Origin of the sequence: Pseudomonas sp. SC3(2021) (assembly GCF_019856535.1) — a bacterium.
GTDB classification, from domain to species: Bacteria; Pseudomonadota; Gammaproteobacteria; order Pseudomonadales; family Pseudomonadaceae; genus Aquipseudomonas; species Aquipseudomonas monsensis.
Window position 1 is genome coordinate 2,506,930 of sequence record NZ_CP082236.1, and the last position, 56,529, is coordinate 2,563,458.

Here is a 56,529-nt window from a genome sequence, read left to right on the forward strand (position 1 = left end):
AGCGACTGGGTACTGCTCGACCTCGATCTGGTCATCGTGCACATGATGACCGCCTCGGCGCGTCAGTTCTACGACCTGGAGCGCCTGTGGGCCGGTGCCGAGCAAAGCCGTGCGGCAGACGCCAAGCACCACAGCCCGGAAAACACCCACGAGCATTTCACCAAGCTCAACAAAGACCAGTTCTAAGGGATTGCTGTGCGACTGCGACTGATCGCCGTCGGTTCACGCATGCCCAAGTGGGTGGAAGAAGGCTGGCATGAATATGCCAAGCGTCTTCCGTCCGAGCTGGCGCTGGAACTGGTGGAAATTCCGCTCAATACCCGTGGCAAGAATGCCGACGTGGCCCGATTCATCCGTCAGGAAGGCGAAGCCATGCTGGCCAAGGTCGGGCAGAACGAGCGGATTGTCACGCTTGAAGTCCACGGCAAACCCTGGAGCACCGAGCAACTGGCGGTCGAACTCGACCGTTGGCGGCTGGATTCGCGCACGGTCAATTTCATGGTCGGTGGCCCGGAAGGGCTGGCACCGGAAGTCTGTGCCCGCGCGGACCAGCGCTGGTCGTTGTCGCCGCTGACGTTGCCGCACCCGCTGGTGCGGATTCTGATCGGCGAACAGTTGTACCGTGCCTGGACCGTGCTGTCCGGTCACCCTTACCACAAGTAAGCCTGCCCTCATGTCTCAGCCGATCCGCATCAAGGACCACGAAAAGGACGCACGCCTGGTGCGTAGCCGCGTCGTGTTCGGGGCCGTTGCGGTCATGCTGTTGATCTGCGTATTGATTGCACGGCTGTACTACTTGCAGGTGATCCAGTACGAGTACCACTCGACGCTGTCGGAAAACAACCGCGTCCATGTGCAGCCGATTCCGCCGACCCGTGGCCTGATTTTCGACCGCAACGGTGTGGTGGTGGCGGACAACCGTCCCAGCTTCAGCCTGAGCATGACCCGCGAGCGTTCCGGCGACTGGCAGCAAGTGCTCGACGTGATCGTCGAGGTGCTGCAACTGACGCCCGATGACCGGGTGATTTTCGAAAAACGCATGCGTCAGGGGCGCCGGCCGTTCGAGCCGGTGCCGATCCTGTTCGAGCTGACTGAAGAGCAGATTGCCCGGATCGCGGTGAATCAGTTCCGCCTGCCGGGTGTGGAAGTGGTCGCGCAACTGGTCCGTCACTATCCGCAGGGTGCGCACTTTGCGCATTCGGTGGGGTACATGGGGCGGATCAACGAGAAAGAGCTGAAGACCCTCGATCCGGTCAACTACAGCGGCACGCACCATATCGGCAAGACCGGCATCGAACGCTTCTACGAGCCGGAATTGCACGGTCAGGTGGGTTACGAAGAGGTCGAGACCAACGCCCGTGGCCGCGTCCTGCGCGTGCTCAAGCGCACCGATCCGATTCCTGGCAAAGACATTGTCCTCAGCCTCGACATCAAATTGCAGGAAGCGGCCGAGGCCGCGCTGGGCGGGCGTCGTGGTGCCGTGGTGGCCCTCGATCCGCGCACCGGCGAAGTGCTGGCGATGGTCAGCCAGCCGAGCTTCGACCCGAACCTGTTCGTCACCGGCATCAGCTTCAAGGCTTACGCCGAGTTGCGCGATTCCATCGACCGGCCGCTGTTCAACCGGGTCTTGCGCGGCCTGTACCCGCCGGGTTCGACGATCAAACCGGCGGTGGCGATTGCCGGTCTCGACTCCGGTGTGGTGACGGCCTCAAGCCGGGTGTTCGATCCGGGCTACTACATGCTGCCCAACTACGACCACAAATACCGTAACTGGAACCGCACCGGGGACGGCTTCGTCGACCTTGACACGGCGATCATGCGGTCCAACGACACCTACTTCTATGACCTGGCGCACAAGCTCGGGATTGATCGGTTGTCGTCCTACATGAACAAGTTCGGCATCGGCCAGAAGGTCTCGCTGGACATGTTCGAAGAATCCCCCGGCCTGATGCCGTCCCGCGAATGGAAACGTGCGACCCGCAAACAGGCGTGGTTCCCCGGCGAAACCCTGATTCTCGGGATCGGCCAGGGCTATATGCAATCGACCCCGCTGCAACTCGCCCAGGCCACGGCGCTGGTCGCCAACAAAGGTGTGTGGAACCGTCCACACCTGGCCAAATCCCTCGAAGGGGTGAAGCCGGTGGACACCAACCCGATGCCGGACATTGTCCTGCGCGATCCGTCGGACTGGACCAAGGTCAATCACGGCATGCAGCAGGTGATGCACGGCGCCCGTGGCACCGCGCGCAAAGCGGCGATCGGCGCGCAATACCGCATCGCCGGCAAATCGGGTACCGCTCAGGTGGTCGCAATCAAGCAGGGCGAGAAGTACGACCGCTCCAAGGTTCAGGAGCGCCACCGCGACCACGCCTTGTTCGTCGGTTTTGCCCCGGCCGATGATCCGCGAATCGTCGTCTCGGTGATGGTCGAGAACGGTGAGTCCGGCTCCGGCGTCGCTGCGCCCGTGGTGCGTCAGGTCATGGACGCCTGGCTGCTCGATCAGGACGGACGCTTGAAGGCCGAATACGCCAGTCCAATCAGTGCGGAGGCTACGGCCCGTGATGAATAATTTTGATCGCATGCTCTCCAGTGAGGATGTGATGCGTCGCCGAGCGACGTTGCTGCAAAGACTGCATATCGACGGCCCGCTGTTGATCCTGTTGCTGATCCTCGCGGCCGGCAGCCTGTTCGTGCTGTATTCGGCCAGCGGCAAGAGCTGGGACCTGCTGGCCAAACAGGCGACATCGTTCGGCATCGGCCTGGTGTCGATGATCGTCATTGCCCAGTTCGAGCCACGGTTCATGGCGCGTTGGGTGCCCCTCGGTTATGTGGTCGGGGTGGTGCTGCTGATGGTGGTGGACATCATGGGCCACAACGCCATGGGGGCGACCCGCTGGATCAACATTCCCGGGGTGATCCGCTTCCAGCCGTCGGAATTCATGAAGATCCTGATGCCGGCAACCATCGCCTGGTACCTGTCCAAGCGCACGTTGCCGCCACAACTCAAGCATGTCGGGATCAGCCTGATGCTGATCGGCGTGCCGTTCGTCCTGATCGTGCGCCAGCCTGACCTTGGTACGTCGCTGCTGATCCTCGCCGGCGGGGCGTTCGTGCTGTTCATGGGCGGGTTGCGCTGGCGCTGGATTCTCAGCGTGCTGGCGGCGGCCGTACCGGTGGCCGTCGCCATGTGGTTTTTCATCATGCACGACTACCAGAAGCAGCGAATCCTGACCTTCCTCGACCCGGAAAGCGATCCACTGGGCACTGGCTGGAACATCATTCAATCGAAAGCCGCCATCGGCTCCGGTGGCGTGTTCGGCAAGGGCTGGTTGCTCGGCACCCAGTCGCACCTGGACTTCCTGCCGGAAAGCCACACCGACTTCATCATTGCCGTACTCGGCGAGGAGTTCGGTCTGGTGGGCATCTGCGTGCTGTTGCTGATCTATTTGTTGCTGATCGGCCGGGGGCTGGTGATCACCGCTCAGGCGCAGACGCTGTTCGGCAAATTGCTCGCCGGTGCGTTGACCATGACGTTTTTTGTTTACGTTTTCGTCAACATCGGTATGGTCAGTGGCCTGTTGCCGGTCGTGGGGGTGCCGTTGCCGTTCATTAGCTACGGCGGAACTTCGCTGGTGACGCTGCTGTCAGCGTTTGGGGTTTTGATGTCGATCCATACCCATCGCAAGTGGATCGCACAGGTTTGAATAAGGTGAAGAGTTCAATGCAAGTAATGCGTGGCTGGGCGACTCGATGCGCGCCGCTGGTTGGCCTGATGGGCCTGCTGGGCAGCGTGCAGGAAGCGCTGGCCGGCGAATACGAAGGCTCGCCGCAGGTGGCCGAATTCGTGGGTGAAATGACCCGCGACTATGGTTTCGCCGGTGAACAGCTGATGGGGGTGTTCCGCGAGGCAGAGCGCAAGCAGTCGATTCTTGACGCGATCTCCAAGCCCGCCGAGCGGGTCAAGCAGTGGAAAGAATACCGCCCGATGTTCATCACCGACGCGCGCATTGCCCGGGGCGTGGACTTCTGGCGTCAACACGAGGCAACGCTGGCTCGCGCTGAACAGGAATACGGTGTGCCGGCACAGGTCATCGTGTCGATCATCGGCGTCGAGACCTTTTTCGGACGCAATACCGGTAATTTCCGGGTGATCGATGCCTTGTCCACCCTCGGTTTCGACTATCCTCCCCGTGCCGAATTTTTCCGCAAGGAACTGCGTGAGTTCCTGCTGCTGGCGCGTGAAGAACAGGTCGATCCCCTGACCCTCAAAGGCTCGTACGCCGGGGCGATGGGATTGCCGCAATTCATGCCGAGCAGCTTCCGCGCCTATGCGGTGGATTTCGACGGTGACGGTCATATCAATATCTGGAATAACCCGGATGATGCGATCGGTAGCGTCGCCAGCTATTTCAAGCGCCATGGCTGGGTGGCCGGGGAACCGGTGGTCAGCCGGGCCGATGTGCGTGGCGAGCAGGTCGACGAAGGCCTGACCACCGGCATCGAACCGACGAAGACCGTCGGAGAGTTGCGGGCGCTGGGCTGGTCAAGTCATGATGCGCTGCGCGATGATATGCCGGTTACTGCATTTCGCCTCGAAGGCGACAACGGCCCTGAATACTGGATGGGCCTGAAGAATTTCTACGCGATCACGCGTTATAACCGCAGCGTGATGTACGCCATGGCCGTACATCAACTGTCTGAAGAGCTGGTAAAAGCACGGGGCGTCAAGTAATGCGGGCATTGCCTAACAATAAACCCCTGAAGCTGGTGGCATTCGCTGCGTTGGCGGTGCTGGTCGCCAGTTGTTCGACCAGCCGTTCCCCGACTCAGAAAACCTCGAATACTGCAGTGCGGGCGCAGCCTGGCCTGGACATCAACCGCGCGCACAAAGACGGCGCGCCGTGGTGGGACGTCGATGTGTCGCGCATCCCTGATGCCACGCCGACCCTGCACACCGGTCCGTACAAGGCTAACCCGTACACGGTGCTGGGCAAGACGTACTTCCCGTTGCAGGAATCCAAGACTTACGTCGCCTCGGGCACTGCGTCGTGGTACGGCACCAAGTTTCATGGCCAGAACACCGCCAACGGCGAAGTGTATGACCTGTACGGCATGAGTGCCGCGCACAAGACTCTGCCACTGCCAAGTTACGTTCGGGTGACCAACCTGGACAACAACAAGAGCGTGATCCTGCGGGTCAACGACCGTGGGCCGTTCTATTCGGACCGGATCATCGACTTGTCCTACGCCGCCGCCAAGAAGCTCGGTTATGCCGAAATCGGCACCGCGCGGGTCAAGGTCGAGGGCATCGACCCGCAGCAGTGGTGGGCCGCCAAGGGCCGTCCGGCGCCGCTGATGCTCAACGAGCCGCAAGTCGCGCAAACTAGCGCGCCGACCATCACGGCTTCGGCCGGTACCGTCGAGCAATGGACCCCGCCGCCGCAGCAACACGCCGCGGCCGTCGTGCCGGTTCAGCTTGATGCAAAAAAAAACGCTTCTGCACCAGCGTCTGGCCAGTATCTGCAGGTGGGCGCGTTCGCCAACCCGGACGCTGCAGAACTCCTGAGGTCGAAGCTCAGCGGGATGGTGAGCGCTCCGGTGTTCATCAGCTCGATCGTGCGCAATCAGCAGACTCTGCACCGGGTACGCCTGGGGCCGATCGGTTCGCCGGGTGAAATTGCCCAGGTGCAGAACAGTGTGCGCCTGGCCAACCTTGGTTCGCCAAGTGTGGTCAGCGAGTAATACGTAGACTTGATTGACGGTTCACTTGCGGTATTGGGGGGTGAACCAGGTTGTTGGCTCGTCGAAGAACAAAAGCCCGGCAAGGGTGACTGGAGTGAGCAACTGAACACGCGATGGCCCGTTAGAAGGCTGTCTGAATAGTTTTGCCTTCGGGCAAGTTTCCATTAGCGATTTCGAGAGACGGATGAACATCACCACCTTTGCCAAACGCCTGTGTCTGCTAGTCCCGCTGCTCCTCTCGCCAGCCGCCTTCGCGGCCGAGATGATGCCGTCGCCACCACAACTGGCTGCCAAGGCCTACGTTCTGATGGATGCCAGCAGCGGCAACGTGCTGGTCGAAAACAATGGCGACCAGCGTCTGCCACCGGCCAGCCTGACCAAACTGATGACCGCGTACATCGCTACGCTGGAAATCCGTCGCGGCCAGATCGGTGAAAACGATCCGGTGACCGTCAGCGAAAACGCCTGGCGCACCGGCGGTTCGCGGATGTTCATCAAGGTCGGTTCGCAAGTCACCGTCAGCGACCTGCTGCACGGCATCATCATCCAGTCCGGCAACGACGCCAGCGTCGCACTGTCCGAGCACATCGCCGGCAGCGAAGACGCCTTCGCCGACCTGATGAACAAGACGGTCACCGACCTGGGCATGACCAATACCCACTTCATGAACCCGACCGGTCTGCCAAACCCTGAGCACTACTCGTCGGCTCACGACATGGCGATCCTCGCTCGCGCGATCATCCATGAAGACCCGGCTCACTACGCGATCTATTCGCAGAAAGAGTTCTTCTGGAATGGCATCAAGCAGCCTAACCGCAACCTGTTGCTGTGGCGCGACAAGACCGTTGACGGTCTGAAAACCGGTCACACCGACGAAGCCGGCTACTGCATGGTGTCCTCGGCTGTACGTGACGGCCAGCGTCTGATCGCCGTGGTGTTCGGCACCAACAGCGAAGTGGCCCGCGCCGCCGAGACCCAGAAGCTGCTGACTTATGGTTTCCGCTTCTTCGAAACCCAGACCTTCTATCAGAAGGGCACCGAACTGGCTCAGGCCCCGGTGTGGAAAGGCACCACCAATCAAGTCAAGGCCGGCCTGGCTGAAGACCTGACCATGACCCTGCCAAAAGGCCAGCTGAAGAAGCTCGCTGCCAGCATGACCATGAACCCGCAACTGACCGCGCCAATCGCCAAGGGCGACGTGATCGGTAAAGTCGAAGTCAAACTGGAAGACAAGGTGGTGCACAGCGCTGACCTGATCGCTCTGGATGGCGTCGAGGAGGGTGGTATCTTCCGCCGCATGTGGGATAGCATCCGTCTATTCTTCTACGGCTTGTTCAACTGATTTGTGTTGACCTGCATGGCCCCGCCCCGATCCGGTGCGGGGCCATGTGCGTTACCACGGCTTGCGCTCTAGAGGCCGTTACGCCATGACCGATACCGAAGTAAAGGCGCCAAAGATCGAATTTCCCCAGACTGATTATCCGATTAAGGTGATCAGCGACACGGGCGTCGGCAACAAAGACAAGATCATCGACATCGTCAAGAAACACGCGACCATCAATGATGAGCGCATCGACGAACGTCAAAGCAGCAATGGCAAATACACCACCATCCAGTTGCACATCGTCGCGACCGATCAGGATCAGCTGTACAACATCAACAGCGAACTGCGGGCTTCCGGTTTCGTGCACATGGTGTTGTGATGCCGGGCACGCTGGGCTTTCGCGAACTTGGCCAGATGGCTTACGAGCCGGTCTGGCATGCCATGCAACGCTTCACCAACGAACGCGGCAGCAATGCCGCCGACGAAATCTGGCTGGTCGAGCACCCTCCGGTGTTCACCCAGGGCCAGGCCGGCAAGGCTGAACATTTGCTGCTGCCGGGCGATATCCCGGTGGTGCAGGTCGATCGCGGCGGGCAGGTGACTTATCATGGTCCCGGCCAGCTGGTGGCCTACCTGCTGCTGGACGTGCGCAAGCTGGGTTTCGGCGTACGCGATCTCGTCACGCGCATGGAACAGTGCCTGATCGAACTGCTGGCCAGCTACGGCGTGACCGCCGCAGCCAAGCCGGATGCTCCCGGCGTCTACGTCGACGGAGCGAAAATCGCTTCTCTGGGTTTGCGGATTCGCCACGGTTGTTCCTTTCATGGCCTGGCCCTGAACGTGGATATGAACCTGGAACCGTTTCGACGGATTAATCCCTGCGGCTATGCCGGGCTGGCGATGACCCAGCTGAGCGATCACGCAGGACCGATTGAATTTGCCGAGGTAAGTGCCCGGCTGCGCGCGCAGCTCGTCAAACACCTCGACTATGCTGAGCAGACGACCCTGACGGGCGGAATCGACTGATATGACTACTGATGCAGTGCAAACCATGATCCCGACGCTCGACGTGACCGAGCGCCCGGCCCCGCGTCCCAAGGTTGAAGCCGGCGTCAAGCTGCGCGGCGCCGAGAAGGTTGCACGCATCCCGGTAAAGATCATTCCGACCACCGAGCTGCCGAAGAAACCTGACTGGATTCGTGTGCGCATCCCGGTTTCCCCGGAAGTCGACCGAATCAAGAGCCTGCTGCGCAAGCACAAGCTGCACAGCGTCTGCGAAGAGGCATCCTGCCCGAACCTGGGCGAGTGCTTCTCCGGCGGCACCGCGACCTTCATGATCATGGGCGATATCTGCACCCGTCGCTGCCCGTTCTGCGACGTGGGCCACGGTCGTCCGAAGCCACTGGACGTCAACGAGCCGGAAAGCCTGGCCATCGCCATTGCCGACCTCAAGCTCAAGTACGTGGTGATCACTTCGGTTGACCGCGATGACCTGCGTGACGGCGGTGCCCAGCACTTTGCCGACTGCATCCGCGAAATCCGCAAGCTGTCGCCGAACGTGCAACTGGAAACCCTGGTCCCGGACTACCGTGGCCGCATGGACATCGCCCTGGAAATCACTGCTGCCGAGCCGCCGGATGTGTTCAACCACAACCTGGAAACCGTGCCGCGCCTGTACAAGGCTGCGCGTCCGGGTTCGGACTACCAGTGGTCGCTGACCCTGCTGCAACGCTTCAAGCAGATGATGCCGCACATTCCGACCAAATCCGGCCTGATGCTGGGCCTGGGCGAGACGGACGAGGAAGTCATCGAAGTCATGAAGCGCATGCGCGAACACGACATCGACATGCTGACCCTCGGTCAGTACCTGCAACCGTCGCGCAGCCACTTGCCGGTGCAGCGTTTCGTGCATCCGGACACCTTCGCCTGGTTCGCCGAGGAAGGTTACAAGATGGGCTTCAAGAACGTCGCTTCCGGCCCTCTGGTACGTTCGTCGTACCATGCCGACGAGCAGGCGAAACTGGTCAAGGCCGAGCTGCTCGGTTCCTGATTCTGCGCTGAAGGCTGCATCAAATACCCGCTTCGGCGGGTATTTTTGTTTGGGTTGTTAACCTCTGAACCTTGTGGCGAGGGAGTTGGCTCGCGCTGGAGTGCGCAGCCGTCGCGAAGATCTTGGTGGCGCTGCGCAACCCGGCAGGAGCCAGCGCCCCCGCCACGAATTATTGAGTGAGCTCGCCTCTTTTGTTTGTCGCTTTACCTGACTACTGTGTCCGCAAGACTTCACACAGGGAGACCCATGGATGACTGTTCGACCGACACATACCCTCGTTGCGCACAGACCGGTGCCGGCGCTGCCATCTGAGGGGCTGATTGGCGTGATCGCCCCCGCAGGGCCTGGTGCGCTGAACACCGAAAAAGCCGTGCAGTGGATGCGCGCCCGTGGTTATGCATTGAAGGTGTTTCCCGGGGTCTACGAGAAGGACGGCTATCTGGCCGGCAGTGACGACGTACGCCTCAATGACCTGCACGCTGCATTCGCTGACCCCGAGGTCGACGCGATCATCTGCCTGCGCGGTGGCTACGGCACGCCGCGTCTGCTGGACCGGATCGACTACGACCTGCTGAGCCGCCATGCCAAGCCGTTTGTCGGCTACAGCGACATCACCGCGCTGCATCTGGCGATCAGCCGTTATGCCGGCTTTGTGACCTTCCATGGCCCGCTGCTCAATGCCGACCTGTTGGGTGACAAGGAGCCACCGACTGTCACGTCATTCTTCGCCATGCTGCGCGGTCAGGTGAAGGCGGGGAGTGTGCTGAGTCATCCGGTGGCCTATCCATTGACCACTGTCGAGCCGGGTATTGCTCATGGGCGGCTGCTGGGCGGTAATCTGGCGATGATTGCCTCAACGCTGGGTACGCCATACGAAATCGACGTGGAGGGCGTGATTCTGTTGATCGAGGACGTCAACGAGCCGTTGTACAGGATCGACCGTTTGCTCACGCAAATGCGTCTGGCCGGCAAATTGGCCCGATTGCGTGGGGTACTGGTCGGTGACGTCGCTGGCGTGGATAGCGACGCGTTGAACCGCCTGCTCAAGCAGACTTTTGAACCGTTGCGAATCCCGGTGCTGTCCGGTTGGCGCAGCGGGCATTGTGATCCGAACCTGACACTGCCGATGGGGGCGCTGGTGAGGCTGGATGCGGGGAAGAAGGAGTTGATGTTGGAGCAGGATGTGGTCACCCGATAATGTGTGGGTGAAGCAAACAGATCGCAGCCCTCGGCAGCGCCTGCACGGTAAACATCAATCCCGTGCAGGCGCTGCCGAAGGCTGCGATCTTTTGATTTTGCTTTACTGCGTGCGCAGGCTCTCGAGCAACTTGTGCGTCGGATACCCGTCCGCCGGCCAGCCAAACGACTGCTGGGCACTGCGGATGGCCTTGCGCGTGTTGGCGCCGATGATGCCGTCCGCCGTTCCGGCATCGTAGTTACGCGCGCTCAGCAGGTTTTGCAGCTCGATGCGTTCGGTGCGGCTCAGCGGCAGGTCATCCTTGGGCCAGGTGCCATTGATCAGGCCGCCACCGTCGAAGCGCTCGGACAACAGGCTCACCGCCAGAGCATAGGACGACGAGTTGTTGTACTTGAGGATCGCCCGGAAGTTGTCGAGGATCAGGAACGCCGGGCCACGATAGCCTGCCGGCAGCAGCAGGGCCGCGGACAGCTGTTCCGAACCGGCTGGCGCCTGACCGCCATTGGGCAGGATTACCCCCAGTTGACGCCACTCGGCAACGCTCTTGCGAATCGCGCCATCGGCCAGGGTGTAATTGAAACCGCTTGGCAGTTGCACTTCAAAGCCCCACGGCTGACCACGCTGCCAGCCGGAACTTTGCAGATAGTGCGCGGTGGAGGCCAGGGCATCGGCCGGACTGCCCCAGATATCGCGGCGACCGTCACCGTCGAAATCCACCGCATGGGTGTTGTAGGTGGTCGGAATGAATTGGGTCTGCCCCATCGCTCCGGCCCACGAACCCAGCATCTTCTCTGGAGTGATATCGCCTTGTTGCAGGATCTGCAGGGCGGCGATCAATTGCGCATGGGCAAATGCCGGGCGACGGCCTTCGTAGGCGAGGGTGGCCAGCGAGTTGATCACCGACTTGTTGCCCTGGAACTGACCGAAATTGCTTTCCATCCCCCACACCGACACCAGTGCCTGGCGATCGACGCCGTAACGCTGTTCGATGCTCTGCAGAATGTCGGCGTACTGGCTGATCAGCGCCTGGCCCTTGCGCACCCGCAGCGGCGATAACGCGCCGTCGAGGTATTCCCACACTGGCCGTGAGAACTCCGGCTGACTGCGGTCGGCTTTGATCACGCTGGTATCGAAGCTGACATTGGCGAACGCGCGATCGAACAGGTCGGCGCGAATACCGGCGGCCAGCGCATCCTTGCGAAAACCCGCCTGCCATTCGGCAAAGGTCTGGGTCGGCTGGAGATCGAGAGGGTCGGCGGACGGCACTACCGGCGGGATGATCGCTGGGGCCGTGGCAACTGGGGCGGCTTGCAGGGGTTGCGCGTCGGCGGCGGTGGGTTTTTCCGCGCAGGCGACAAGCAGAATGAAGCTGGAGGCAGCGATCAGCTGGCGAACGGGCCAACGACGGGAAAGACTAAAGGGCATGCACAGTTCCAGGGGATACGGATCAGGTGCAGACCTTAACATGACCAGGGGGTGCTGCGCTTCAGGCGGCCAGAAAGTAAGAAGCCTCCCAGTTGTCAGACTGGAAGGCTTCGCGGCGGTAGCTGCCTTTACCCTTGGCTGGTCGTTCCTGGCGGCTGCGGAACAGGGGTTGGGCGACGATGGATTTGGCCTTGTTCGGGCCATGTTTCGATGGCTTTTTGCTCATGAGGGCTCTCTCGAGTGAGTGGGTTTTGCGCGGCAAATAATCTGCCGATGTTGGGCGTCTGTCCAGTTCCTGTTATGTGGGAATGTGTTGACGCTTTCGCGAGCAGGCTCGCTCCCACATTTGGAATGCATTTCAATGTGGGAGCGAGCCTGCTCGCGAATGGTCGTTATGCGGTAGGACAGGTTATTCGGCGGGAAGTGTCAGGCGTTGGCCAGCCATCAACAACGCCAACCGGCTCAGGCTCATCCACGGCGAACCGGCAGCCTGGCCCTTGATCTGTGCATCTATACGCTGGGCTTCGAGTAGCAACTGCGCCCAACGTGGCGCCGAGTAGCGTTGCAGGGCCTTGCTCATCAGTGGTTTGCGCTTGTCCCAGACCGGGGGCTTCGCCTGACTGAAGCACTTGTCCAGCGGCGTGCCCTGGCTGTATTGCAACGAGATATTGGCCAGCAGTCGCAGTTCCCGCGCCAGCGCCCAGAGAATCACCGGTGGCTCGACCCCTTCACCGCGCAGGCCTTCGAGCATACGCAAGGCGTGAGCCGGTTCGCCATTGAGCACGGCATCGGTCAGGCCGAACACGTCGAATCGGGCACTGTCGGCCACAGCGGCCTGCACGGTTTCGACGGTGATCTGCCCACCTTCGGCCATCAGCTTGAGCTTTTCGATTTCCTGTGCGGCGGCGAGCAGGTTGCCCTCGACGCGTGCGGCAATCAGTTCGACCGCGTCCTGACTCGCCGACAAGCCGGCCTGCGACAGGCGCTGACGAATCCAGCTCGGCAACTGGTTGGCGTCCACCGGCCAGATCTGGATGAATTGAGTCTGCTGACCTTCGACCAGCGCCTTGCCCCACTTGGTTTTCTGCGCGCTGCCATCGAGCTTGGGCAGGCTGATCAGCAGCACCGTGTCTTCCGCAGGGCGCGAGCAGTATTCGATCAGCGCGGCAGCGCCCTTGTCACCGGGTTTGCCCGAAGGCAGGCGCAGTTCCAGCAGGCGTTTCTCGGCGAACAGCGACATGCTGGCACCGGCCTGCAACAACGTGCCCCAATCGAAATTGGCGTCGGCAGCGAATACCTGGCGTTCGTCGAAACCTTGCTGGCGGGCCGCACTGCGGATGGCGTCGGCAGCCTCCTGACACAACAGCGGGTCATCGCCGCTGATGATGTAAACGGGCGCAAGCGTGCCTTGCAGGTGTTTGCCGAGTTGAGCGGGAGCGAGCTTCATGGGAAATACCGAACGGGGCGCCTGAGCGCCCCGATCCTCTTACTGCTGCGGTATTTCGAGCGGCGACTGACGCGGGGTTTCCGCTTCAGCCTTTTGCGCGGCTTCCAGCGCATCGGCTTCAGCCTTGGCCCGTGCGTTGGCGGTTTGTTGCAGTTGCTGCAGTTGAGCCGGCGTCAGCTGTTGCAGACGCAGCATCATGCGCTGAATCAGCTCGCGACGGGTTTCACGACGCGCTTCGTTGGCTTCCTGATCGGAGCCGACGAGGTTGTTGCCGTCGTGGATAAATACCTTCTGCACTTCAAGCTTGTCGCTCAACAGCGAAAGGTTCTTGTCGCCACGGATGTCGTAGCTCAGCACCGTGCTGACCTGATACTCGCCCGTACGACCGGCGCCGGCGTAGCTGAGGATGCGTTGGCTTTCCTGCTCGTCAGCCAGGTACAGCTTGTACGGTGCACCGCTGTAAACCTTGACGCCACTGGACTCCAGCGTCTGACGCAGCTGGGTGACGGTCTCGCCATAAGCGTTGCGGGCGCTCAGGTCGAGCTCCTTGAGCGTCAGTTCATTGGTGCCGGTACCGCGCAGCTGGAAACCACAGGCGCTCAACAGGACGGCAAGGCCCATCACCAGCAGATTGCGTTTGATCATTGTGTTGCTCCCCTTGAAACCATGTGGGCCGACCGTGCGGCCCGAAAGGTTTTACTTGGCGCCGGACAACACCGGCGCCCGATCCAATTAGCTGGCGACGATATTGACCAGTTTCCCGGGCACTACGATCACTTTACGAATAGTCAGGCCGTCGACGAAACGCAGTACGTTTTCGTTGGCGCGGGCTGCCGCTTCCACTTCTTCGCGCGTCGCGCTGGCCGGCATGTCGATCTGCCCGCGCAGTTTGCCGTTGACCTGGATAACCAGGGTCAGGCTGTCCTGCACCAGTGCGCTCTCGTCCACAACCGGCCAGTCGGCGTCGATCACTGCGTCGGCGTGACCCAGTTGTTTCCACAGTTCGTGGCTGATGTGTGGCGTGATCGGTGCCAGCAGCAGCGTCACGGCTTCCAGGCCTTCATGAATCAGCGCGCGATCCTGTTCGGTGCTTTGTGCGGCTTTTTCCAGCACGTTCATCAGCGTCATCACCTGAGCGATGGCGGTGTTGAATTTGTGATTCTGGCCGACGTCATGGCTGGCCTGTTTGATGGCCAGGTGAGTCGCGCGGCGCACGGCTTTCTGCTCATCGTTCAGGCTGGCGACATCCAGTTTGCCCGGCAGGCCCTGAGTGACGTGGGCTTGCGCCAGACGCCAGACGCGCTTGAGGAAACGGTGCGAGCCTTCAACGCCGGAGTCGGACCATTCGGCGCTCATGTCTGGCGGCGAAGCGAACATCATGAACAGGCGGCAGGTGTCTGCGCCGAACTGATCGATCATCGACTGCGGGTCGACGCCGTTGTTCTTCGACTTGGCCATTTTCTCGGTGCCACCGATTTCCACCGGCAGGCCGTCGGATTTCAGTTTGGCGCTGATGACCTTGGCTTTGCTGTCGCGTTCGAGCTCGACGTCGGCCGGGTTGAACCAGGTGTAGGCGCCATTGGCTTCGCGACGATAATAAGTCTCGGCGATCACCATGCCCTGGGTCAGCAGGTTCTTGAACGGTTCGTTGGAGCTCACCAGGCCTTCGTCGCGCATCAGTTTGTGGAAGAAGCGCGCGTACAGCAGGTGGAGAATGGCGTGTTCGATACCGCCGATGTACTGGTCGACCGGCAGCCAGTGATCGGCTGCGGATTTTTCCACCAGACCGCCTTCGAAGTGCGGCGAGGCGTAACGGGCGTAGTACCACGAGGACTCGACGAACGTGTCCATCGTGTCGGTTTCACGCTTGGCCGGCTGGCCGCATTTCGGGCAGCTGCACTCGTAGAACTCGGGCATGCGTGCCAGCGGCGAACCGGCGCCGTCCGGCACCACGTCTTCCGGCAGTACGACGGGCAGTTGATCTTCCGGCACGGGTACGTCACCGCAAGCATCGCAGTGGATGATCGGGATCGGGCAGCCCCAGTAGCGCTGACGGCTGATGCCCCAGTCGCGCAGGCGGAACTGAGTGCGCGAGGCACCGAGGTTCTTCTTGATCAGTGCGACTTCCATGGCGTCGAAGGCGCCCGCGAAGTCCAGGCCGTCGAACTCACCGGAGTTGATCAGCGTGCCGTGCTCGCCGTAGGCGTCCTGCCACGGCGCCGGGTTGGTGTCACCGGAGCTGGTGCGTACCACCGACTTCACCGGCAGGTTGTACTTGTGGGCGAATTCAAAGTCACGCTCGTCGTGAGCCGGTACTGCCATGACGGCGCCATCGCCGTAGTGCATCAGTACATAGTTGGCGACCCATACCGGCAGTTTTTCGCCGGTCAGCGGGTGCTCGACGAACAGGCCGGTCGGCAGGCCTTTCTTCTCTTGGGTGGCGACGTCGGCTTCAGCCACGCTGCCGCCCTTGCATTCGGCGATGAACGCTTGCAGCTCAGGGTTGTTCTTCGCTGCGAGGCTGGCCAGGTGGTGTTCGGCAGCCACGGCAACGTAGGTCGCGCCCATCAGGGTGTCCGGACGGGTGGTGAAGACTTTGAGGGTGCCTTCTTCGCCGATCGAGTCGACGTTGTACGGGAACTGCACTTCCATGCCGCGGGATTTGCCGATCCAGTTGCGCTGCATGGTCTTGACCTGTTCCGGCCAGCCCGTCAGTTCGTCGAGGCTCTCCAGCAGCTCATCCGCGTAGGCGGTGATCTTGAAGTAGTACATCGGGATTTCGCGCTTTTCGATCAGCGCGCCGGAGCGCCAGCCGCGACCGTCGATCACCTGTTCGTTGGCCAGAACGGTCTGGTCGATCGGGTCCCAGTTCACGGTGCCGTTTTTACGGTAGATCACGCCTTTTTCGAACAGGCGAGTGAACAGCCATTGTTCCCAGCGGTAGTAATCCGGTTTGCAGGTGGTCACTTCACGGGACCAGTCCACGGCGAGGCCCAGGCTACGCAGCTGGGACTTCATGTAGGCAATGTTTTCGTAGGTCCACTTGGCGGGGGCCACGTTGTTCTTCATCGCGGCGTTTTCTGCCGGCATGCCGAAAGCGTCCCAACCCATTGGTTGCAGAACATTCTTGCCTTGCATGCGCTGATAGCGGGAGATCACGTCGCCGATGGTGTAGTTGCGCACGTGCCCCATGTGTAGCTTGCCGCTGGGGTAAGGGAACATCGACAGGCAGTAGTAGGTTTCCTTGCCTGGCTGTTCACTGACTTCAAAGGACTTTTGCTCGTCCCAGAACGACTGGGCGGCGGCTTCGATTTCACGGGGCTGATATTGTTCGTGCATGGCTACTTTTGTACTGGATAGGGGTGGCCTAATCCTCTTCAACGCAGGTTCCGGGGTGGCCCGGACGAGCTGGAAGTGGAATTACAGGAAGCGCCGTAGCATACATGACCGCGCTTGGCCTAGGGAAACCCTGATTACAGCTGTTTGGTCCGGCAAAACCGTGGCGAGGGCCGTTGGTCGCGGCGTGCAGCCGGTTTGTACAGCGAAGCTAAGCTCTAACTGGGGAGTGAGTCTTATCTTCAATGAGGTGAGGGATGGTGGAGCAACGGAAAAAAAACGTAACGAAACCCGAGTTGTACGAAAGGCTGATCGACCGTCTGGGTGTGGCCCTGGACACTTTGAAAACCGCTGACCGGCTGCGCGATGAGCGCCCCCTGGAACTGGAATTGCGTGGCTTGAGCCCCGCCGAGTTCAAACTGGTCAAGGCCTATCTGGATCGCAGTGAACGTGAAACGCATGGATGCCTGTCACAAGCAGTGAAGCAACTCGATGCAGCACATTCGGCCAAGGTCATCTGGCTCAAGGACAAGGCACCCCGCAGAGAGACCGACAAGGTTCGTTCTCTGCAGGCCAAGTAAGCGCATGGCAGGTCAAGAACCGGATCTTTTGCAACAGGATCCCACCTATTGGTTGTAACGCTCTATTAACACTTTTAGGCTTCGGGCATCTGTGGAGATGCCCGATGCCTTTTCGTTATTTCATCAAACAACTTTTATTGCCGCCCGGCATCCTTTTGCTGCTGTTGCTGGCCGCGTGGTGGCTGCGCCGCTCGCGGCCGCGCCTGGCTGGTGTGTGTTTCGCCATTGGCTTTGGTGGAATGTGGCTGATGAGCCTGCCGGTGGTCGTGCAGTGGGGCGCCAAGGCGCTGGAGCGCGAACCGCCGCTGGCCCGTGGAGAATGGGCAGCGCTGGCGCAGCGGGCCGATGCGATCGTGGTGCTCGGTTCCGGGCGCGAGCGCGGTGATCTGGCCTGGGGAGAGGATCAGCCGACCGGCGTGGGGCTTGAGCGTCAGCGTTATGCCGCGCGACTGGCCAAGGCGTCCGGGTTGCCGATTCTGACCACGGGTGGCTTGCATTACGGTACGCCGCCGACCGAGGCGAAGTTAATGGCGGATTCGCTGCACGACGACTTTGGCGTGACGGTGCGCTGGCAGGAAGGTGAGAGCCGCACTACCTGGGAAAACGCGAAGTTCACCGCCGATATCTTGCTGCCGCAGGGGATCAAGCGTGTGGTGATCGTGACACAGGCCTGGCACATGCCGCGGTCGGTGTGGAGTTTTCAGCAGGCGGGATTTGAAGTGGTGCCAGCGCCGGTCGGGTTTCTCGGGACCGATAACGCCAGGCCGTTTGGTGGCTGGCTGCCGGAGTTCAAGTCGATCTGGCAGAGCGGGCAATTGCTGAACGAAGCGGTAGGGCAGGTGGGGTATTCGCTGTTTTACCGCTGAAGATCAAAAGATCGCAGCCTGCGGCAGCTGCAACAGGGAAAATACAAGTCCTGTGTAGGCGCTGCCGCAGGCTGCGATCGTTTGCTTTAGAGCGTTTTCGACATCCGGCTGGCCATCAGTGCCCAGCCAAACAACAGCAAGCACACGATGATCAATGGCCACGAACGCCATTGCAGGTACGGCGTCAGGTTGTGCATCGGCACCACTTCACCGTACAGAATGCCCTGTTCAAACTGCGGAATCTGCTCGGTGATCTGCCCGAACGGGTTGATCAGTCCGGTCACGCCGTTGTTGGTCGCGCGGATCATCCAGCGCCCGGCCTCCAGTGCACGCATCTGCGCCATCTGCAAATGCTGCAACGGGCCAATCGAGGTGCCGAACCAGGTGTCGTTGCTGATCGTCAGCAGCAGATCGCTGCGCGCTGACAGGCTGGCGGCAAATTCCGGATACACCACTTCGTAGCAGATAAACGGTGCGATTTGATAACCCTTGGCCTGCAACAACGCCTGATCGGCCGGGCCGCGGGCAAAGTCGGACATCGGCAGGTCGAAGAATGCGATCAGCCCGCGCAGTACATCCTGCAACGGCACGTATTCGCCGAAGGGCACCAGTTTCTGCTTCAGATACGTGCCATCGCCTTCGCCGACCACGGTGATGCCGTTGAAGAAGCGTTTTTCATGACGAACGGTTTCGCGGATCGGTACGCCAGTGATCAGCGCCGATTTACGCTCGGCGGCGAAGGTGCCCATCATGGTCAGGTAGCCCTCGGCGGACTCCTTCAATACCGGCACGGCGGTCTCCGGCCAGATCAGCAGATCCACCGGTTTCGAGCGGAAACTCAGGTCGCGGTACAGGGCCAACTGCGCATTGAGTTCGGCCGGGTCCCATTTCATGCTTTGTGCGACGTTGCCCTGAATCGCGGCAACGCTCAATGGTGCGCCGGACGGGCTGGTCCAGGCATGACCTTTGAGCGCAATGCCGGCCACCCATGGCCCAACCAACAGCACCAGACCGGCAGCGATAAAGCCTTTGCGCCTGGTTTGCAGTAGGCGTGGAGCGTTATAGATCAGCGCCGCTGTCAGTGCCAGAACGAACGACACCAGCCACATCCCGCCAACTGGAGCGAGCCCGGCCAAGGGGCCGTCGAGCTGGCTGTAACCCGAGTACAGCCATGGGAAACCGGTGAGGAACCAGCCGCGAAACGCTTCCTGGCCCACCCACAACGCAGCAAATGCCAAGGCATCGGCCACCGGTGCTTCATTGCGGCGCAACCAGCGCGCCCACAACCAGGCCGGCAGGGCAAAGAACCAGGCGATCGCGGCGGTAAACAGCAGCATCAGGAACCCCGCCAACAGCACCGAAGCACCACCGAAATGGTGGATGCTGTAATAGATCCAGCTGGTGCCGGCGCCGAACAGGCCGAAACCGAAGCACCAGCCGCGGCCCAGTGCCTGGCGCGGGCTCAGCTCGCGCAAACCGGCATAGAACAGGCCGACCGCCAGCAAGGCCAGCGGCCAGATGTTGAAAGGTGCCAGAGCGAGGGTGGTGATTGCACCGGCCGCCACGGCCAGCAGGTTACCGGGCCAGCCGGGGCGGGTTGTCCAGCGCATTTCAGTCCTTAGATTTCTTACCGGGCGATAGGGGTCAGTCGCAGCAAATGAATCCGACGGCTGTCGGCGTTCAGGATGCGGAAACGATAGGCGCCGATTTCAGTGATTTCATTGCGTTTTGGCAAGTGCCCGAACGCGCTCATCACCAGGCCGCCGACGGTGTCGAACTCGTCATCGGAAAACTCGCTGTCGAAGAACTCGTTGAAGTTCTCGATCGGCGTCAGCGCCTTGATCAGGAAGTCACCGCTGGGCAGCGGCTTGATGTAGCTGTCTTCTTCGACGTCGTGCTCGTCTTCGATATCGCCGACGATCTGTTCCAGCACGTCTTCAATGGTCACCAGACCGGCCACACCGCCGTACTCGTCGATGACGATGGCCATGTGGTTGTGGTTGGCGCGGAATTCACGCAGCAACACGTTCAGACGCTTGGACTCCGGCACGAAAGTGGCCGGGCGCAGCAGGTCCTTGATGTTGAAGCTGTCGCCGTTCTCCTTGAGGATCAGCGGCAGCAGGTCCTTGGCCAGCAGCACGCCCATCACGTCGTCATGGCTTTCACCGATGACGGGATAGCGCGAGTGGGCCGAGTCGACCACGGCCGGGAGGAATTCACGGGGTGTCTGGTTCGCCTTGATGCTGATCATCTGCGAACGCGGGACCATGATGTCGCGCACTTGCAGGTCAGCCACCTGGATGGCGCCTTCGACGATGGCCAGCGCTTCGCTGTCCAGCAGTTTGTTCTGATGTGCATCGCGCAGCAGCTCAAGCAGCTCCTGACGGTTCTTCGGCTCGTGGGCAAAAGCCTGGGTCAGTTTACCCAGCCATGACTTCTGCCCGTTGCTCGATCGATCTTCGCTCATAGCGATTACTCTGAATCCTTTGTTGTAACGATAGGGGATGTTTCGGTTTCGTCGTCCGCGTACGGATCGGGATAGCCCAGTTCGGCAAGCAACTCGCGTTCCAGTGCTTCCATTTCTTCGGCTTCGTCGTCATCTATATGGTCGTAACCGAGTAGATGCAAGCAGCCGTGAATGACCAGATGTGCCCAGTGTGCTTTAAGTTCCTTGCCCTGTTCGGCGGCTTCGCGCTCGACCACCGCCACGCAGATCACCAGATCGCCGAGCAGCGGGATGTCGAGAAACTCGTCGGGCACTTCGGCCGGGAACGACAGGACGTTGGTCGCGTAATCCTTGTGGCGCCAGGTGTGATTGAGCTCGCGGCCTTCTTCCTCGTCGACCAGACGAATGGTCATTTCCGAGTCGGCGGTGCGCTGGCGCAGGGCCAGTTCGCACCATCGGCGGAAGTCGGCTTCACTCGGTGCGCTCGCTTCGGTAGCGATTTGCAGGTCTAGCTCAAGCATCGCGCGAGGTTTCCTTGGCGGCTTCTGCGCGGGTCTCGAAGCGCTCGTAGGCTTCGACGATCCGCTGCACCAATGGATGGCGCACGACGTCTTTAGGCTGGAAGTGCGTGAAGCTGATGCCCGGTACGTCCTTGAGCACTTCGATCACATGATGCAGGCCGGACTTGGTGCCACGCGGCAGGTCGACCTGAGTGATGTCGCCAGTGATGACCGCAGTCGAGCCGAAACCGATCCGGGTCAGAAACATCTTCATCTGTTCGACGGTGGTGTTCTGGCTTTCGTCGAGAATGATGAAGCTGTTGTTCAGCGTGCGGCCGCGCATATAGGCCAGCGGCGCAACTTCGATCACCTGACGCTCGATCAGCTTGGCCACGTATTCGAAGCCGAGCATTTCGTAGAGTGCGTCGTAGAGTGGGCGCAGGTACGGGTCGATCTTCTGCGCGAGGTCCCCGGGCAGGAAGCCAAGTTTTTCACCGGCCTCGACTGCCGGACGCACCAGCAGGATGCGGCGGATCTGCTCGCGCTCCAGCGCATCGACAGCACACGCCACGGCCAGATAGGTCTTGCCGGTACCGGCCGGACCGATGCCGAAATTGATGTCGTTGCCGAGGATTTCCTTCACGTAGCGCAACTGATTCAAGCCACGTGGGCGAATCATGCCTTTCTTGGTGCGCAGGGCAACGGAGGCTTCGGCAGGGGCGTGATTGTCCAGCTCGACGACGGCTGATTCCTGCAGGAACAGGTGCACGAGATCCGGCGACAGCTCGGTACCCTTGGTTTCCCGGTACAGGCGGCGCAGCAGATTTTCCGCAGACGTGGTGTGCTTGGGGTCGCCGATCAGTTCGAACTGGTTTCCGCGGTTGCGGATCTCGATGGCCAGGCGCTGTTCGATCAAGCGCAAATGCTCGTCGAATTGCCCGCACAGATTGGCGAAGCGGCGAGCCTCAAAGGGCTCGAGGATAAAACGATGTGGTTCTATGGGTGCGTTCAAGGTCGTATTTAGCCGCCCTGGGGCAATTAAGATGAAATCAAGGATAACGCCAGAGGCCTGGGTGCGAAAGCTCTTAAATTGATGAGCACAATCTCAGTAACAGTGCGGTCCACTGTGGGAGCTGGCTTGCCAGCGATAGCGGTGCAACAGGCGACATATTTGTCGGGGCTGATGGCCTTATCGCTGGCAAGCCAGCTCCCACAGGATTCTCTGAGTTCCTGATATTTTTTTACTGGATCAGCGAGCCGCGCAGCGAGTGCGGTTGTGCCGCGTCGATGTGCACATCGGCAAACTGCCCGATCAGGGTCGGATTGTCGCAGCGGAAGTTGACGATTCGATTATTCTCGGTGCGCCCTTGCAGCTCGCCAGGGTCTTTCTTCGAATAGTCGGTCACGAGAATGCGCTGGATCGAGCCGACCATTTGTCGGCTGATCTCGAAGCCTTGCTGATTCAGGCGGTGCTGCAAGGCATTCAGGCGTTCTTTCTTCAGCTCTTCCGGGGTGTCATCGGCCAGATCGGCTGCCGGAGTGCCCGGGCGCTGGCTGTAGACGAACGAGTAGGAGAAGTCGAAGCCGACATCGGCAATCAGCTTCATCGTCTGTTCGAAATCTTTCTCGGTTTCGCCGGGGAAACCGACGATAAAGTCCGAACTGATGCAGATGCCCGGCACGGCGGCGCGCAGTTTGCGCAGCTTGGACTTGTATTCCAGCGCGGTGTGGTTGCGCTTCATTGCCGCGAGAATCCGGTCCGAACCCGATTGCACCGGCAAGTGCAGGTGTTTGACCAGTTCCGGCACTTCGGCGTGGGCCTGGATCAGGCTGTCGGAGAACTCCAGCGGGTGTGAAGTGGTGTAGCGGATGCGGTCGATGCCATCGACGGCGGCGACCACACGGATCAATTCCGCCAGATCGGCCAGGCGCCCGTCATGGGTCAGGCCGCGATAGCCGTTGACGTTCTGCCCGAGCAGGGTCACTTCCCGCACGCCGTTTTCGGCGAGGTGGATGATCTCGGCGATCACATCGTCGAACGGCCGGCTGACTTCTTCGCCGCGGGTGTAAGGCACCACGCAGAACGTGCAGTACTTGCTGCAGCCTTCCATGACCGACACGTAGGCGCTCGGGCCGTCGATGCGCGGCTCGGGCAAGTGGTCGAATTTTTCGATCTCCGGGAACGAGACGTCGACTTGCGGCAACTTGCTGCTGCGCGCGGCGTCGATCATTTCCGGCAGACGGTGCAGGGTCTGCGGGCCGAACACCACGTCGACGTAAGGGGCGCGATCACGGATCGCCGCGCCTTCCTGGCTGGCCACGCAACCGCCAACGGCGATCACCATGTCCGGGTTGGCCAGTTTCAGTTCGCGCCAGCGGCCGAGCTGCGAGTACACCCGATCCTGGGCGCGTTCGCGGATCGAGCAGGTGTTGAGCAGAATCACGTCGGCGTCTTCGGCACGCGCGGTGACTTCCAGGGCCTGGTGTTCGCCCAGCAGATCGACCATGCGCGAGCTGTCGTACTCGTTCATCTGGCAACCGTGGGTTTCGATGTAAAGCTTCTTGGCCATGGAGTAGGGTCGTCACGTGATTCAAAGAACCGCGCATTATAGGGAACAAGCCCTCAGGTTCCTACCGCTGCGCGTCCGGTGGCTATGCTATAGTTTGCGCCCTCATTTTTATCCCCGATGTTATCCCCCCGCCATGACCAAACGCGAAGCTCCAATCTATAAGGTGATTTTCCTCAACCAGGGCCAGGTGTTCGAAATGTACGCCAAGCAGATCTATCAAAGTGATCTGTGGGGTTTTCTGGAAGTGGAAGAGTTCGTCTTTGGCGAGCGCACGCAAGTGGTCGTCGATCCGAGCGAAGAGAAGCTCAAGGCGCAGTTCGAAGGCGTAGTGCGCAGTTTTGTGCCGATGCATTCGATTGTGCGCATCGACGAGGTGGAACGTCTGGGCACCCCGAAAATCAGCGAAGCCCGTGGCGCGGTCGGCAATGTGATGCCGTTCCCGATGCCGATGCCTGAGAAGTAAAACCGGATCTGGATTTGAAATGATTTGTGGCGAGGGGATTTATCCCCGTTCGGCTGCGAAGCACTCGCAAGTCCATTCAGCAAGGTGTGTCAGACAGAACCGGATTGCAGGGTTTGGGGCTGCTTCGCAACCCATCGGGGATAAATCCCCTCGCCACAGTTAATCACCACACGATCAAGGCAATGGCGAGAAAGGCGTACGCCCATCGGCGTTCTGCAGTTCCATCAGGTATTTACGGAAAATTTGCCCGAGCACCTGGGTCGCGGTTTCGAGGTCCTCGCGGGACATTTTTTCCGAGACTTCGTCGGCCGTGTCCAGCGCATCTTCGGCGCCGTTGACCGCCGCCATCTTCAGCACGATGTACGCCTGAATGTTGTTGGCCTGCACGCCTTCGCCGTGGAAGAACATGGTGCCGAGCTTGAACTGCGCCTGAGCGTGGCCTTGCAGCGAGGCTTTCTCGAAGTAGCTCAAGGCTTGATTGAGGTCGCGCGGCGCATTCTTGCCGTCGTAGTAGAACTCACCCAACTCGTATTGCGCTTGCGCATCCCCTTCGTCCGCCGCTTTCTGGCAGGCGGCCAGTGCCTGCGTGACGTCTTGCGGCTGAGTATTGAGGGTGCAACGACCCATCGCCGGGATCAACAACGAGTTGCCGCCTGCTTGTGCATGCGCGAGCAGGGGCTGAAGGAGCAACAGGCAGCCCAAGGCAAGGGTGCGGCCGGTGCGGTTCATGGGAATCGACTTACCTCTGAAGGGCACGCGGACCCATCGAGGGATCCAATAAGCGCGCATTATGAAATAAGCAGGGCCAACCTTACAAAGTCTTTACTCGTTTTTCTGCTGCGCGGGGAATATATCGCCCACTTTGTGGAGGAATCTTGGCAGAAGCATCGGAAAAACCGTCTGGATGTAGGTGAAAGCTGACGCTGGCGATGGCCAACGTCAGCGGTACGGCGATTACTTCAGGGCAGCGAAGGCGCGCTCGGCAGCGTCCAGGGTGATTTTCAGCTCGGCTTCACCGTGGGCGATCGAGGTGAAACCGGCTTCGAATGCACTCGGCGCCAGGTACACACCGCCTTCCAGCATCAGGTGGAAGAAGCGCCCGAACAGGGCCGCGTCGCTGGCCATCACGTCTTCGAAGGTGACGATGTCGTCGGCACCGCTGAAGTACAGGCCGAACATGCCGCCGGCCTGCGTGGTCACGAACGGAATGCCCGCCGCATCGGCGCGTTGTTGCAAGCCATCGAGCAGGCGCGTGGTGTAGTCGGTCAGTTCATCGTGGAAACCCGGACGGCTGATCAGACGCAACGTGGTCAAACCCGCTGCCATTGCCAGCGGGTTACCCGACAACGTGCCGGCCTGGTACACCGGGCCCAGCGGCGCGATGCGTTCCATGATTTCACGCTTGCCGCCAAAGCAGCCGACCGGCATGCCGCCGCCGATGATCTTGCCGAACGTGGTCAGGTCAGGATTGACCCCGTAGTACGCCTGGGCACCGCCGAGGGCAACGCGGAAACCGGTCATCACTTCGTCGAAAATCAGCACCACGCCATGCTTGTCGCACAGCGCGCGCAGGCCTTCGAGGAACCCCGGCGCCGGCGGTACGCAGTTCATGTTGCCCGCCACTGGCTCGACGATGATGCACGCCACGTCCTGGCCAACTTCGGCGAGCATCTTCTCAACGGCGTCGATGTCGTTGAACGGCAGGGTCAGGGTGTGTTTGGCGAACGCTGCCGGGACACCGGCCGAACTCGGCACGCCCTGGGTCAGTGCACCGGAGCCGGCCTTGACCAGCAGGCTGTCGGAGTGACCGTGGTAGCAGCCTTCGAACTTGATGATGCTGTCGCGGCCGGTGTAACCACGGGCCAGACGGATCGCGCTCATGGTCGCTTCGGTGCCGGAGCTGACCATGCGCACCATGTCCATCGACGGCACCAGCGAGCAGACCAGATCGGCCATCTCGGTTTCCATCGCGGTCGGCGCGCCGTAGGACAGGCCGTGTTGCAGCTGATTGCGTACGGCGTCGAGCACGTCCGGGTGGCTGTGGCCGAGGATCATCGGGCCCCACGAACCGACGTAATCGACATAACGCTTGTCGTCTTCGTCAGTGACGTAGGCGCCTTCGGCGTGCTTGAAGAACAACGGTGTGCCGCCCACGCTCTTGAACGCACGAACCGGCGAATTCACGCCACCGGGAATGTGTTTCTGGGCATTGGCAAACAGGGTTTCGGAACGAGACATGATCGGGCTCTCAAATCAGATTTTCAGAAGTTCGTTGAAGGCGCGGGCGCGGCGGGTCACTTCGGCAGTGCTTTGGGCACCGAACAAGCCGTGGACCACCGCCAGCAGGTCGACACCGTGGGCCACCAGCGGCGCGGCGTTGTCGAGGGTGATGCCGCCAATCGCGCAGACCGGCAGATGCAGCGTGCGCTTGGCCTCGTCGAGCAGATCGAGGCTGCAGCTCGGCGCGCCGGGCTTGGTGTTGGAATTGAAGAAGCGGCCGAAGGCGACATAACTTGCACCTTCTTTGGCGGCTTGTTCGGCCAGTGCGAGTTGCGCGTGGCAGGTCGAACCGATGATGGCTTTGGAGCCGAGCAGGGCGCGGGTCGGCGATAGCGGGCCGTCGGTCTGGCCCAGGTGCACGCCAACGTTCAGGCGCGCGGCCAGTTCGGCGTCATCGTTGATGATCAGCTGCGTTTTGTAGCGCTCGCACAGGTTGCGCAGCGCTTCGGCCTCGCGCAGACGGCGGGCCTCGTCGCTGCTCTTGTCGCGGTATTGCAGCAGGGTGACGCCGCCTTCCAGCGCCGCCTCCACGTAGGACAGAAACTTGCCGGCCAGCAATTCGCTGTCGGTAATGGCATACAGGCCACGTAGTTTCATCAGGCAGACCTCACGACGTTACGAGCAGAAATCCAGCGGCAGGCGGCGCGGCACGAACTGGCCTTTGCCCAGTTGTTCGGCATCGCGCAGGGTGCGCCAGGTGTAATCCAGTGCCGTGCGTACGGCGCTGGCGAGGTGTTCGCCTTGGGCCAGGCGACCGGCGATAGCGCTGGCCAGCGTGCAACCGGAACCGTGATAGCTGCCTGGCAAACGCTGGCAATAGAAGGTTTCGCGCAGGCCGTCACGGCTGTACAGGCGATTGTGGATTTCAGTTTCGTCGCCATGGCCGCCGGTGATCAGCAGGTTTTTGACGAACGGCAGGAGTTTTTCCGCGCACTCGTCTGCAGTGCCTTCGGGCAGTTCAGCGAGGATGCGCGCTTCAGGAAGATTGGGGGTGGCGATGATCGACAGCGGCAGCAGACGCTCGCGCATCGCATAACCGACCTCGTCCTTGCCCAGGCGTCCGCCGCCGCCGGCGCGCAGCACCGGGTCGCAGACCACCGGCAGGTGCGGGTGCGCCGAAAGCAGTTCGACTACGGTGTCGACCATTTCCAGCGAACCGAGCATGCCCAGTTTGACCGCCGCGACTTCGGAGTCGTTGAGCACGGCATTGGCCTGGGCCAGTACCCACTCACGGTCGAGGACGCGGAAGTCAGTGACGTTGACGGTGTCTTGCACGGTCAGGGCGGTGACGGCCGGAGCCGCATGGCAACCCTGCGCGAGCAAGGCTTCGATATCTGCCTGCAAGCCGGCGCCACCACTGGGGTCGTGGCCGGAGAGACAGAGGACAACGGGGCGGGAGCTGTAGATATTCATGGTGCGCGAGCTTACCACCAAACCTGATTTTGGGGTTCAGTCCTGTCAGTGGTTCCTCGCCACACAGGTATTCACCACATCCGCTGTTGCAGGTAGTTGACCAACTCAACAGCTCTAGCCCGCGACTTTGCTCTGAAACGCCCGTTCTAGAGCCTTTGTAGGAAAAATTTCGATGGTGCTTAATGGCCATCAACGGCTATGCTAGTCTGGATCCAAACCAATAACGGGTAATACCGGTTTTACGTCTACTCAAAGGGAATGGGGGGCTTCCTGACGCAACCGGACGAGCCACGCTGGGGCTTCAATGCGCTATTTGCTGATATTGCTGTTCTGCTTGCCCCTCCTCGCAAGCGCCGTCGAATTCGACGAAAACACTCAGAGCCTTCCCCTGGGCCGCTCCTTGCAAGTGTTCGAAGACCCGAGTGGTCAGGCGAGCATCGCCGACGTCCGCGCTCAAGCGGCGGCGGGCAATTTCAAACTCCACGATAAAGCCACGCTCAACGCCGGTTACTCGCGTTCGGCGTTCTGGCTGAAGATCGACCTGCATTACCGTCCGGCCAATCCCGCCGCGCAACGCACCTGGCTGCTGGAGCTGGCGTACCCGCCGCTTGATCATCTTGATCTGTATATGGCCGATGCCAATGGCGACTATCGCCTGATCCGACAGACCGGTGATGCGTTGCCGTTCGCCAGTCGCGAGATCCGTCAGAACAACTACCTGTTCGACCTAGAGTTCAAGCCCGATCAACAACGCTCGGTGTACCTGCGCCTGGCCAGCGAAGGCTCGATCCAGGCGCCGGTAACGTTGTGGTCGAGCACCGCGTACCTCGAAGACCAACCGGTGCGCCTGTACGTACTGGGCATCATTTATGGCGTGTTGCTGGGGATGCTGGTCTACAACCTGTTCATCTACCTGAGCGTGCGCGACACCAGCTACCTCTATTACATCTTCTACATCGCCTCGTTCGGCCTGTATCAACTGTCGGTGAACGGGGCGGCGGTCGAGTATTTCTGGCCGGACAATCCGTGGTGGGCCAACGCCGCCACGCCGTTTTTCATCGGCTGTGCGGGGCTGTTCGGCAGTCAGTTCGCACGCAGCTTCCTGCAGACGAACAACCACAGCCGCTGGCTGGATCGCGTACTGATCGGCCTGATCGCATTCAGTGCGCTGGTCGTGGGTTTGTCGCTGATGACCAGTTACGCCCTGTCGTTGCGGTTGGCGACCCTGCTGGCGCTGACGTTTACCGTGGTGATTTTCGCCGCGGGGATTCTGGCCTGGTGGCGCGGCCTGCGGGTGGCGCGTTATTTCATCATTGCCTGGTCGGCGTTTCTGCTCGGCGGCATCATCAATACGCTGATGGTGCTGGGCCTGCTGCCGAACGTGTTCCTGACCATGTACGCCAGCCAGATCGGCTCGGCCATCGAAGTGGCGCTGCTGTCGCTGGCGCTGGCCGACCGCATCAACGCGATGCGCGAGCAGCAGGCGCAGACCCTGTTCGACGCCGGGCAGAAGCTCGAAGTGCTCAACCAGCAATTGGCCCACAGCAACAAGCTCAAGGACGAATTCCTCGCGACCCTGACCCACGAACTGCGCACGCCGATGAACGGCGTGATCGGTTCGCTGGAACTGATGCAGACCGTCGAACTGGATCCGGAACTGGAGCAATACCAGCAGACCGCCGCCGGTTCTGCCCGCGACATGATGCGCATGGTCAACGGCATCCTCACCCTCACCGAACTGCAGGCCGGCAAGCTCAAGGCGACGCCGGACAGTTTCAGCCTGCGCGGGGTGGTCGAGGCGTTGCGGCTGCAGTTCGACGGCAACGCGGCGAGCAAGTCGCTGGACTTCAAGGTCGAGGTGCTGCCGACCCTGCCGGACCGTTTGCACGGCGACAGCGTGAAACTGGCGCAATGCCTGGAATGCCTGCTCGACAACGCGATCAAGTTCACCCGCGTCGGCGGTCTGGCCCTGCGCGTGACCGGCAAGCCTGCGTCGGACAATCGTCTGGCGCTGTCGTTTGCGGTGATTGACACCGGCATCGGTTTTACCGACCTGGGCGAGGCAACCCTGTATCAGCGTTTCTTCCAGCTCGACGGGTCAATGACACGCGAGTACGGCGGATTGGGCGTCGGCCTGGCGATCTGCCGGCAACTGGTGGAATTGCTCGGCGGCAAACTCACGCATCGTTCCGAACCCGGTCGCGGCAGCCGCTTCCAGCTCGATGTCGAGTTCGAGCTGCCGGCGGTCGAGGCGGCGCCAACACCCCAGCCATCGCGCGATTGTGTGCGTGAACCGCAGGACTGCACAGTGCTGCTGGTGGATGACAACAGCGTCAACCAACTGGTGATGCGCGGCATGTTGCTCAAGCTCGGTTTCCGCGTGCGTACTGCCGATAATGGTGCGGCGGCGCTGGATTGCCTGCAGCGCGAAAGCTTCGACGCGGTGCTGATCGATTGCCAGTTGCCCGCACAGGATGGCGCGGCGCTGGCTTGCCAGATCCACGCCTTGCCAGGTTGCGCCAGTCTGCCGGTATTCATGCTGGCGCTGAGCGCCGATCGCGAGCTGTGCGCCAGCGGAGCGACGATCGACTACCTGAACAAGCCGGTGAAATTCGAGGATTTGCAGTCCGCGCTGGAGCGCCGGGTGTTGTGTTGTTGATAGGGTAAAAGCGCTGCCAGTTCGGCGGATATGACACTTTGATGGGGCGTGGGGCGGTGCTTAACTGGTTCTCTGGCTGACCAAAGGAGCCCCGTCATGAACCTGCATCAGTTCGCCGAAACCCACGAAGTCACCAACCAGCCGCCGTCGCTGGACGGCACCAACCTGTACCGCATCGACCTGCCGTTGCAGGAATGGTCGCGCAGGTTCGGCGCCGGGTGGGCCGAGTCGCGGATCGATGCCTACGGCGCGCTGGCCGGGGGGCCGCTGATGGAGGCCGGGTTCCTCGCCAATCAGAACAAACCGGTATTCGCCAGTCATGATCGCTATGGCCATCGCATTGATCTGGTCGAGTTTCATCCCGCTTATCACGAACTGATGCGCACCGCGATCGAGCACGGTCTGACCTCCTTGCCGTGGGCGCATCCGCAGGACGGCGCCCACGTTGCCCGCGCCTCGATGAGCTATCTGCACAGCCAGGCCGAAGCCGGCAGCGGTTGCCCGTTGACCATGACTTTCGCCAGCGTTCCGGCGCTGCGCCTGCAACCGGATCTGGCCGAGCAGTGGCTACCGAAAATCCTCGCCACCGAATACGACCCGCGCAACGTCGGCATGGCGCACAAGGCCGGCGTGACCATCGGCATGGCGATGACCGAGAAGCAGGGCGGCACCGACGTGCGCGCCAACACCACCAAGGCCTATCCGGTCGGTGCCAGCGGTCCGGGCCAGGCGTATGAACTGGTCGGGCACAAGTGGTTCTGCTCGGCGCCAATGTGCGATGCGTTCCTGACGCTGGCGCAGACCGACAAGGGCCTGACCTGCTTCCTGCTGCCACGCCATCGCCCGGACGACACGCGCAATCAGTTCTATATCCAGCGCCTGAAAAACAAACTCGGCAACCAGTCCAACGCCTCCAGCGAAGTGGAGTTCCGTGGCGCCCTGGCGTGGATGGTCGGTGAAGAAGGGCGCGGGGTGCCGACCATCATCGAGATGGTGGCAATGACCCGTTTCGATTGCATGGTCGGCTCCAGCGCGTTGATGCGTCAGGCGCTGACCCAGGCCAGCCATCACTGCGCGCACCGCAAGGTCGGCGGCAAGTTGCTCAGCGAGCAACCGTTGATGCAGAACGTGCTCGCCGACCTGGCCCTGGAAAGCGAAGCTGCGCTGGCCCTGAGCCTGCGCATGGGCAAGGCACTGGATCATCTGGATGATCGCCACGAAGCGCAATTCGCCCGGCTGGTGACGGCGGTGGGCAAATACTGGATCTGCAAACGTGCCCCGGGAATGATCAACGAAGCGGCCGAATGCATGGGCGGCGCGGGGTACGTCGAGGAGAGCATCCTGCCGCGCCTGTACCGCGAGGCGCCGGTGAACTCGACGTGGGAAGGTTCGGGCAACGTGCAGTGCCTCGACGTTTTGCGCGCACTGTCTAAAGAGCCGGGCGTTCTCGATGTGTTGTTCAGGGAGTTGGGCGATGGCCACGGTGACAAACGTTTGGCCGCGCATATTCAGCAGTTGCAGGCACAGTTCAAGGACACCCGCGATATTCAGTATCGGGCTCGGCAATTGACCGAGGACATTGCCCTTGGGTTGCAGGCCAAACTGCTGCTGGAAGCCGGGAATTCGGCGGTGAGTGATGCGTTTATTGCCAGTCGGTTGAGTGGCGGCGGCCGGGTCTACGGCGCGTTGCCCCATGGGCTGGATGTCGAAGCGATCGTCGCCCGCTCGACCCCCCAGGGTTTCTGACCCCAAACTCCACAAAACCCTGTGGGAGCCGGCTTGCCAGCGATGAGGCCTTCACATTCGACATCAATGTTGACTATCAGGCCGCCATCGCTGGCAAGCCAGCTCCCACAGGGATTCGCGTTGTCTGAAAGATTTGGGTACAGCCACAACGCCACTGTTCCCGTGAGACCACGATGCAGGCAAGATGAAGCTCTGCAAGTCAGAACACAGGAAGCTGATCGTGACCGAAGCGTTTATTGTCGTTCAAACCGCCGAACAAGCCGTGGATCGTCTGGCCGAGCTGCATGAGCGGGCCACCACTGCGCTGAACTCGGCGCTCAAGCGTTACCTCAAGGATCGCGTCGAGCCCGACGCCGAACAGCGTGCCCTGTTTCGTTATCCCGAACTGCGTCTGACCTATCACTGTCAGGGCGAAGTGCCGCAGACCACTCGCGCTTACGCCAAAGTGCAGTTGCCTGGCACCTACAGCGTCACCGTCACCCACCCGGCGGCGTTCCGCAAATACCTGCTGGAACAACTGGTGCCGCTGATGCACGACTTCACCGTGACCGTGGAAGTCGGTGTCAGCCAACAGAACATTCCGTACCCGTACGTGGTCGAGCAGGGCGATGAACTGGCCGGCTCCGGCGTCACCGCCGCCGTGCTGGCGCGGGTGTTCCCGAGCACCGACCTGTCCGCCGCCACCGATGGCATCGCCGATGGTCTCTACGACTGGGAAAACACCGATCCGCTGCCACTGGCGCTGTTCGACGCCGCGCGGGTCGACTTTTCCCTGCGCCGTCTGGTGCACTACACCGGCAGCGACTGGCGCCATGTGCAGCCGTGGATCCTGCTGACCAACTACCACCGCTACGTCGACCAGTTCATCGTCCACGGCCTGGAGCAACTGCGCAAAGACCCGCGTTTCGTGCGCATGGTCCTGCCGGGCAACGTGATCATCGAGAAGAGCATGGATCACGGCGAAGCCTCGGCGATTGCTGCCGGTGTGGTCTGGCACCGCTACCAGATGCCGGCCTATCACCTGATCGCCAGCGATGGCCACGGCGTGACCCTGGTGAATATCGGCGTTGGCCCGTCCAACGCCAAGAACATCACCGACCACCTGGCGGTGCTGCGTCCGCATTGCTGGCTGATGATCGGCCACTGCGGTGGCCTGCGTCAGTCGCAGACCATCGGCGACTATGTGCTGGCGCACGCCTACATGCGTCGCGACGGGATTCTTGACCGCGTGGTGCCGCCGAACATTCCGATTCCGGCTCTGGCTGAAGTGCAACTGGCGCTGCAGCAAGCGGCGGCCAACGTCACCGGCGAGAAGGGCGATGACCTGAAGAAACGCCTGCGCACCGGCACCGTGCTGACCTACGACGACCGTAACTGGGAATTGCGCTGGGCTCAGGAACGACCGTTGATCAACCTGTCCCGCGCCGTGGCCGTGGACATGGAAAGCGGCACCATCGCCGCCCAGGGTTATCGCCTGCGGGTGCCATATGGCACGTTGCTGTGTGTGTCGGACAAACCGCTGCACAGTGAAATCAAACTGCCGGGTTCGGCCAACGCGTTCTACGAGCGTGCGGTCAGCCAGCACTTGAAGATCGGCATCGAAGCGGTGGACCTGCTGCGCACCGAACTCAACTCGCTGCACTCGCGCAAACTGCGCAGCTTCGACGAGCCGCCGTTCCGTTAGCGGTTAGTCGTGGTCATTTGGCGGTCGGGGCACTAGCATTGTCAGCCCTGATCGCTAAATGTTTGCTCTCTTATGTCCCGTCCCCCGCGTCCACCTTCTCGCCGTCCTGGTGCGAAGCCTCAGTCTTCTTCCCCGCGCCGTGTTGCCAAGGCACCACCGGCCGAGCCGAAGCTGATCCTGTTCAACAAGCCGTTCGATGTGCTGACGCAGTTCAGTGACGAAGGCGGGCGGGCGACGCTCAAGGATTTCATCGAGGTGCCCGGCATCTACCCGGCCGGACGGCTTGATCGCGACAGTGAAGGTTTGTTGCTGCTGACCAACGATGGCCAGTTGCAGGCGCGGATTGCCGATCCGAAACACAAGTTGCCGAAGACGTACTGGGTACAGGTCGAAGGCGTGCCCACGGCCGAGCAATTGCAGCGTTTGCGTGACGGCGTTGAGTTGAACGACGGCATGACCCTGCCTGCCGAAGCGCGGCAACTGGATGAACCCGAGTTGTGGCCGCGTAATCCACCGGTACGCTTTCGCGCGACTATCCCGACTTCATGGCTGGAACTGGTGATTCGCGAAGGGCGCAATCGTCAGGTGCGGCGGATGACCGCTGCGGTCGGGCTGCCGACGTTGCGGCTGGTGCGCGTCAGGATTGGCGACTGGACGATCGACGGACTCGATCAGGGGCAATGGAAAGAAGTGCCGCCGCGCCTATAACGCGCCGGACTCGATCAGGCCGATCACTACACTCTTGATGATGAACGCGGCCACGCCCAGGCCCAGCACGAAGAACAGAATGAACGAGCCGAAACGTCCGGCCTTGGACTTCTTCGCCAGATCCCAGACGATGAATCCCATGAAAATGATCAGGATGCTGACCAGGCCAGTCATCATCCACTCTTCGAATACTGCTGGATCCATCGGGTCTCTCCGGCGCGCATGGGGCTAAAAGGGCGCGGCGAGTATACGCCAAGGTGTGCGGGGTGGCATTGATCTGGGTCTGATCCGAACCTGTTGCCCTCACCCTAGCCCTCTCCCAGAGGGAGAGGGAACTGACCGTGCGATGCCCGCGAGTTGCACCGACCTGTTCTTGCGTCTGTGAATCCATAATCGACGCGAAGGTTCAGGTCGATGACACCTCGGTCGGCGCCCTCTCCCTCTGGGAGGGAGAGGGGACTGACCGTGCGATGCTCACAAGTTACACCGACCTGCTCTTGCGTCTGTGAATCCATAATCGACTCGAAGGTTGAGGTCGATGGATGATGCCAGACACTTCGGTCGGCTCCTTCTCCCTCTGGGAGGGAGAGGGAACTGACCGTGCGATGCCCGCGAGTTACACCGACCTGCTCTTGCGTCTGTGAATCCAGAATCGACTCGAAGGTTCAGGTCGATGGATTATGCCAGACACCTCGGTCGGCTCCCTCTCCCTTTGGGAGGGAGAGGGGACTGGCCGTGCGATGCTCATGAGTTACACCGACCTGATCTTGCGTCTGTGAATCCATAATCGACGCGAAGGTTCAGGTCGATGGATGATGCCAGACACCTCGGTCGGCTCCCTCTCCCTCTGGGAGTGTATGTACCGGAGACATGGTGGACACATGTTCGGAGACATGGTGGACGGTTTTAGATCTTCTTACCTGCTGTAACGATCTGCAAGTTCAAGTCGATTCGGGCGATGCGATGTCTACTCCAGTAGACATCGTGGATGCCGTCCTCCGTCGTTTCCCGGATAGCTACTGACTTCCCGTAAAAAGCTTTCCCGACTGTGTATTCACGGTTCCTCCAGTAGATCTCGCCCTTTACCTGAACCTTCCTGACCACATCACCATCGTCGTACTCCGGCGCTGCGGGTTGCTCCTGATATTCCCTTGAGCTGCTGCTGTACCGAGTAGCAGGAACCTGCATGTCCAGCGCTTGATGCGGGCGCTTCTGGTTGTAAATATCACGCCAGATATCAAACGCCCGTTGCGCGCTGTTGAGATCGTTAAAGTGCTGACCCTGGAGAACTTCATTTTTCAGACTGCGGTGGAAGCGTTCCAGCTTTCCCTGGGTTTGCGGATGATAAGGTCGAGAGTGGCCGACCTTGATGCCTTGACTCATCAGCCAGACCTCCAGCGCGGTATAAACGCCTGTCTGATCACCCCATGGAGAGCCGTTGTCCATCGTCATGCGCAAAGGCAGGCCATAGCGCCGAAAGGCCCGGACCAGATGCTCCTGGACGGTGTCGCGCTGCTCATTGATACACGCCGCGATGCACAGTGAAAACCGCGAATGATCGTCCAGTATCGTCAACGGATGGCAACGCCCCTGACCCAGACTGATATGCCCCTTGAAGTCCATCTGCCAAAGATCGTTGGGCGCTTCATGCTCAAAACGGATAAACGGTTTGATCTCGGCGGCCTTTGGATCAACGCGTGAATGACGCTGTAAAACCGCATGCACGGTACTGACTGAAGGCATCACTAAGCCATTGTCTTCCAACACACGTTTGAGCTTGCGAGCGCCCCAGGCCGCGTACTCCTGACTCACGGTCAGAATCTGCTGTTCAACCTCATCAGCACATCGCTTGGGTGATGTCTTCGGTCGTCGAGACTGATCGTTCAGTCCTTCTGCACCCAGGTTTTCAAACCTGTTAAGCCATTTATAGGCGGTGCTTGGGCTGATATTAAATCGACGGCAAAGCTGCCGGACATTGGCCCCTTCTTGCCGAGCCAAAAGCACGAATTCTGAACGAAGCTGCACAGTGGACACCTCTTCCCAAGACACAGGTCATCTCCTTAGTGATGAGCAATGTGCCTATTAAAAAGTGTCCACCATGTCTCCGAACACCTGTCCACCATGTGTCCGGTACATACAGGGAGAGGGCTGGGGTGAGGGGCTTTTGATTAGCTGCGCAGATGCGTCAGTGGCAGTTCAGTGCTGTTGAGCACCTGATTCAGTACGAAGCTTGAGCGCACGCTGGTCACGCCTTCAATCCGGGTCAGGTGCCCCAGCAACAGCTTTTGATAGTGATCCATGTCCGGCACCACCACTTTCAACTGGTAATCCGCATCGACGCCGGTCACCAGGCTGCACTCCAGCACCTGCGGCAAGGTGCGAATCGCCGCCTCGAAATTCTCGAAACGTTCCGGTGTATGCCGGTCCATGCCGATCAACACATAGGCGGTCAGGCTCAGGCCAAGCATTTTGCGATCGAGCAGGGCGACCTGACGGGAGATGTAGCCATCGTCTTCCAACTGTTTGACCCGACGCGAGCAGGGCGAGGGCGACAGACCGATACGCTCGGCCAGTTCCTGGTTGGAGATGCGGGCGTCGCGCTGCAATTCCGCCAAAATGCTCAGGTCGTAACGGTCGAGTTTGCTCATCAATCTGTCCTTGGTTGTAACTATTGCGGCGGATTATCTATCCAGGGTTAAAAATTGCGCAAGTGGTGTTTATTTGAGCAATCTTCGCAATCCTCTGTCGCGACCTCGAGCCTATGCTTATCACCAGAATCACTGCTCGGTAACACAGTCCACAGCGGCCCGCCCAAACAGGCCCGCCGCGGCCGCCACCCCCACCGGGGTTGTGCCGGTCCCCGAGCTGCACACTGTCCAGAAGACGGCGTGAGGTGAGCCGACGTCAAAAGCGTCGAGCCAGGACGAAGTTCTCTAGAAGGGAGGCCGACGGGTCTCCCTTTTTTCTTGCCTGCGATTTTTATGCCTCGCTGTACGGTCATCCTCAATAAATAAGTTTCGTGACTGATAACCTGTCGCAGAACCCGGTGTGTGTATTCCCGGTCTTAGCTACAAGCCCTCTTAATACCCGCAGTGAGGAAGAGCATGAAGTCGCGCATCTGGCGTCTGGCCGGTGTTGGTTTGCTGTGTGTGAGCGTCAGTGCGCAAGCGCTTGCCGACGAGCCACAGAATCGTGGCCCCGAGAATAACGGGCACGGTGGCGAGCATCAGGGCAATCAAGGGCGTGGCGGTGAGCGTCAGCCCCACGGCCAGAACAATCCCCCGCCGCAAAACCAGCCGCGGCCGCAGAACAACGAAATCATTCGGGGCGATAACAGCCGCCAGTTCGAACACAACGGCCAGCAGCGCAACAATGGTCAGTGGCAGAACCAGAACCGTGCGCCCAATCAGCCGGCTCCGGGGCATCAGGCGCCACCGCCGCCGTCGAACACGCTGCCGATCCAGCCACGGCCCGACACTGTGCGCCAGACCCAGGAGCCACGTCAGGGTTACTACCGCGACGAGCGTCCGCAAAATGGTTACCACAACCAGCAATGGCAAACCGGCAACCGGGGCAACGATAATCGCTGGCCCGGCCGTCCGGACGGGCATGGCAACGGTTGGGGCCCAGGTCCGCAATACCGCCCGGGGCATGTGATCGACCGCTTCCCGGATCGCGAATTCCGCGTGCCGTATCGCGGTCAGGATTACTTCTATTCCGGCGGCTACTGGTATCGCCCGCAAGGCCCGCGCTACATCGTCGTGCAGCCGCCGCGAGGGATCCGCACCCACTACCTGCCGGACTACGCCCGTGAAGTGTGGATCGGCGGTGCGCTGCTGTTCCTCGCGGCCGGTTCCTACTATGCGTATGAGGAAGCCAGTCAGGATTACGTGGTGGTCGAGCCGCCGGTGCAGCAACCACCGCAGCCGCAATCCCAGGGGTATGACGTCGAGGCCTATCCGGCCAATGGTCAGTCACCGGAACAGGTGCAGCAGGACGGCTACCAGTGCTACCAGTACGCGGTGCAGCAAAGCGGTTTTGATCCGCGTACCGCGACGTACCAACCGGCGCCTGAAGTGGTGCAGGCTTACCGCCAGGCTCAGGGCAATTGCCTGAGCAGTCGCGGTTATCAGGTGCGCTAGGGGCAGCTGCGAGCGGCAAGCGGCAAGCTGCAAGTTTCGAGTTAGGAGCGTGACGCTCGCCGCTTGTCGATGGTCGCCGCTTTGATCGGGTCAGCGTGCACCAGCACCTCGGCTCGCGGGTAGGCGGCGTGAATCGCATCGGCCGCCTGATCGCTGATGCCGTGGGCCACTGACAACGTCAGCTCCCCCGGCAACTCCAGGTGCAACTGCACGAACCAGTGGTTGCCCGAAATCCGCGTGCGCAAGTCATGCGCGCCCAACACGCCGGGTACGCCGCAGGCCAGTTCGAGCATGTGTTGACTGACATCCGTCGGCAGCTCTTCATCCATCAGCACCGAAAAACTTTCCCGGGCGATCTGGATCGCACTCCATAAAATGTACGCGGCAATCCCCAGACCGAACCACGCATCCAGTTGATGAAAGCCCATGCCGGCGAGGATCAGCGCGAGCAGAATGCTGCCGTTGAGCAACAGGTCCGAGCGGTAGTGCAGCGAGTCGGCGCGCACGGCGTTGGAGCCGGTCTCCTTGATCACCCGATGTTGCAGCGTCAGCAATGCGGCAGTCAGCAACAGCGAGAACACGATCACGCCGATGCTCAGCCACGGTGCGCCCAGTGGCTCCGGTTGCTTGATCCGCTCGTAGGCTTGAAAGGCGATCAACACCGCACTGCCGCCGATGAACAGCGCCTGCGCCATGCCCGCCAGCGATTCGGCCTTGCCGTGGCCGTAACGGTGATCGTCATCGGCCGGGCGCAGCGCGTAATGCACCGCCAGCAGATTGAGCAGCGAGGTGACGCCATCCAGCGCCGAGTCGGTGAGGCCGGCGAGCATGCTCACCGATCCGCTGAGCCACCAGGCGATGGCTTTGGCGATGATCAGCGTGCAGGCCACCGCCACCGAGGCGCGGGTTGCCAACCGCAGCAGGCGGGCGTGTTCGGGGCTGGAGGTCATGAGTGCAGAGGTTCCTTGTGGATTAGGCGGCAGGTTGCAGGCCCAACATCGCCAGTTGCTGCGTGCTGCCCTTGTGCTGGATCAGCCGTGGATCGTCCAGCGGCAAGTGGCGGCCCAGTTCAGTTTCGAGAATAGCCTGCAACTTGAGGTTATTGACCTGACCGTCCGGGCCAATGGCTTGTTTCAACTTGGCCGGATCGACCTGGGCCGTGTGGCCTGGTTCGAAATAGATCGCGCCGGTGGTGAAGTCGACCGCGAACGCGATCAGGCCGGGAATGACGTAGAACAGCAGACCCAAGGCGTCGAGCACGGCAATCGCCGGGTCAATCTTGCCGTCGATCTGGCCGCGACGGTCCGGGTAGAAAATCGATCCGCAAGCGGTGATTTGGGTGAGCAGGGTGGCGACCAGTACACCGCCGATCAGGCGAGAAGGTAAGCGCATGGAAAATCTCCTGAGTCATCTGTTAACGAAGCTTCGTCTTGTGAAGTTAAGACCCTGACGAACACCTCGCAGTTCGCCGTTATACTCGCGGCTCTGTTTGGGAGCCAGCATGATTTCTTTGCCGATTGATGAAGTTTTACCCGCCCTGCGTGAAGCCCTGGCGACACGCCACGAAGCGGTGCTCGAAGCACCGCCCGGCGCCGGTAAAACCACCCGCGTGCCCTTGGCCTTGCTCAATGAGGCGTGGCTGGCCGGGCAGACCATTCTCATGCTCGAACCGCGCCGTCTCGCCGCGCGTGCGGCGGCTGAAAGGCTGGCCAGCGAACTGGGCGAGAAGGTCGGTGAAACCGTCGGTTATCGCATCCGCCTCGACAGCAAGGTCGGCCCCGACACCCGTATCGAAGTGGTCACCGAAGGCATTCTCACCCGGCGCCTGCAGGACGATCCGGCACTGGAAGGCGTAGGCCTGCTGATCTTCGACGAGTTCCACGAACGCAGCCTCGATGCCGATCTGGCATTGGCCCTGAGTTTGAACGGCCGCGAACTGTTCCGAGCTGAACAGCCGCTGAAGATTTTGCTGATGTCCGCCACGCTGGAGGGCGAGCGCCTGTCCGGGTTGCTCGATGACGCGCCGATCCTGCGCAGTGAAGGGCGCATGTTCCCGGTGACCATGCGCTGGGGGCGGCCGTTCCAGCCCGGCGAATACATCGACCAGCGCGTGACCCAGACCGTCCTCGAAGCCCTGCACGATGAGACCGGCAGCCTGCTGGTGTTCCTTCCGGGGCAGGCGGAAATCCGTCGCGTGCATCAGCAGTTGAGTGATGCCATTGGCGAGCGCAGCGATGTTTTGCTGTGCCCGTTGCACGGTGAACTGGACCTGAATGCCCAGCGCGCCGCCATCGACCCGGCCCCGGCGGGCAAGCGCAAAGTGGTGCTGGCGACCAACATCGCCGAGACCAGTCTGACCATCAATGGCGTGCGCGTGGTGATTGATGCCGGGCTGGCGCGGGTGCCGCGTTTCGATCCCGGCAGCGGCATGACCCGACTCGACACGCAGCGCATTTCCAAGGCCAGTGCCACACAGCGCGCAGGACGGGCGGGGCGTCTGGAGCCGGGGGTGTGTTATCGCTTGTGGTCGCAGGATCAGCACGAGCAACTCGCCGCTTACGGCAGCGCGGAAATCCTCTCGGCGGATCTGGCCAGCCTTGCCCTGCAGCTTGGTCGCTGGGGCGTGACCCCGGGCGAACTGGTCTGGCTGGATGTTCCGCCGGCGGCAGCGTATGCCCAGGCGCAGGATCTGTTGCAGCGCTTGGGTGCACTTGAAGATAAAGCGCTGACTGCCCACGGTCAGGCCATGGCCGAGCTGCCGGCACATCCGCGCATCGCCCATCTGTTGCTGCGCGGTCAGGCGCTGGGGCTGGCGAACATGGCGTGCGACGTCGCGGCGCTGCTCGGCGAGCGCGATATTCTGCGGGGTGCCGGCGCAGATCTGCACAGCCGATTGCTCCTGCTCTGCGGTGAGGAGCGCGCGGCGCGCGGTGCTCAGGGGGGCGTGCAACGGGCGCGGCAACTGGCGCGACAGTATCGTGGTTACTTGCGCGGCAAGGTCAGCGCGCCGGTCAGCGATCCTGATCATCCGCGCTGGCTCGGTGCGCTGCTGGCGCTGGCCTACCCGGACCGCGTCGCCCAACAGCGTCGCGCCGGTGGCGCGGAATATCGTCTGGCCAATGGACGCGCTGCGCTGTTCGCCGAAGCCGACAGCCTGATGAAGGAGTCGTGGATTGTGATTGCCGACCTCGGCAGCCGACAGGGCCAGCGCGAGGAACGGATTTATCTGGCGGCTGATTTCGATCCGGCGCTGTTCGACTCAGTGTTGGCCGAACAGGTGAGCTGTGTCGATCAACTGGACTGGGACGAGCGCGAAGGTGTGTTGCGCGCCGAGCGCCAGCGCAAGGTCGGCGAACTGATCCTCAGCCGTGAACCGTTGACCGGTCTCGACGAAGCGGCGCGCAGTCAGGCGCTGGTCAATCTGGTGCGACGCAAAGGTCTGGAGCTGCTGCCGTGGACGCCGGAGCTGCGTCAGTGGCAGGCGCGGGTCGCCTTGCTGCGGCAATTGGACCTCGACGCTCAGGCCGAAAGCCAATGGCCGGATGTCAGCGATGCGACGTTGCTGAACACGCTTGAGCATTGGTTAATGCCTTACTTGGGCAAGGTCTCGCGGCTCAGTCATTTCGCCAACCTGGACCTGTCGAGCATCGTGCGCAATCTGCTGCCGTGGCCGTTGCCGCAGAAGCTTGATGAGCTGGCGCCACATCACCTCAGCGTGCCGTCGGGATCGTCGGTACGTCTGGATTACAGCGAGTCACCGCCGATTCTTGCCGTGCGTTTGCAGGAGCTGTTCGGCCTCGCCGAGACGCCGCGAATTGCCGGCGGGCGGCAAGTGGTCAAGTTGCACCTGTTGTCGCCGGCGCGGCGGCCGGTACAGGTGACACAGGATCTGGCGAATTTCTGGCGCAGCACGTACGCCGAGGTGAAGAAGGATTTGAAAGGGCGGTATCCGAAGCACTATTGGCCGGATGATCCGTTGGTGGCCGAGGCCACCGCGCGGGCGAAACCCCGGGGCACTTGAGCCGGGGCTGCGCCAACACGGTTCGCCGCCTCAGGCGCCCACGGCCGCGGTGCTCGAAGGTCCTCGGGCGAAACGTGTAGCCGAGGTCTGCAACAGCAGCGCGACGCTCAGTGTCACCAGCAGGAACGGGAGCAGCCAGGCATTGTCGATCATGGCCAGTTGCAGGCTGAGGATCAGCAGCAGAACCGGCGTCGCCAGGGCATTCGCCCGGCTGACATACAACCCCACCGCGGCCTCGCTGTAGCGGCAGGCAATGGCGACGCGGATATGCACCCGCGCCCCACCGAACGCCATGCCCAGGATCAGCAGGCTCAGTGCCTTGAGAAGCAGATTGTCCGGCATCAGCAACCACATCAATGTGGCGATCAGCGCCAGTGCAATCAGGCCTGACAGATAGGCCGTCAGATTACGTCCGGTATTGGCGATGATCACCAGCACGCCGATCAGCGCCATGCCCAGACCGAACACGGCATCGAGCACGCCCAGTTCAAACAGGGCCCAGCCGTGGCTCGCCACATACACCGGCAGCATGAAATTGAATGCCCCGAGGATTGGCCAGATCAGTACCATCGGCACAAACAGCGTCAGTGGCAGTCTGGTCGCAGCTGTGACTTCGACAGTGGTCTGCACCGCCGAGGGCTGACTGTGACGGGTAAAGCAAATCGCGGCGACCATGAAGAAGCCGGCGCTGAGCACCAGCGAGAAACCCATGCCGTTCAGAATCGGCATCAAACCTGCCGCCAGTAAAGGTCCGGTCATCAGTGCGGCCTGACTGGTCGCCGTGGTCGCACCGCTGATCCGCCGCACTCTGGTTTCATCCATGCCCCTTTGAATCTGGGCGAACCACATATCCAGGCTGGCCTCCAGCGACATGATCATCAGCCAGGCAAACAGATTGGTGATCAGCAGGCCGAGGGTGAAATCCCGCGACACGCCCGATATCAGGGCCAGACCGGCCAGCCCCAGCACAAACCAGCTGCTCATCTGCCGTCCGTTCATACGCAGCGACAGCCGCTTGATCATCGCTGGCGTGATGAACGCCGGGATGAACGAGCAGAAAATCGCCAGCGCCAAAGGCAGGTATCCGCCTTCGTCCTGATTGAGGATGGTCCAGGTCAGCGAGACCATCAGTGCACCGGAAAACAACCGATAAACCGTCGAGCAGAACAGGAACATGACCAGTTCTTTTGCAGCGTTGCGGGTGACGGCGGATTTTTCGTTCATGTAATCGATCCTTGCCCTTGGGCACGCGGCGATTCTTCAATTGAATGGCGAACGTCGGCGCCCGCACCGGCGTTGAGCCAGTGCGGGCAACCGATGTCGGTTCGGGCGGGTGTCAGACCAGAGTGCGCATCACTTTGAGGGTTTTTTCGATGTCTTCGGGCGAGTTGATGATCCCGGCCGAGAAGCGCACCGTCGAATGCCGATAAGGCGTGGCACTGGCAATGATCTTCTGTTCCTTGAGCTTGGCGACGATCTCCTTGGGGCTGCGATCCTTGACATCGCAGCAGACAAAACCTGCGGAGAACTGTGCAGAGCGTGGTGTGTGCAAATACACGTTGGGCAGCTTCGCCAGGCCCTCCTTCAACTGGCCATTGAGTTGCGCGATGCGATCGGCAATGCGCTTGCGCCCGATCTGCTGGATGAACTTGAACGCCTCGATCATCGCCCACTGGTTTTCAAACGCAAGGAAACCGCCGGGACTGACCCAGGCTGCCTGCGTCTGGCCCTGTGGATCGCGTTGCTCGCGCCAAGCATTGGCGGGTTCTGCGGCCATGATCGTGGGAATGGTCGGCGTGATGTGTGCCCATTGACCTTCACGCGCCCAGACCAGGCCGGTACCGTGCGGCCCGAGTATCCATTTATGCGTGCCGGCGCTGAAAAAGTCGCAACCCAGGCTCGCCACTTGCGCCTCGGAGCAGCCGAAGCCATGCACACCATCGATCACGTAGATGATTCTGTCCGCCTCGGCCCGATCGCGATTGACCCGCGCCACCAGTTCGCCAATTTCCCGAGCCGGCAACCGCACGCCGGTGCCGGAATGCACCCAGGTCATCGCCAGAATGCGCGTGTGCGGCTTGATGGCCTTTTCAATGCGCGCGACGATCGCGTCGACGCTGACATCGTCCGGCCCCTGGTAGAGGTCGATTCGGCGAATGCTGCCGCCCCACTTGACTACCGCCAGACGCATCGCCTCGTCGTGGGTGTACCACTCGTGGTTGGTGGTCAGGATTTCCTGATGGGGTGCAAGCTTCAGGCCGTTGTAGACCATCGACAGGCCCTGCGTGGTGCTGGTGGTCAGGGCGATGTCCTCGGCACGTCCGCCGGTATAGTCGGCAGCCGCAGCGCAGACCTTGCGCCAGACCATGTCCTGCGGTGAGGCGAACATGTTGTCTTCGAGATAGGTGTACGGGTTTTCGTCGAACGCCTGCCGGTGGCGCGCCATTGCCTCGCGCACAGGCCTAGGGTTTGAGGCAAGAAAGAAGTTGGAAATGTGCACGAATCCCGGCGCCAGATTGAACTGCGCCCGTACGGATGCCCAGTCATTGGGGTTCAGTGCTGTTACTACGTTATCCGGAGCAGGCTGGTTACTCGCCTGTGCCCCTCCTGCCACGCCTGCCATCATGCTGCCTCCCACCAGGGTCGCCCCCATGGCGGCCCCCACGAACTCACGTCTTCCCAGACTCATACCCATTCCCTGTCGATTCATATTGAAGTGCGCGCAGAACGCGCAAACACAGTATTGAAAATTCGCTGTCCATAGAGGCCGACGGCCAGACCGAGCACGATCAGCACCACTGCCATGACCTTACTCGCCGGTACGCTCTCGTGAAAGATCAGTACCGAACCGAGCATGCCGAAAATCGGCACCAGCAACGACAGGGGCGCGACCGTCGAAACCGGGTAGGTTTTGAGCAGCGAGTTCCAGATCCAGTAAGCGAACAGCGTGTTCGGGTAGACCTGAAACAGGATCGACAACACGGCGGTTGCATCGACCTGGTTGACGAACGTGGTGTAGCCGGCGCTGCCGTTCACCGCGTAGTCGAGTGCGAACAGCGGGATCGGTGCAAAGGCACTGGACCAGACCAGAAACCCGAAGACTTCCTTGGTGCTGGCCTTCTTGTTGATGATATTGGCGACACTCCAGGAGGCTGCGCCCACCAGCACCAGCAATACCCCGGGCAGACTGACCGTGCCATCGCTGATCATGATGATGCACAGCAATCCGCCCAGTGCGATCAACATGCCCAGTACCTGAAAGCGGGTGAGCGCTTCCTTGAACACCCAGCCGCCGAGCAGGATCGTGAAGAACGCGCTGAATTGCAGCACCAGCGACGCGATGCCCGCCGAGAGCCCGGCCTTGATGCCCAGGTTGACGATGCCCCACAGGCCGATGCCGAACACCAGCCCGTAACCGATGATGTAGCGCCATGGCACGTTTGGTTTGCGAATGAAAAAGATCGCCGGTAACGCACAGAGACTGAAGCGGATGCCCGCGAGAATGAACGGATCGACGGTGGCCAGTCCCAGTTTGATCACCGAGAAGTTGACACCCCAGATTGCCGTTATCAGTACAGCCAATACTACGTGCAGTGGTTTCATTGTTGAGTCGCCTTCATGAGGATGGGCCGGATCATGCGACCGATGTCAGGTTTTCTGCGAGGTACACCCGGGAAAACAGAGTTTGCATCCAGGCCTTGGTCTGTAGCGGGTCTGCGGTCTTGACGATGCCTGCCAGAGGGGCTTCGAACGCCGAATAGGTCACATGGCCCGGTAACAGCGCACCGGTCTGCAGCTCGTTCCATTGCACAACCAATGGGCTGGCGCGAAAGTCCTCCGCGCCTTCCAGACCTTGATAAATGCGCTGGTGGTGGGTGTGCCCGGGGAACACAAACCAGCCATAACCCAGATCTGGCTGCTGTGCGCTGAGCGGCACTTTGTCCACCAGTCCTTCGACATGAATGCGCAGCTCCAGCGATGGCAGGTGGATACCGGTCGCCAGCTCGTAAGTCGCGACTACATCGGCGCCGCCGACGCGGTTGCCGACTTCGAGGAATACCGGGTCGTCACCCTCCATGATGGCCTCGAGATGGAAGGCGCCGTTGCGGATCTGCACCGCATCCAGAACGGCACTGACCCACATTTGCATCGGCGTGGTGGTTTCCAGGTGCCACGAGCCCAATGGATGGCCGCGCTCCATGTAATCCAGGCAGGTGCCGACATATTGGCTCGAGAGCATGGTGAGAATTCGCCCGTCCTGAACCAGACCGTCGAAGTGGCGGATGGGCCCGCTGATAAATTCTTCAACCTGAAATTCATCAATGTTCAGGGACAGATCGCTGATCTTGCGACTGATCTCGTCAAATGCGCGTGCAGGCTGCTGATGAATACTGACGTCCATGCTCGACGCGCCGCTGTGCGGCTTGAGCACGGTGGCTCCCTGCCACGGCACCTGGCCGTTGAGCGCCAGGTAGCGATCAAGCGGCATGAACTGCGGCACCCGCAGATTTCCCGCTGCAACGGCGGCCTTCATGTCCAGCTTGTTGCGCGCCAGATTCACCGCCGCCAGCGACGCGCCTTCGACGTTCAGCGCCTCGCGCAAGCGTGCCGCGTCGAGCAATTCGTACTCGGACATCGAAATGATCCGGTCAAATGACTGTGGAAACTGCGCCAGCCATTGCAGGGCCTCTTCGCAGGCACTGGCCTCTCCCGGGCGAATCACGCGCTGGCAGCGCAGGTCGCTCGGCAGCGTATCGATCGCCGCTTGTTTGCCCAGATAAGTGACATCGTGCAGGTCATGATTGATGCCACGGTGGTACTCGATGCGCGGGTAGGGCACCCGGTGAAGAATGAGAATTTTCATGCAAACGGTCTCGCAGCGAAAAGGGCAGGGATCAGGACGCAACTTTCAACAGCAACTCGGGCGCCAGGCAGCGCTCCAGGACCAACAACCATTGCTCGCGCAGCACGCGTACCAGATCGCGGATATCAACCGATGGGGCGTGCAGCGCAACACAGGCCTGGGCGACGAAGTCGCTGTTGTCTCGGGGGATGGCATGGATCAACCGTGGCTCGCCGGCGATCCAGGTGCTTTCGAGCAGGGCGATGTCGTCCCTGGACAGCGCCAGTTCCTCTGCCGCCCGTGTCAGTGTGTCGCGGACCAGCGCCTGTACATCGCCTAGCGTGGTCACGTCGATCGTCACATCGTGCGGCACACCGAACATCACCGTCGCGGCGCTGCAGGTGGCGGCAGGCAGTTCTTCCGGCACAGGCCCGGCGAATACCGAGTCAACCCATGCCGCGTACAGGTCAAGCCCATGGACGGCGTGCGCCAGGGTCCAGATCTTCATGCCGCCAGGACGCCGGTTTGGCTCGATCACCGCTGTCTGGTCGCCGCTGTCGCTGAGTTTGATCTCGTTGTGAAACGGCCCGATGCGTTGGCCGACCAGGCGGTTGACCTGCTCGCCGGCATTGCGAATGGCCAGTCGCTCCTGTTCACTGAGGCGTGCCGGCAGAATTTGCGCGACCTCAACCGGATAGCGCCCGCTGGCACTGACTTTTTCAGTGACAAACCACAGTTTGCCCAAGCCGTCATAAGAGAACTCGCGGGTGAATGTGATGAAAGCTTCGGCCAGCACACCGCCGTCCAGATAAGGTGCGACTTCCGTGAACGCCTGCTCACAGTCGCCACCCGCTGAAACCACCACCACACCGCGATTGTTGCCCTCACACGCAGGCTTGATCACGAAGCTGCCTTGCTGACGCGCTGCAAAATTGCGTACGTCGTGCAAACCGTCGATCCGCACGAAGTCCGGCAGTGTCACCCCCAACTGGTTCAACTGCGTACGGACGCGATCTTCGGCGGTGCGGTATGCCAGTTTGTCAAAGGCCGCCAGTGCCAGTGCGGCATCGTCTACCGGCAAGCCGAGGCGCTCCAGCAGCGCCGCGCCACTGGCGACCGCGTTGTCGGAAAAGACCAGCCCGGCGCTGATCCGGCCCGCATCGTCGCCCAGCAGATTCAGTGCCTGATCGACGAAGTCGGGGTGCAGCGGATCGGCATCGATCACACGATCGCTGATGGTCCGGTCATGGTCCTGAGGGTTGGCTCTGATCAGCCATGTCTGCGCACCCCACTGTTGGCGGGCGTAGTCTCGCAGGTGCAGCACATCGCCGATCCGGCTCAGGTTGTAGTCCACTATCAGTAATACAGGCGCTCGCAACGGCATGTTTGTTTCTTCCTCATCCGTGGGGGTAGTCATCGGCAGCAGTCTTGTTCAGGCGATCGCCCGGGTTGTTATTAATGGCTGTCGGGCTGATAGCGGATATCCAGCGCGGTCGCGCTGATAGTGGCCAGACGTTCAAGCTCGGTTGCGCGGTTGGCGCGCTCGAACGTCCACAACAATTGCCCGAGGAACACTTCACGGGCGTGTGCTGGAATCACATCGCCGGCCTTGAGCAGCACGTGCTGCACCACCGGGGCCAGCGGCAATGGGTTAAGCGTCACTGAACTCAAGGTTCCCGGCTCGGCGAAGTACACCCGAAAGAACGTTGCTACGGACTGTGCACTGGTACCGTCCGCCTGCCACTCGAACTGCGCCAGATGCCGTACGAGATCCTCGCGCAGCGCAGTGTCGTCCTGGCTGGCGAGCAGCAGGTCGAGCCACAGTGAAAGCATGCTGTGTCCGTGGGTTACTGCTTCGACGCTGTGCGAGATCAGGCTGCCGCCGACGCGCGGGTTGATTTCGATCAGGTCCCAGTGCTGCCCCGAAAAGCGTGCCTCCACGTGGTAGCAACCCCACTTCAGCGCCATGCAAGCCAAGACATCCTTCAGCCATTGCAGCCCTGCGGCGATCTGCGCCTGATCAAGGCTGGCCGGTGGCGTGGTGCAGCTGTCTTCAAGCACCGTCGCGGCGGTCTCGGTCACTTCGTATTTCTCATGGATGGCCACGACATGCGCCTGACCATCGACCAGCAATGTCTCGAAACTGAATTCATGACCGGCGATGTAATCCTCGGCCATGAACGTCAGCCCGTCGTTGAACGCCGAGGCATATACCGTGTCTTCGGCCGAGGCCAGACGCAGGTCCTCAAGGGCATTCCACGTAGTGTCTTTGCGCATGGGAAAGGCTGCGTAGGAGGCGATCCCATGAACCGGTTTGATGAAATAACGCTGATCCTGCGCCTTGAGCCGTTCCAGCACGGATTCGGTCAGGGCATAGGCGTTAGCGTGCGACAGGCCTTTTTCGGCCAGTCGGTTACGGACATTGAGCTTGTTGCGCAGGGCCAATGCCTGCCCAGCGTCCATGTCGTAAGTGCCAAGCGAAGCGTTGGCAGCAGCCATCAGGTGGCGATAGCCTTCCCACACGCTGATGCAGCAACTGACCTGTTCACCAGACTTGCGCAGAGTCTCAAGGGCGGTCTGCACATCCTCCAGCTTCAACTGGTGGGAGTCGGTGGTGTAGAGCCGGTCCGCCCAGGCATGAATCTGCTCCAGGCGTTCCGGTATATGTTCTGGAAGCGGCAATGAAGACAGCACGAAACACCGGAGCTTTCGTCGATGAAGCTCCTGCTTCAGGTCTTCCAGGAAAGAAAAGCCGCAGTGGCTCAGGATCAGAACACCGGGTCGATTTGAATTCATTGCCTGCTCCATGGCTTAAGCAGCCTTGTCTTGCGGCTTGGCCAGGGTGTTGAGGTACAGCTTGTTGAAGAACATCGCGAGAATCGTCTGATGTTCCTCGAGGTATTTTTTCAGTGCTGCGATGTCCTGCTCGTCCTTGATCAGGAAGCGCAGGGCCGCCCAGACTTCACCCGGGTGGTCATCATTGATGTCGGTATGCGAGTGGGATACCTGACCGGCGATGTTGGTTTCGCCCACCGAGGATTTGAGCGCTTCAAGTTTACGGGGCTCGAGTTTCACGTTGACGTACTCAACCAGGTAGGAATAAGCGACGACGCCAAGCGGCCCTTCATGATCCAGCAGGTAGGAAAAGAAACCGACCAGCAGTTTGGTCTCCAGGTACGGTTCGGTGGCGAGGAACTCCTCACGGCTGACGCCGATACGGGTCAGGTCGGCGATGAACAGTTCGTCATGCAGCATTTCCTCTTGCTCGTAGTGAGCCCAGATCTGTGCTGCTGCAGGGCTGATCTTGGCCACTTCCGCCAGCGCCTTGGACTCAGCCACCCGCAGCAGGCGGATGCGCCATGCGGTTTCAATCAGGTGGCGCTTGTAGTACTCGCTGTTAACGTCCTTGCCTTCCAGATGCGCGGCCTCAGGAACGGTGGCGAACCATTGCTCTACTTGGCCGTCGATGATCTTGTCGATCTCTGCACGCAGGCCAGCCGAGCCGGCAGCGCTGAGGAACGGGGTGGTATCACCATAGCCAACATTTTTTACACGGTTAAGCATGAATAAGTCCTTTTTAGTTTATTTGAAACGCTTTGATTGAAACCGCAGTTAAACGCCAACGCTTAGCCAATTATTTCAATGGCTACTTTTCCTTTTAACAGGCACTGACAGGCCAGCCGGTATTCTTCACCGCTGTAACCCAACACCTCGATAAAAGCCTCTTCATCGTCATCGCGAGGACTTACCGCCTCGAAACCTGATGTAATCCTGATCAAACAAGCACCGCACGCCCCGATACGACAGCCCAGCGGGATGATGTTCTTGCCGTCACGTTCATATTCGATATCCGTGAACGGGGCGTTGGTTGGTAACTCGAACTCAATTTTATTCGCTGTAGTAGAAGTAACGGTTAGTGTGTGAAACCCTTCCATACATGCCTCATTTAATTGTTTAAGTTCGTGTGGCAGGCACACAGTTTCACGCCAAAGCCCGGCAGGCCATGGAAAGCAGTTTTAAATACTCAAGAAGTTAGCGAGAAGTCATTTGCAGATATAACCAGTACAACAACGCTGTACCACTGAACGCTGCGCCCAACAGGCAAACAGCGACCCAGCCAAAGTGGGCGTAAGTGTAAGTTGCCGCAATGGCACCGAGACCGCTGCCCACGGAGTAGAAGGTCATGTAGGCGCCGACCAGGCGGCTTTGCGCATCCGGCCGGGCGGCGAAAATCAGGCTCTGGTTGGTCACGTGCACGGCCTGCACTGCAAAGTCCAGCAAGACCACACCGATGACCATGGCCAGCAATGAGCTTTCAACAAACGCGGTGGGTAACCAGGACACGGTCAACAGCACCAGCGCAATGCCTGTGGTGCGATTGCCCAAACCCTGGTCGGCCAACCGGCCGGCCCTTGCAGCGGCCAGTGCACCTGCAACCCCTGCCAGACCGAACAAGCCAATCTGAGTGTGGGAAAGTGACAGTGGCGGCGCACTTAGCGGCAGGACCATGGCGGTCCACAATACGCTGAATGCAGCGAATATCAGCAGGGCGAAAGTCCCCCTGACGCGCAGCGTCGGTTCGGTCAGATACAACTGCAAGACCGAGCGCAGTAACTGCAGATAACTGCCTTTGGCCGGTGGCTTGGTCGACGCCGGCATAGTGCGATAGAGCACCAGCGCCATGCTGATCATCAAGGCTGCCGAGACAAAGTAAACCCCGCGCCAGCCCGCCAGATCGGCCACCGCGCCAGAGACGAAGCGCGCCAGCAAAATGCCCAGCACGACACCACTGGTCACCGTGCCAATGGCTTCGCCGCGTTGTTCGGGACTGGCCAGTGTCGCCGCGTAGGCAACCACCACTTGCACGACCACCGCCATCAATCCGACCAGCACCATCGCGCCGAGCAGCAAGCCCCATTCCTGTGCCAGTCCGACGGCACACAATGCCGCGGCCGACAGCAGCATCTGCGTGAGGATCAGTCCCTTGCGATTGAGCAGATCGCCCAAGGGGACGATGAACAACAGACCGACTGCGTAACCGGCCTGAGTGGCCGTGACCACCACACCGATGGTGCCGGGCGATACCGACAGACTGGCTGCCATCGACTCCAGCAGTGGTTGCGCGAAGTAGACGTTTGCCACGGCCATGGCGCAGGTAATTGCAAAGAGAAATGTCTGGTAACGACTTAGGCCAGGTGTGGTTGCATGCTCCTGAGGGGACTGAACAGTGCCGCCACCGGCTGATTTTTCGGCTTCGACGTCCATAATCGAAGGCTTTCGAGGGTTCAGCATCATCATTCCATCCTTGGGAATAACTGGTTTTTAAACAAAACCGATGCGTTGATTTTTATCAAAACTGGTTTTAATCTACAACTAGTTTTTCAAAATATTTTCTTCTGACGTTAGAACAGTTCTGACGCACTTTATTAATCAACACTGGAGACTCATGGCTAGGCAGCAGCTACTGGCACAAAGCGAATGCCCTGTGGCCCGGACACTTGAAGCTATCGGTGATCGTTGGGTTTTGATGATCATCCGTGACGCCTTCGATGACGTCCGTCGTTTCAGCGAATTTCAAAAGCGCCTGGGCCTGGCGAAAAACGTCCTCACGGTGAAACTCAAACGGTTGGTCGAGCTCGGTGTCTTCGAGGTGCAGCCTGCATCCGACGGCACCGCCTACAAGGAGTATGTGCTGACCGAGATGGGGCGTTCGGTGTTTCCGATCGTGATCAGCATGCGTCAGTGGGGCGAGCGCTTCCTGTTCAGCAAGGGCGAGAGCTATTCGATACTGCTGGACAACGAGCACGCCGAGCAGATCGAGATCATTGAGGTGCGGTCGAGGGCGGGCAAGGTATTGGGCCCGGCCGATTGCCATCGGCGTGTGGTCAAGCGCCGCAGTTGAATGTTCGCCATGGCCCGTGCGGGTCAGGCGCCAGCCTTGCGTGTCAGTTGTTCGCGGCAATAATCGGCGAACAACTGCGCCGGTTTGGTCAGTTGCCCACGTTTGAGCCACGCCGCTACCAGGCCTGAACCGGTGACATCTTCGACAATGTCGACGCACACTACTTTCTTGCCGTCATAGGTGCATTCCGAGTGCGGCTTCGTCACCAGCACCGAGAAGCCGAACCCCTGGCCGACCATGCCGCGGACCATTTCGATCGACGGTGAGCTGAACTCGATGCGCGGGGTCAGGCCGAGTTCTTCGAACAGGCTGACGAAGTAGGTCCGGCTCGGCTGCACATCGAGCAGGATCATCGGCTCCAGACACAAGTCCCGCAGCGACACTTGCTTGTATTCGGCGAAGCGGTGATCGGCCGGCAGCAGTGCATAAGGGCGCTGCGCCGGCATCAAGGGTTCGGTCTGAATGGTCGCGTCGAGTTCGTGTTCGTACAAGATGACCAGATCGAACGCACCCGATGTCAGGCCTTGCACCAGTTCCTGTTGTTCACCGTCGCGGATGCGGATTTTCACCCCCGGATACAGCGCGCAAAACCCGGCGATCAATTGCGGCAGGTACAGCGGGGCGACGGTTTCGAAGCAGCCGATGTCGATCTGCCCGGCGACGATGTCGTTGTCGGCCAGGGCGTTCTGTTCGAACTCTTTGGCCATGCGCAGCAGTTCCTGCGCCTTGCGCAGAAAGCGTGCGCCGCTGGGCGTCAGGGACACGCCCTGGGCGTGATGGCGGATCAGCAGTTGCACGGCGAAGCTGTCTTCCAGTGCCTTGATCGCGGTGGAAATGGCCGGTTGGGCGATGTACAGCTTGCGCGACGCCTCGGCAACGCTGCCGCATTCGACGGTGGTGATGAAGTATTTGAGCTGACGCAAATTGTAGGCGGCCACGGCAAACCTCTGGACGAGCGGACTCGACTTCCAAGCAATTTGTGCGCCGCCACGTCCGCTGCGCGACGATGTGTTTATCTTTCAACCATAGCCATCTGGCCCGCGTTTGGGGCAAGTCATTGCCCAGTGTTTTTATTGCCTGCGAAGATATTTTTACTGGTTTTAGCCCGCACCGCCCTGAGCGACCATCAATGCACAATTAAAGCCCAGGGAGCATCCGAACGTGTTCGAGCTTGCAGAATGGCAGCGCCGCGCCGTTGCATTGAAGTTTCCCGATCAAGCCGTGATCGACGGCCAACCCTGCGCCGCACAATCGGGGCAGACCTTCGCCGCGATGAATCCCGCTACCGGGCAGTTGCTGGCCAATGTCGCGGCCTGTGGCGAGGCGGATGTCGATGCGGCGGTGCGCAATGCACGACAGGTGTTCGAGGCCGGTACCTGGTCACAACGCCCACCGGTGGAGCGCAAACAGGTGCTTCTGAAACTGGCCGATCTGCTGCTGAACCACCGCGAAGAACTGGCCCTGCTCGATTCGCTGAACATGGGCAAACCGGTGATGGATGCCTACACCATCGACGTGCCGGGCGCTGCCGGGGTGTTTCGCTGGTACGCCGAAAGCATCGACAAACTCTACGATCAGATTGCCCCCGCCGCGTCCAGCGTGCTGGCGACCATTACCCGTGAAGCACTGGGGGTGGTCGCCGCGGTGGTGCCGTGGAATTTTCCGCTGGACATGGCCGCGTGGAAACTCGCGCCGGCGCTGGCGGCGGGCAATTCGGTGATTCTCAAACCGGCGGAGCAATCACCGTTTTCGGCGTTGCGTCTGGCCGAACTGGCACTGGAGGCCGGACTGCCGGCAGGTGTGCTCAACGTGTTGCCGGGGCTGGGTGAACAGACCGGCAAGGCGTTGGGCCTGCACCCGGATGTCGATTGTCTGGTGTTCACCGGCTCGACTCAGGTCGGCAAATATTTCATGCAGTATTCGGCGCAGTCCAACCTCAAACAGGTCTGGCTGGAGTGCGGCGGCAAGAGTGCCAACCTGGTGTTCGCCGATTGCCGCGATCTGGATCTGGCAGCGGAGAAAGCCGCGTTCGGGATCTTTTTCAATCAGGGTGAAGTGTGTTCGGCCAACTCGCGTCTGTTGGTTGAACGCGCTATTCACGATGAGTTTGTCGAGCGCCTGAAAGCCCAGGCCGAGCGCTGGCTGCCGGGGGATCCACTTGACCCGCAAAGCCGTGCCGGAGCCATCGTCGATCACCGGCAGACGACGAGCATCCTGCGCGCCATTCACGGTGCAGTCCAGTCGGGGGCGACCTTGGTCTGTGGCGGTCAGCAACGGCGTTTCAACGGCTCGGACAACTTCATCGAACCGACGATTTTTACTGGCGTCAGCGCCGACATGCCGCTGTTTCGTGAAGAGGTGTTCGGCCCGGTGCTGGCGGTGGTGCCGTTCGACGATGAAGACGAAGCGGTGCGTCTGGCCAATGACAGTGTCTACGCGCTGGCGGCGTCGCTGTGGACGGATGATCTGCATCGCGCGCACCGCGTGGCCCGACGACTGCGAGCGGGCACGGTGTCAGTCAATACCGTCGATGCACTGGACGTGACCGTGCCGTTTGGCGGCGGCAAGCAATCTGGCTTTGGTCGCGACCTGTCGCTGCACTCGTTCGACAAATACACCCAGCTCAAGACCACCTGGTTTCAGTTGCGCTGAAACCGCGTGGACTCTGTCGCGAGCAGGCTCACTCCTACAATTGACCGTGCGCCCATGTAGGAGTGAGCCTGCTCGCGATGACTTAGGTACATTCAGCGAAAATTTCCGCTTTGCACCCACCCCGTGCATCCCCGCCAACATCGCCCCTCAGCGGTGCGCACTACCCAGTTTTTTCATCATTTGCTGCCAACAATTTCCTGATTTTCCTCACCGCGCACATGGGCCACCATCCCTCTCGTCAGCCCAAGCCTTCACGCCAGAGTCCAGCAGAGACCGCAGCGTGCATTGGCATCTTTGGCGCTGGCCGTACTGCCCATGACAAAACTAAATCAACAGCGTCGGGAGTGCTCCATGATCAAGTCCTTGTGTATCCGTCTCACTCATCCTCTGGCGATCACCGCCCTGGCCGCCACAGTCGCGACCAGCGCCCACGCCGGCACCTTGTCCATTGGCCACACCACGTGGGTCGGCTACGGCACGCTCTACCTGGCGCGGGATCTGGGCTACTTCAAGGAGAACGGTCTGACCGTC

The 56,529-nt window shown here is 60.8% G+C and carries 52 protein-coding genes (2 of these 52 cut by a window edge); 23 read left to right on the forward strand and 29 right to left on the reverse strand.

Features of this window, described 5'->3' with window-relative positions:
- The 11 genes from rsfS to K5Y35_RS11190 form a co-directional block, all read left to right on the forward strand.
- Positions 1 to 186: the final stretch of a ribosome silencing factor gene (gene rsfS / locus K5Y35_RS11140; protein WP_123463828.1), read on the forward strand. Its footprint begins 309 nt before the window's first position; only the last 186 of its 495 coding nucleotides appear in the window; its start codon lies off the left edge, out of view; its stop codon occupies positions 184 to 186.
- 9 nt (positions 187 to 195) lie between these two features.
- Complete coding sequence (gene rlmH / locus K5Y35_RS11145; protein WP_009051038.1) at positions 196 to 663, forward strand: 23S rRNA (pseudouridine(1915)-N(3))-methyltransferase RlmH; 468 nt, start codon at positions 196 to 198, stop codon at positions 661 to 663.
- A gap of 10 nt (positions 664 to 673) precedes the next feature.
- Positions 674 to 2,569 carry a penicillin-binding protein 2 gene (mrdA, locus tag K5Y35_RS11150; protein ID WP_128615292.1) on the forward strand — a complete coding sequence of 632 codons (1,896 nt, stop codon included), beginning with the start codon at positions 674 to 676 and terminating at the stop codon, positions 2,567 to 2,569.
- Between the two features lie 31 nt (positions 2,570 to 2,600).
- Entirely contained in the window at positions 2,601 to 3,704 is a 1,104-nt protein-coding gene (gene rodA / locus K5Y35_RS11155) for a rod shape-determining protein RodA (protein ID WP_185015778.1), read from the forward strand.
- Between the two features lie 17 nt (positions 3,705 to 3,721).
- The gene (gene mltB / locus K5Y35_RS11160; RefSeq protein ID WP_123463833.1) at positions 3,722 to 4,732 is read left to right on the forward strand and encodes a lytic murein transglycosylase B; all 1,011 of its coding nucleotides are present in this window, start codon (positions 3,722 to 3,724) and stop codon (positions 4,730 to 4,732) included.
- Positions 4,732 to 5,742 carry a septal ring lytic transglycosylase RlpA family protein gene (locus tag K5Y35_RS11165; protein ID WP_128615293.1) on the forward strand — a complete coding sequence of 337 codons (1,011 nt, stop codon included), beginning with the start codon at positions 4,732 to 4,734 and terminating at the stop codon, positions 5,740 to 5,742. Before mltB ends, K5Y35_RS11165 begins: the two co-directional genes overlap by 1 nt.
- 184 nt (positions 5,743 to 5,926) lie before the next feature.
- Positions 5,927 to 7,084 carry a D-alanyl-D-alanine carboxypeptidase family protein gene (locus K5Y35_RS11170; RefSeq protein ID WP_123463836.1) on the forward strand — a complete coding sequence of 386 codons (1,158 nt, stop codon included), beginning with the start codon at positions 5,927 to 5,929 and terminating at the stop codon, positions 7,082 to 7,084.
- A gap of 85 nt (positions 7,085 to 7,169) precedes the next feature.
- Positions 7,170 to 7,445: a DUF493 domain-containing protein gene (locus tag K5Y35_RS11175; protein ID WP_027612895.1), complete on the forward strand. Its 276-nt coding sequence runs from the start codon at positions 7,170 to 7,172 to the stop codon at positions 7,443 to 7,445.
- On the forward strand, positions 7,445 to 8,092 hold the full coding sequence (lipB, locus tag K5Y35_RS11180; RefSeq protein WP_128615294.1) for a lipoyl(octanoyl) transferase LipB: 648 nt from the start codon (positions 7,445 to 7,447) through the stop codon (positions 8,090 to 8,092). The genes K5Y35_RS11175 and lipB overlap by 1 nt, the downstream gene beginning before the upstream one ends.
- A gap of 25 nt (positions 8,093 to 8,117) precedes the next feature.
- Positions 8,118 to 9,116, forward strand: a complete 999-nt coding sequence (gene lipA / locus K5Y35_RS11185; protein WP_160768663.1) for a lipoyl synthase — start codon at positions 8,118 to 8,120, stop codon at positions 9,114 to 9,116.
- A gap of 250 nt (positions 9,117 to 9,366) precedes the next feature.
- Positions 9,367 to 10,314, forward strand: a complete 948-nt coding sequence (locus K5Y35_RS11190; RefSeq protein ID WP_128615295.1) for an LD-carboxypeptidase — start codon at positions 9,367 to 9,369, stop codon at positions 10,312 to 10,314.
- Between the two features lie 102 nt (positions 10,315 to 10,416).
- Here the strand turns inward: K5Y35_RS11190 and K5Y35_RS11195 are convergent, their stop codons facing one another.
- The 5 genes from K5Y35_RS11195 to leuS form a co-directional block, all read right to left on the reverse strand.
- Positions 10,417 to 11,739, reverse strand: coding sequence for a lytic murein transglycosylase (locus K5Y35_RS11195; RefSeq protein WP_222834228.1), 1,323 nt, complete (start codon positions 11,737 to 11,739; stop codon positions 10,417 to 10,419).
- Positions 11,740 to 11,800: 61 nt separating this feature from the next.
- Positions 11,801 to 11,965, reverse strand: a complete 165-nt coding sequence (arfA, locus tag K5Y35_RS11200; RefSeq protein WP_128615297.1) for an alternative ribosome rescue factor ArfA — start codon at positions 11,963 to 11,965, stop codon at positions 11,801 to 11,803.
- A 183-nt stretch (positions 11,966 to 12,148) separates the two neighbouring features.
- Positions 12,149 to 13,186 (reverse strand): DNA polymerase III subunit delta, encoded by a 1,038-nt coding sequence (gene holA, locus K5Y35_RS11205; protein ID WP_123463841.1) that lies wholly within the window; start codon positions 13,184 to 13,186, stop codon positions 12,149 to 12,151.
- Positions 13,187 to 13,225: 39 nt separating this feature from the next.
- Complete coding sequence (gene lptE, locus K5Y35_RS11210) at positions 13,226 to 13,831, reverse strand: LPS assembly lipoprotein LptE (RefSeq protein WP_123463842.1); 606 nt, start codon at positions 13,829 to 13,831, stop codon at positions 13,226 to 13,228.
- Between the two features lie 87 nt (positions 13,832 to 13,918).
- A complete protein-coding gene (gene leuS, locus K5Y35_RS11215; RefSeq protein ID WP_222834229.1) occupies positions 13,919 to 16,525 on the reverse strand; it encodes a leucine--tRNA ligase in 2,607 nt (868 codons plus the stop codon).
- Between the two features lie 254 nt (positions 16,526 to 16,779).
- Here leuS and K5Y35_RS11220 point away from each other — a divergent pair, with 254 nt between their 5' ends.
- Both K5Y35_RS11220 and K5Y35_RS11225 read left to right on the forward strand, forming a co-directional pair.
- The gene (locus tag K5Y35_RS11220; RefSeq protein ID WP_123463844.1) at positions 16,780 to 17,103 is read left to right on the forward strand and encodes a hypothetical protein; all 324 of its coding nucleotides are present in this window, start codon (positions 16,780 to 16,782) and stop codon (positions 17,101 to 17,103) included.
- Positions 17,104 to 17,207: 104 nt separating this feature from the next.
- Positions 17,208 to 17,969, forward strand: coding sequence for a YdcF family protein (locus K5Y35_RS11225; protein ID WP_222834230.1), 762 nt, complete (start codon positions 17,208 to 17,210; stop codon positions 17,967 to 17,969).
- Positions 17,970 to 18,055: 86 nt separating this feature from the next.
- Here the strand turns inward: K5Y35_RS11225 and lnt are convergent, their stop codons facing one another.
- The 5 genes from lnt to miaB form a co-directional block, all read right to left on the reverse strand.
- Entirely contained in the window at positions 18,056 to 19,579 is a 1,524-nt protein-coding gene (gene lnt, locus K5Y35_RS11230; protein WP_128615300.1) for an apolipoprotein N-acyltransferase, read from the reverse strand.
- A gap of 17 nt (positions 19,580 to 19,596) precedes the next feature.
- Complete coding sequence (locus tag K5Y35_RS11235; protein ID WP_027612886.1) at positions 19,597 to 20,436, reverse strand: HlyC/CorC family transporter; 840 nt, start codon at positions 20,434 to 20,436, stop codon at positions 19,597 to 19,599.
- Positions 20,437 to 20,441: 5 nt separating this feature from the next.
- Positions 20,442 to 20,936 carry an rRNA maturation RNase YbeY gene (gene ybeY / locus K5Y35_RS11240; protein ID WP_123463847.1) on the reverse strand — a complete coding sequence of 165 codons (495 nt, stop codon included), beginning with the start codon at positions 20,934 to 20,936 and terminating at the stop codon, positions 20,442 to 20,444.
- Positions 20,929 to 21,927: a PhoH family protein gene (locus K5Y35_RS11245; protein ID WP_128615302.1), complete on the reverse strand. Its 999-nt coding sequence runs from the start codon at positions 21,925 to 21,927 to the stop codon at positions 20,929 to 20,931. The genes ybeY and K5Y35_RS11245 overlap by 8 nt, the downstream gene beginning before the upstream one ends.
- 229 nt (positions 21,928 to 22,156) lie before the next feature.
- On the reverse strand, positions 22,157 to 23,485 hold the full coding sequence (gene miaB, locus K5Y35_RS11250; protein ID WP_007960557.1) for a tRNA (N6-isopentenyl adenosine(37)-C2)-methylthiotransferase MiaB: 1,329 nt from the start codon (positions 23,483 to 23,485) through the stop codon (positions 22,157 to 22,159).
- A gap of 133 nt (positions 23,486 to 23,618) precedes the next feature.
- Between miaB and K5Y35_RS11255 the strand changes: the two genes are divergently transcribed.
- Positions 23,619 to 23,948 carry a DUF1820 family protein gene (locus tag K5Y35_RS11255; protein ID WP_003185742.1) on the forward strand — a complete coding sequence of 110 codons (330 nt, stop codon included), beginning with the start codon at positions 23,619 to 23,621 and terminating at the stop codon, positions 23,946 to 23,948.
- Between the two features lie 174 nt (positions 23,949 to 24,122).
- Here K5Y35_RS11255 and K5Y35_RS11260 read toward each other — a convergent pair whose 3' ends face one another.
- The 4 genes from K5Y35_RS11260 to K5Y35_RS11275 form a co-directional block, all read right to left on the reverse strand.
- Positions 24,123 to 24,677 carry a tetratricopeptide repeat protein gene (locus tag K5Y35_RS11260; protein WP_047296791.1) on the reverse strand — a complete coding sequence of 185 codons (555 nt, stop codon included), beginning with the start codon at positions 24,675 to 24,677 and terminating at the stop codon, positions 24,123 to 24,125.
- Positions 24,678 to 24,902: 225 nt separating this feature from the next.
- On the reverse strand, positions 24,903 to 26,186 hold the full coding sequence (gene hemL, locus K5Y35_RS11265; protein ID WP_123463851.1) for a glutamate-1-semialdehyde 2,1-aminomutase: 1,284 nt from the start codon (positions 26,184 to 26,186) through the stop codon (positions 24,903 to 24,905).
- A 15-nt stretch (positions 26,187 to 26,201) separates the two neighbouring features.
- Positions 26,202 to 26,825, reverse strand: coding sequence for a thiamine phosphate synthase (gene thiE / locus K5Y35_RS11270; RefSeq protein ID WP_123463853.1), 624 nt, complete (start codon positions 26,823 to 26,825; stop codon positions 26,202 to 26,204).
- Between the two features lie 18 nt (positions 26,826 to 26,843).
- Positions 26,844 to 27,641, reverse strand: a complete 798-nt coding sequence (locus K5Y35_RS11275; protein WP_123464146.1) for a hydroxymethylpyrimidine/phosphomethylpyrimidine kinase — start codon at positions 27,639 to 27,641, stop codon at positions 26,844 to 26,846.
- A gap of 304 nt (positions 27,642 to 27,945) precedes the next feature.
- Between K5Y35_RS11275 and K5Y35_RS11280 the strand changes: the two genes are divergently transcribed.
- The 4 genes from K5Y35_RS11280 (at position 27,946) to K5Y35_RS11295 (ending at position 34,438) form a co-directional block, all read left to right on the forward strand.
- Positions 27,946 to 30,300 carry a hybrid sensor histidine kinase/response regulator gene (locus tag K5Y35_RS11280; RefSeq protein WP_222834231.1) on the forward strand — a complete coding sequence of 785 codons (2,355 nt, stop codon included), beginning with the start codon at positions 27,946 to 27,948 and terminating at the stop codon, positions 30,298 to 30,300.
- Positions 30,301 to 30,396: 96 nt separating this feature from the next.
- Positions 30,397 to 32,046 carry an acyl-CoA dehydrogenase family protein gene (locus tag K5Y35_RS11285; protein ID WP_222834232.1) on the forward strand — a complete coding sequence of 550 codons (1,650 nt, stop codon included), beginning with the start codon at positions 30,397 to 30,399 and terminating at the stop codon, positions 32,044 to 32,046.
- Between the two features lie 184 nt (positions 32,047 to 32,230).
- Entirely contained in the window at positions 32,231 to 33,730 is a 1,500-nt protein-coding gene (gene amn, locus K5Y35_RS11290; RefSeq protein ID WP_177490631.1) for an AMP nucleosidase, read from the forward strand.
- Between the two features lie 72 nt (positions 33,731 to 33,802).
- Entirely contained in the window at positions 33,803 to 34,438 is a 636-nt protein-coding gene (locus K5Y35_RS11295; protein WP_123463859.1) for a pseudouridine synthase, read from the forward strand.
- Here the strand turns inward: K5Y35_RS11295 and K5Y35_RS11300 are convergent.
- The 3 genes from K5Y35_RS11300 to K5Y35_RS11310 form a co-directional block, all read right to left on the reverse strand.
- Positions 34,433 to 34,642: a DUF2788 domain-containing protein gene (locus K5Y35_RS11300; RefSeq protein WP_003228500.1), complete on the reverse strand. Its 210-nt coding sequence runs from the start codon at positions 34,640 to 34,642 to the stop codon at positions 34,433 to 34,435. The two genes, K5Y35_RS11295 and K5Y35_RS11300, sit on opposite strands and share 6 nt — an antisense overlap.
- A 702-nt stretch (positions 34,643 to 35,344) precedes the next feature.
- Complete coding sequence (locus K5Y35_RS11305; protein WP_222833315.1) at positions 35,345 to 36,487, reverse strand: IS481 family transposase; 1,143 nt, start codon at positions 36,485 to 36,487, stop codon at positions 35,345 to 35,347.
- 119 nt (positions 36,488 to 36,606) lie between these two features.
- Complete coding sequence (locus K5Y35_RS11310; protein WP_007909658.1) at positions 36,607 to 37,086, reverse strand: Lrp/AsnC family transcriptional regulator; 480 nt, start codon at positions 37,084 to 37,086, stop codon at positions 36,607 to 36,609.
- Between the two features lie 456 nt (positions 37,087 to 37,542).
- Here K5Y35_RS11310 and K5Y35_RS11315 point away from each other — a divergent pair, with 456 nt between their 5' ends.
- On the forward strand, positions 37,543 to 38,580 hold the full coding sequence (locus K5Y35_RS11315; protein WP_222834233.1) for a DUF6515 family protein: 1,038 nt from the start codon (positions 37,543 to 37,545) through the stop codon (positions 38,578 to 38,580).
- Between the two features lie 41 nt (positions 38,581 to 38,621).
- Here the strand turns inward: K5Y35_RS11315 and K5Y35_RS11320 are convergent, their stop codons facing one another.
- Both K5Y35_RS11320 and K5Y35_RS11325 read right to left on the reverse strand, forming a co-directional pair.
- Positions 38,622 to 39,530: a cation diffusion facilitator family transporter gene (locus K5Y35_RS11320; protein ID WP_222834234.1), complete on the reverse strand. Its 909-nt coding sequence runs from the start codon at positions 39,528 to 39,530 to the stop codon at positions 38,622 to 38,624.
- Positions 39,531 to 39,552: 22 nt separating this feature from the next.
- Positions 39,553 to 39,972: a polyribonucleotide nucleotidyltransferase gene (locus tag K5Y35_RS11325; RefSeq protein WP_123463874.1), complete on the reverse strand. Its 420-nt coding sequence runs from the start codon at positions 39,970 to 39,972 to the stop codon at positions 39,553 to 39,555.
- 109 nt (positions 39,973 to 40,081) lie between these two features.
- Here K5Y35_RS11325 and hrpB point away from each other — a divergent pair, with 109 nt between their 5' ends.
- On the forward strand, positions 40,082 to 42,601 hold the full coding sequence (gene hrpB / locus K5Y35_RS11330) for an ATP-dependent helicase HrpB (RefSeq protein ID WP_128615584.1): 2,520 nt from the start codon (positions 40,082 to 40,084) through the stop codon (positions 42,599 to 42,601).
- Between the two features lie 30 nt (positions 42,602 to 42,631).
- Here hrpB and K5Y35_RS11335 read toward each other — a convergent pair whose 3' ends face one another.
- From K5Y35_RS11335 to K5Y35_RS11375, 9 genes are all read right to left on the reverse strand, one after another.
- Positions 42,632 to 43,825, reverse strand: a complete 1,194-nt coding sequence (locus K5Y35_RS11335) for a hypothetical protein (protein WP_222834235.1) — start codon at positions 43,823 to 43,825, stop codon at positions 42,632 to 42,634.
- Positions 43,826 to 43,937: 112 nt separating this feature from the next.
- Positions 43,938 to 45,290: an aminotransferase class V-fold PLP-dependent enzyme gene (locus tag K5Y35_RS11340; protein ID WP_261991582.1), complete on the reverse strand. Its 1,353-nt coding sequence runs from the start codon at positions 45,288 to 45,290 to the stop codon at positions 43,938 to 43,940.
- A gap of 17 nt (positions 45,291 to 45,307) precedes the next feature.
- Positions 45,308 to 46,204: an EamA family transporter gene (locus K5Y35_RS11345; RefSeq protein WP_123463880.1), complete on the reverse strand. Its 897-nt coding sequence runs from the start codon at positions 46,202 to 46,204 to the stop codon at positions 45,308 to 45,310.
- Between the two features lie 31 nt (positions 46,205 to 46,235).
- Positions 46,236 to 47,465, reverse strand: a complete 1,230-nt coding sequence (locus tag K5Y35_RS11350) for an acetyl-CoA carboxylase biotin carboxylase subunit family protein (protein WP_186748018.1) — start codon at positions 47,463 to 47,465, stop codon at positions 46,236 to 46,238.
- Positions 47,466 to 47,496: 31 nt separating this feature from the next.
- Positions 47,497 to 48,828 (reverse strand): acetyl-CoA carboxylase biotin carboxylase subunit family protein, encoded by a 1,332-nt coding sequence (locus tag K5Y35_RS11355; protein WP_222834236.1) that lies wholly within the window; start codon positions 48,826 to 48,828, stop codon positions 47,497 to 47,499.
- 71 nt (positions 48,829 to 48,899) lie between these two features.
- Positions 48,900 to 50,126 (reverse strand): acetyl-CoA carboxylase biotin carboxylase subunit family protein, encoded by a 1,227-nt coding sequence (locus tag K5Y35_RS11360; protein ID WP_256591662.1) that lies wholly within the window; start codon positions 50,124 to 50,126, stop codon positions 48,900 to 48,902.
- Between the two features lie 129 nt (positions 50,127 to 50,255).
- Complete coding sequence (locus tag K5Y35_RS11365; RefSeq protein ID WP_123463887.1) at positions 50,256 to 51,008, reverse strand: hypothetical protein; 753 nt, start codon at positions 51,006 to 51,008, stop codon at positions 50,256 to 50,258.
- A 62-nt stretch (positions 51,009 to 51,070) separates the two neighbouring features.
- Positions 51,071 to 51,379, reverse strand: a complete 309-nt coding sequence (locus tag K5Y35_RS11370; RefSeq protein WP_186748021.1) for a 2Fe-2S iron-sulfur cluster binding domain-containing protein — start codon at positions 51,377 to 51,379, stop codon at positions 51,071 to 51,073.
- Between the two features lie 97 nt (positions 51,380 to 51,476).
- Entirely contained in the window at positions 51,477 to 52,739 is a 1,263-nt protein-coding gene (locus tag K5Y35_RS11375; protein WP_222834237.1) for an MFS transporter, read from the reverse strand.
- A gap of 151 nt (positions 52,740 to 52,890) precedes the next feature.
- Here K5Y35_RS11375 and K5Y35_RS11380 point away from each other — a divergent pair, with 151 nt between their 5' ends.
- Positions 52,891 to 53,346, forward strand: coding sequence for a winged helix-turn-helix transcriptional regulator (locus tag K5Y35_RS11380; protein ID WP_123463893.1), 456 nt, complete (start codon positions 52,891 to 52,893; stop codon positions 53,344 to 53,346).
- 23 nt (positions 53,347 to 53,369) lie between these two features.
- On the opposite strand, the gene K5Y35_RS11385 is transcribed toward K5Y35_RS11380, so the two are convergent.
- Positions 53,370 to 54,284 carry a LysR family transcriptional regulator gene (locus K5Y35_RS11385; RefSeq protein ID WP_123463895.1) on the reverse strand — a complete coding sequence of 305 codons (915 nt, stop codon included), beginning with the start codon at positions 54,282 to 54,284 and terminating at the stop codon, positions 53,370 to 53,372.
- Between the two features lie 223 nt (positions 54,285 to 54,507).
- On the opposite strand from K5Y35_RS11385, the gene K5Y35_RS11390 reads away from it, so the two are divergent.
- Positions 54,508 to 55,998 carry an aldehyde dehydrogenase gene (locus K5Y35_RS11390; protein WP_222834238.1) on the forward strand — a complete coding sequence of 497 codons (1,491 nt, stop codon included), beginning with the start codon at positions 54,508 to 54,510 and terminating at the stop codon, positions 55,996 to 55,998.
- Positions 55,999 to 56,349: 351 nt separating this feature from the next.
- Positions 56,350 to 56,529 carry the beginning of an ABC transporter substrate-binding protein gene (locus tag K5Y35_RS11395; RefSeq protein ID WP_123463899.1) on the forward strand. Its footprint extends 807 nt past the window's final position, so only the first 180 of its 987 coding nucleotides appear in the window; it begins with the start codon at positions 56,350 to 56,352; the stop codon falls past the right edge of the window.

What these genes read in the sequence shown, in the direction of transcription:
- K5Y35_RS11235 (WP_027612886.1), bottom strand. Translation starts at nt 20,436, where the DNA reads ATGAGCGAAGATCGATCGAGCAACGGGCAGAAGTCATGGCTGGGTAAA.
- K5Y35_RS11300 (WP_003228500.1), bottom strand. Translation starts at nt 34,642, where the DNA reads ATGGATCCAGCAGTATTCGAAGAGTGGATGATGACTGGCCTGGTCAGC.
- K5Y35_RS11315 (WP_222834233.1), top strand. Translation starts at nt 37,543, where the DNA reads ATGAAGTCGCGCATCTGGCGTCTGGCCGGTGTTGGTTTGCTGTGTGTG.
- K5Y35_RS11350 (WP_186748018.1), bottom strand. Translation starts at nt 47,465, where the DNA reads ATGAAAATTCTCATTCTTCACCGGGTGCCCTACCCGCGCATCGAGTAC.
- K5Y35_RS11340 (WP_261991582.1), bottom strand. Translation starts at nt 45,290, where the DNA reads ATGAGTCTGGGAAGACGTGAGTTCGTGGGGGCCGCCATGGGGGCGACC.
- rodA (WP_185015778.1), top strand. Translation starts at nt 2,601, where the DNA reads ATGCGTCGCCGAGCGACGTTGCTGCAAAGACTGCATATCGACGGCCCG.
- lnt (WP_128615300.1), bottom strand. Translation starts at nt 19,579, where the DNA reads ATGCGCTGGACAACCCGCCCCGGCTGGCCCGGTAACCTGCTGGCCGTG.
- K5Y35_RS11355 (WP_222834236.1), bottom strand. Translation starts at nt 48,828, where the DNA reads ATGCCGTTGCGAGCGCCTGTATTACTGATAGTGGACTACAACCTGAGC.
- K5Y35_RS11345 (WP_123463880.1), bottom strand. Translation starts at nt 46,204, where the DNA reads ATGAAACCACTGCACGTAGTATTGGCTGTACTGATAACGGCAATCTGG.
- thiE (WP_123463853.1), bottom strand. Translation starts at nt 26,825, where the DNA reads ATGAAACTACGTGGCCTGTATGCCATTACCGACAGCGAATTGCTGGCC.
- K5Y35_RS11165 (WP_128615293.1), top strand. Translation starts at nt 4,732, where the DNA reads ATGCGGGCATTGCCTAACAATAAACCCCTGAAGCTGGTGGCATTCGCT.
- K5Y35_RS11195 (WP_222834228.1), bottom strand. Translation starts at nt 11,739, where the DNA reads ATGCCCTTTAGTCTTTCCCGTCGTTGGCCCGTTCGCCAGCTGATCGCT.
- K5Y35_RS11325 (WP_123463874.1), bottom strand. Translation starts at nt 39,972, where the DNA reads ATGCGCTTACCTTCTCGCCTGATCGGCGGTGTACTGGTCGCCACCCTG.
- K5Y35_RS11255 (WP_003185742.1), top strand. Translation starts at nt 23,619, where the DNA reads ATGACCAAACGCGAAGCTCCAATCTATAAGGTGATTTTCCTCAACCAG.
- K5Y35_RS11335 (WP_222834235.1), bottom strand. Translation starts at nt 43,825, where the DNA reads ATGAACGAAAAATCCGCCGTCACCCGCAACGCTGCAAAAGAACTGGTC.
- K5Y35_RS11310 (WP_007909658.1), bottom strand. Translation starts at nt 37,086, where the DNA reads ATGAGCAAACTCGACCGTTACGACCTGAGCATTTTGGCGGAATTGCAG.
- K5Y35_RS11370 (WP_186748021.1), bottom strand. Translation starts at nt 51,379, where the DNA reads ATGGAAGGGTTTCACACACTAACCGTTACTTCTACTACAGCGAATAAA.
- leuS (WP_222834229.1), bottom strand. Translation starts at nt 16,525, where the DNA reads ATGCACGAACAATATCAGCCCCGTGAAATCGAAGCCGCCGCCCAGTCG.
- K5Y35_RS11220 (WP_123463844.1), top strand. Translation starts at nt 16,780, where the DNA reads ATGGTGGAGCAACGGAAAAAAAACGTAACGAAACCCGAGTTGTACGAA.
- arfA (WP_128615297.1), bottom strand. Translation starts at nt 11,965, where the DNA reads ATGAGCAAAAAGCCATCGAAACATGGCCCGAACAAGGCCAAATCCATC.
- K5Y35_RS11175 (WP_027612895.1), top strand. Translation starts at nt 7,170, where the DNA reads ATGACCGATACCGAAGTAAAGGCGCCAAAGATCGAATTTCCCCAGACT.
- mrdA (WP_128615292.1), top strand. Translation starts at nt 674, where the DNA reads ATGTCTCAGCCGATCCGCATCAAGGACCACGAAAAGGACGCACGCCTG.
- K5Y35_RS11365 (WP_123463887.1), bottom strand. Translation starts at nt 51,008, where the DNA reads ATGCTTAACCGTGTAAAAAATGTTGGCTATGGTGATACCACCCCGTTC.
- K5Y35_RS11260 (WP_047296791.1), bottom strand. Translation starts at nt 24,677, where the DNA reads ATGAACCGCACCGGCCGCACCCTTGCCTTGGGCTGCCTGTTGCTCCTT.
- lptE (WP_123463842.1), bottom strand. Translation starts at nt 13,831, where the DNA reads ATGATCAAACGCAATCTGCTGGTGATGGGCCTTGCCGTCCTGTTGAGC.
- K5Y35_RS11375 (WP_222834237.1), bottom strand. Translation starts at nt 52,739, where the DNA reads ATGATGCTGAACCCTCGAAAGCCTTCGATTATGGACGTCGAAGCCGAA.
- ybeY (WP_123463847.1), bottom strand. Translation starts at nt 20,936, where the DNA reads ATGCTTGAGCTAGACCTGCAAATCGCTACCGAAGCGAGCGCACCGAGT.
- amn (WP_177490631.1), top strand. Translation starts at nt 32,231, where the DNA reads ATGAAGCTCTGCAAGTCAGAACACAGGAAGCTGATCGTGACCGAAGCG.
- K5Y35_RS11280 (WP_222834231.1), top strand. Translation starts at nt 27,946, where the DNA reads ATGCGCTATTTGCTGATATTGCTGTTCTGCTTGCCCCTCCTCGCAAGC.
- lipA (WP_160768663.1), top strand. Translation starts at nt 8,118, where the DNA reads ATGATCCCGACGCTCGACGTGACCGAGCGCCCGGCCCCGCGTCCCAAG.
- mltB (WP_123463833.1), top strand. Translation starts at nt 3,722, where the DNA reads ATGCAAGTAATGCGTGGCTGGGCGACTCGATGCGCGCCGCTGGTTGGC.
- K5Y35_RS11380 (WP_123463893.1), top strand. Translation starts at nt 52,891, where the DNA reads ATGGCTAGGCAGCAGCTACTGGCACAAAGCGAATGCCCTGTGGCCCGG.
- K5Y35_RS11190 (WP_128615295.1), top strand. Translation starts at nt 9,367, where the DNA reads ATGACTGTTCGACCGACACATACCCTCGTTGCGCACAGACCGGTGCCG.
- K5Y35_RS11320 (WP_222834234.1), bottom strand. Translation starts at nt 39,530, where the DNA reads ATGACCTCCAGCCCCGAACACGCCCGCCTGCTGCGGTTGGCAACCCGC.
- lipB (WP_128615294.1), top strand. Translation starts at nt 7,445, where the DNA reads ATGCCGGGCACGCTGGGCTTTCGCGAACTTGGCCAGATGGCTTACGAG.
- K5Y35_RS11285 (WP_222834232.1), top strand. Translation starts at nt 30,397, where the DNA reads ATGAACCTGCATCAGTTCGCCGAAACCCACGAAGTCACCAACCAGCCG.
- K5Y35_RS11275 (WP_123464146.1), bottom strand. Translation starts at nt 27,641, where the DNA reads ATGAATATCTACAGCTCCCGCCCCGTTGTCCTCTGTCTCTCCGGCCAC.
- K5Y35_RS11225 (WP_222834230.1), top strand. Translation starts at nt 17,208, where the DNA reads ATGCCTTTTCGTTATTTCATCAAACAACTTTTATTGCCGCCCGGCATC.
- K5Y35_RS11170 (WP_123463836.1), top strand. Translation starts at nt 5,927, where the DNA reads ATGAACATCACCACCTTTGCCAAACGCCTGTGTCTGCTAGTCCCGCTG.
- hrpB (WP_128615584.1), top strand. Translation starts at nt 40,082, where the DNA reads ATGATTTCTTTGCCGATTGATGAAGTTTTACCCGCCCTGCGTGAAGCC.
- holA (WP_123463841.1), bottom strand. Translation starts at nt 13,186, where the DNA reads ATGAAGCTCGCTCCCGCTCAACTCGGCAAACACCTGCAAGGCACGCTT.
- miaB (WP_007960557.1), bottom strand. Translation starts at nt 23,485, where the DNA reads ATGGCCAAGAAGCTTTACATCGAAACCCACGGTTGCCAGATGAACGAG.
- hemL (WP_123463851.1), bottom strand. Translation starts at nt 26,186, where the DNA reads ATGTCTCGTTCCGAAACCCTGTTTGCCAATGCCCAGAAACACATTCCC.
- K5Y35_RS11295 (WP_123463859.1), top strand. Translation starts at nt 33,803, where the DNA reads ATGTCCCGTCCCCCGCGTCCACCTTCTCGCCGTCCTGGTGCGAAGCCT.